The organism is Dactylosporangium sp. NPDC049525 (genome assembly GCF_040676755.1).
Lineage (GTDB): Bacteria > Actinomycetota > Actinomycetes > Mycobacteriales > Micromonosporaceae > Dactylosporangium.
On sequence record NZ_JBFAPO010000023.1, the window covers coordinates 55,925 to 112,242 of the forward strand.

Annotated in this window: 53 protein-coding genes, 2 tRNA genes, 1 pseudogene and 1 riboswitch (2 of these 57 running past the window's edge); of the genes and pseudogenes, 35 read left to right on the forward strand and 21 right to left on the reverse strand. The window is 70.8% G+C overall.

Annotated features, from left to right (window positions below):
* Positions 1–251, forward strand: the final stretch of a protein-coding gene (alsS, locus tag AB0K00_RS29310) for an acetolactate synthase AlsS (RefSeq protein ID WP_363526404.1). The gene continues 1,432 nt to the left of window position 1, outside the view; only the last 251 of its 1,683 coding nucleotides appear in the window; its start codon lies beyond the left edge, outside the window; the stop codon is at positions 249–251.
* 58 nt (positions 252–309) lie between these two features.
* Entirely contained in the window at positions 310–1,119 is an 810-nt protein-coding gene (gene budA / locus AB0K00_RS29315; protein WP_363526407.1) for an acetolactate decarboxylase, read from the forward strand.
* 418 nt (positions 1,120–1,537) lie between these two features.
* On the opposite strand, the pseudogene AB0K00_RS29320 reads toward budA, so the two are convergent.
* Positions 1,538–1,759, reverse strand: a pseudogene (locus AB0K00_RS29320) (tRNA-dihydrouridine synthase); the annotation flags it as partial.
* An 87-nt stretch (positions 1,760–1,846) separates the two neighbouring features.
* Positions 1,847–2,410 carry an SMI1/KNR4 family protein gene (locus AB0K00_RS29325; RefSeq protein ID WP_363526409.1) on the reverse strand — a complete coding sequence of 188 codons (564 nt, stop codon included), beginning with the start codon at positions 2,408–2,410 and terminating at the stop codon, positions 1,847–1,849.
* Between the two features lie 330 nt (positions 2,411–2,740).
* Here AB0K00_RS29325 and AB0K00_RS29330 point away from each other — a divergent pair, with 330 nt between their 5' ends.
* Positions 2,741–2,908, forward strand: a complete 168-nt coding sequence (locus tag AB0K00_RS29330; protein ID WP_363526411.1) for a hypothetical protein — start codon at positions 2,741–2,743, stop codon at positions 2,906–2,908.
* 637 nt (positions 2,909–3,545) lie between these two features.
* On the opposite strand, the gene dusB is transcribed toward AB0K00_RS29330, so the two are convergent.
* Positions 3,546–4,673 (reverse strand): tRNA dihydrouridine synthase DusB, encoded by a 1,128-nt coding sequence (dusB, locus tag AB0K00_RS29335; RefSeq protein ID WP_363526413.1) that lies wholly within the window; start codon positions 4,671–4,673, stop codon positions 3,546–3,548.
* A 330-nt stretch (positions 4,674–5,003) separates the two neighbouring features.
* Between dusB and ppdK the strand changes: the two genes are divergently transcribed.
* Positions 5,004–7,664, forward strand: coding sequence for a pyruvate, phosphate dikinase (ppdK, locus tag AB0K00_RS29340; protein ID WP_363526416.1), 2,661 nt, complete (start codon positions 5,004–5,006; stop codon positions 7,662–7,664).
* 23 nt (positions 7,665–7,687) lie between these two features.
* Here ppdK and AB0K00_RS29345 read toward each other — a convergent pair whose 3' ends face one another.
* The 4 genes from AB0K00_RS29345 to AB0K00_RS29360 form a co-directional block, all read right to left on the reverse strand.
* Positions 7,688–8,059: a hypothetical protein gene (locus AB0K00_RS29345; RefSeq protein WP_363526419.1), complete on the reverse strand. Its 372-nt coding sequence runs from the start codon at positions 8,057–8,059 to the stop codon at positions 7,688–7,690.
* Between the two features lie 98 nt (positions 8,060–8,157).
* Positions 8,158–8,583, reverse strand: a complete 426-nt coding sequence (locus AB0K00_RS29350; RefSeq protein WP_363526422.1) for a roadblock/LC7 domain-containing protein — start codon at positions 8,581–8,583, stop codon at positions 8,158–8,160.
* Between the two features lie 64 nt (positions 8,584–8,647).
* Positions 8,648–9,640, reverse strand: a complete 993-nt coding sequence (locus AB0K00_RS29355) for a hypothetical protein (RefSeq protein WP_363526425.1) — start codon at positions 9,638–9,640, stop codon at positions 8,648–8,650.
* Positions 9,637–9,990, reverse strand: coding sequence for a hypothetical protein (locus AB0K00_RS29360; protein WP_363526428.1), 354 nt, complete (start codon positions 9,988–9,990; stop codon positions 9,637–9,639). The genes AB0K00_RS29355 and AB0K00_RS29360 overlap by 4 nt, the downstream gene beginning before the upstream one ends.
* A 376-nt stretch (positions 9,991–10,366) precedes the next feature.
* Between AB0K00_RS29360 and AB0K00_RS29365 the strand changes: the two genes are divergently transcribed.
* The 4 genes from AB0K00_RS29365 to AB0K00_RS29380 are packed head-to-tail and all read left to right on the forward strand — an operon-like array spanning position 10,367 to position 14,381.
* Positions 10,367–10,711 carry a VOC family protein gene (locus tag AB0K00_RS29365; protein WP_363526431.1) on the forward strand — a complete coding sequence of 115 codons (345 nt, stop codon included), beginning with the start codon at positions 10,367–10,369 and terminating at the stop codon, positions 10,709–10,711.
* Positions 10,708–11,847 (forward strand): AI-2E family transporter, encoded by a 1,140-nt coding sequence (locus AB0K00_RS29370; protein WP_363526434.1) that lies wholly within the window; start codon positions 10,708–10,710, stop codon positions 11,845–11,847. Before AB0K00_RS29365 ends, AB0K00_RS29370 begins: the two co-directional genes overlap by 4 nt.
* Positions 11,844–13,097 (forward strand): deoxyguanosinetriphosphate triphosphohydrolase, encoded by a 1,254-nt coding sequence (locus AB0K00_RS29375; RefSeq protein ID WP_363526436.1) that lies wholly within the window; start codon positions 11,844–11,846, stop codon positions 13,095–13,097. Before AB0K00_RS29370 ends, AB0K00_RS29375 begins: the two co-directional genes overlap by 4 nt.
* A 39-nt stretch (positions 13,098–13,136) precedes the next feature.
* A complete protein-coding gene (locus AB0K00_RS29380; protein WP_363526439.1) occupies positions 13,137–14,381 on the forward strand; it encodes an FAD-dependent oxidoreductase in 1,245 nt (414 codons plus the stop codon).
* A 3-nt stretch (positions 14,382–14,384) separates the two neighbouring features.
* Here the strand turns inward: AB0K00_RS29380 and AB0K00_RS29385 are convergent, their stop codons facing one another.
* Both AB0K00_RS29385 and AB0K00_RS29390 read right to left on the reverse strand, forming a co-directional pair.
* On the reverse strand, positions 14,385–15,254 hold the full coding sequence (locus tag AB0K00_RS29385; protein WP_363526442.1) for an LLM class flavin-dependent oxidoreductase: 870 nt from the start codon (positions 15,252–15,254) through the stop codon (positions 14,385–14,387).
* A 7-nt stretch (positions 15,255–15,261) separates the two neighbouring features.
* Positions 15,262–15,771 (reverse strand): hemerythrin domain-containing protein, encoded by a 510-nt coding sequence (locus AB0K00_RS29390; RefSeq protein ID WP_363526445.1) that lies wholly within the window; start codon positions 15,769–15,771, stop codon positions 15,262–15,264.
* A gap of 65 nt (positions 15,772–15,836) precedes the next feature.
* Between AB0K00_RS29390 and AB0K00_RS29395 the strand changes: the two genes are divergently transcribed.
* From AB0K00_RS29395 to AB0K00_RS29405, 3 genes are read left to right on the forward strand one after another with little or no spacing between them, the layout of a single operon-like run.
* Entirely contained in the window at positions 15,837–16,202 is a 366-nt protein-coding gene (locus tag AB0K00_RS29395) for a helix-turn-helix domain-containing protein (protein ID WP_363526447.1), read from the forward strand.
* Positions 16,203–16,233: 31 nt separating this feature from the next.
* Positions 16,234–16,935 carry a response regulator transcription factor gene (locus AB0K00_RS29400; RefSeq protein ID WP_363526450.1) on the forward strand — a complete coding sequence of 234 codons (702 nt, stop codon included), beginning with the start codon at positions 16,234–16,236 and terminating at the stop codon, positions 16,933–16,935.
* Positions 16,932–18,047, forward strand: coding sequence for a sensor histidine kinase (locus tag AB0K00_RS29405; RefSeq protein ID WP_363526453.1), 1,116 nt, complete (start codon positions 16,932–16,934; stop codon positions 18,045–18,047). Before AB0K00_RS29400 ends, AB0K00_RS29405 begins: the two co-directional genes overlap by 4 nt.
* Here AB0K00_RS29405 and AB0K00_RS29410 read toward each other — a convergent pair.
* Together AB0K00_RS29410 and AB0K00_RS29415 are read right to left on the reverse strand one after the other, a co-directional pair.
* Entirely contained in the window at positions 18,011–18,667 is a 657-nt protein-coding gene (locus tag AB0K00_RS29410; RefSeq protein WP_363526456.1) for a hypothetical protein, read from the reverse strand. The genes AB0K00_RS29405 and AB0K00_RS29410 overlap by 37 nt on opposite strands.
* A 106-nt stretch (positions 18,668–18,773) precedes the next feature.
* Complete coding sequence (locus tag AB0K00_RS29415; protein WP_363526458.1) at positions 18,774–19,670, reverse strand: TetR/AcrR family transcriptional regulator C-terminal domain-containing protein; 897 nt, start codon at positions 19,668–19,670, stop codon at positions 18,774–18,776.
* A 69-nt stretch (positions 19,671–19,739) separates the two neighbouring features.
* Between AB0K00_RS29415 and AB0K00_RS29420 the strand changes: the two genes are divergently transcribed.
* The 3 genes from AB0K00_RS29420 to AB0K00_RS29430 all read left to right on the forward strand — a co-directional run bounded on the left by AB0K00_RS29420 (position 19,740) and on the right by AB0K00_RS29430 (position 23,621).
* Positions 19,740–20,963 (forward strand): FAD-dependent monooxygenase, encoded by a 1,224-nt coding sequence (locus tag AB0K00_RS29420; protein WP_363526460.1) that lies wholly within the window; start codon positions 19,740–19,742, stop codon positions 20,961–20,963.
* A 34-nt stretch (positions 20,964–20,997) separates the two neighbouring features.
* Positions 20,998–22,536: a diguanylate cyclase gene (locus AB0K00_RS29425; protein ID WP_363526463.1), complete on the forward strand. Its 1,539-nt coding sequence runs from the start codon at positions 20,998–21,000 to the stop codon at positions 22,534–22,536.
* Positions 22,537–22,582: 46 nt separating this feature from the next.
* A riboswitch (cyclic di-AMP (ydaO/yuaA leader) is annotated at positions 22,583–22,726 on the forward strand.
* 193 nt (positions 22,727–22,919) lie between these two features.
* Positions 22,920–23,621 (forward strand): hypothetical protein, encoded by a 702-nt coding sequence (locus AB0K00_RS29430; RefSeq protein WP_363526466.1) that lies wholly within the window; start codon positions 22,920–22,922, stop codon positions 23,619–23,621.
* A gap of 481 nt (positions 23,622–24,102) precedes the next feature.
* On the opposite strand, the gene AB0K00_RS29435 is transcribed toward AB0K00_RS29430, so the two are convergent.
* Together AB0K00_RS29435 and AB0K00_RS29440 are read right to left on the reverse strand one after the other, a co-directional pair.
* Positions 24,103–25,560, reverse strand: coding sequence for a polyprenyl synthetase family protein (locus AB0K00_RS29435; RefSeq protein ID WP_363526469.1), 1,458 nt, complete (start codon positions 25,558–25,560; stop codon positions 24,103–24,105).
* 157 nt (positions 25,561–25,717) lie between these two features.
* Positions 25,718–26,704, reverse strand: a complete 987-nt coding sequence (locus AB0K00_RS29440; RefSeq protein ID WP_363526471.1) for an ElyC/SanA/YdcF family protein — start codon at positions 26,702–26,704, stop codon at positions 25,718–25,720.
* Between the two features lie 121 nt (positions 26,705–26,825).
* Here AB0K00_RS29440 and dnaG point away from each other — a divergent pair, with 121 nt between their 5' ends.
* Both dnaG and AB0K00_RS29450 read left to right on the forward strand, forming a co-directional pair.
* Positions 26,826–28,673: a DNA primase gene (dnaG, locus tag AB0K00_RS29445; protein WP_363526474.1), complete on the forward strand. Its 1,848-nt coding sequence runs from the start codon at positions 26,826–26,828 to the stop codon at positions 28,671–28,673.
* 130 nt (positions 28,674–28,803) lie between these two features.
* Entirely contained in the window at positions 28,804–29,343 is a 540-nt protein-coding gene (locus AB0K00_RS29450) for a hypothetical protein (protein WP_363526476.1), read from the forward strand.
* A gap of 65 nt (positions 29,344–29,408) precedes the next feature.
* On the opposite strand, the gene mptB is transcribed toward AB0K00_RS29450, so the two are convergent.
* The gene (gene mptB, locus AB0K00_RS29455) at positions 29,409–30,872 is read right to left on the reverse strand and encodes a polyprenol phosphomannose-dependent alpha 1,6 mannosyltransferase MptB (RefSeq protein ID WP_363526479.1); all 1,464 of its coding nucleotides are present in this window, start codon (positions 30,870–30,872) and stop codon (positions 29,409–29,411) included.
* Positions 30,873–30,950: 78 nt separating this feature from the next.
* On the opposite strand from mptB, the gene AB0K00_RS29460 reads away from it, so the two are divergent.
* From AB0K00_RS29460 to AB0K00_RS29510, 11 genes are all read left to right on the forward strand, one after another.
* Positions 30,951–31,883 (forward strand): ABC transporter ATP-binding protein, encoded by a 933-nt coding sequence (locus AB0K00_RS29460; RefSeq protein WP_363526482.1) that lies wholly within the window; start codon positions 30,951–30,953, stop codon positions 31,881–31,883.
* A 190-nt stretch (positions 31,884–32,073) separates the two neighbouring features.
* Entirely contained in the window at positions 32,074–32,841 is a 768-nt protein-coding gene (locus AB0K00_RS29465) for an ABC transporter permease (protein WP_363526485.1), read from the forward strand.
* Positions 32,841–33,659 (forward strand): ABC transporter permease, encoded by an 819-nt coding sequence (locus tag AB0K00_RS29470; RefSeq protein WP_363526487.1) that lies wholly within the window; start codon positions 32,841–32,843, stop codon positions 33,657–33,659. Before AB0K00_RS29465 ends, AB0K00_RS29470 begins: the two co-directional genes overlap by 1 nt.
* A gap of 1,313 nt (positions 33,660–34,972) precedes the next feature.
* Positions 34,973–36,163 (forward strand): ROK family transcriptional regulator, encoded by a 1,191-nt coding sequence (locus tag AB0K00_RS29475; RefSeq protein WP_327008837.1) that lies wholly within the window; start codon positions 34,973–34,975, stop codon positions 36,161–36,163.
* Entirely contained in the window at positions 36,160–37,728 is a 1,569-nt protein-coding gene (locus tag AB0K00_RS29480; protein WP_363526490.1) for a sugar ABC transporter ATP-binding protein, read from the forward strand. Before AB0K00_RS29475 ends, AB0K00_RS29480 begins: the two co-directional genes overlap by 4 nt.
* Positions 37,725–38,783 carry an ABC transporter permease gene (locus tag AB0K00_RS29485; RefSeq protein WP_363526493.1) on the forward strand — a complete coding sequence of 353 codons (1,059 nt, stop codon included), beginning with the start codon at positions 37,725–37,727 and terminating at the stop codon, positions 38,781–38,783. Before AB0K00_RS29480 ends, AB0K00_RS29485 begins: the two co-directional genes overlap by 4 nt.
* 156 nt (positions 38,784–38,939) lie before the next feature.
* Positions 38,940–39,992, forward strand: a complete 1,053-nt coding sequence (locus tag AB0K00_RS29490) for a substrate-binding domain-containing protein (RefSeq protein WP_363526496.1) — start codon at positions 38,940–38,942, stop codon at positions 39,990–39,992.
* Positions 39,993–40,073: 81 nt separating this feature from the next.
* The gene (locus AB0K00_RS29495) at positions 40,074–41,210 is read left to right on the forward strand and encodes a Gfo/Idh/MocA family oxidoreductase (protein WP_363526676.1); all 1,137 of its coding nucleotides are present in this window, start codon (positions 40,074–40,076) and stop codon (positions 41,208–41,210) included.
* Entirely contained in the window at positions 41,207–42,385 is a 1,179-nt protein-coding gene (gene xylA / locus AB0K00_RS29500) for a xylose isomerase (protein WP_363526498.1), read from the forward strand. Before AB0K00_RS29495 ends, xylA begins: the two co-directional genes overlap by 4 nt.
* Before the next feature lie 188 nt (positions 42,386–42,573).
* Positions 42,574–44,124: a ThuA domain-containing protein gene (locus AB0K00_RS29505; protein WP_363526501.1), complete on the forward strand. Its 1,551-nt coding sequence runs from the start codon at positions 42,574–42,576 to the stop codon at positions 44,122–44,124.
* 379 nt (positions 44,125–44,503) lie between these two features.
* Positions 44,504–45,511 carry a sugar phosphate isomerase/epimerase family protein gene (locus AB0K00_RS29510; RefSeq protein ID WP_363526504.1) on the forward strand — a complete coding sequence of 336 codons (1,008 nt, stop codon included), beginning with the start codon at positions 44,504–44,506 and terminating at the stop codon, positions 45,509–45,511.
* Positions 45,512–45,607: 96 nt separating this feature from the next.
* On the opposite strand, the gene AB0K00_RS29515 is transcribed toward AB0K00_RS29510, so the two are convergent.
* Positions 45,608–45,952 (reverse strand): hypothetical protein, encoded by a 345-nt coding sequence (locus AB0K00_RS29515; RefSeq protein WP_363526507.1) that lies wholly within the window; start codon positions 45,950–45,952, stop codon positions 45,608–45,610.
* 233 nt (positions 45,953–46,185) lie between these two features.
* On the opposite strand from AB0K00_RS29515, the gene AB0K00_RS29520 reads away from it, so the two are divergent.
* Together AB0K00_RS29520 and AB0K00_RS29525 are read left to right on the forward strand one after the other, a co-directional pair.
* A tRNA-Asn gene (locus AB0K00_RS29520) sits at positions 46,186–46,258 on the forward strand.
* Between the two features lie 92 nt (positions 46,259–46,350).
* Positions 46,351–46,424, forward strand: a tRNA-Ile gene (locus AB0K00_RS29525).
* Positions 46,425–46,995: 571 nt separating this feature from the next.
* On the opposite strand, the gene AB0K00_RS29530 is transcribed toward AB0K00_RS29525, so the two are convergent.
* The 5 genes from AB0K00_RS29530 to AB0K00_RS29550 form a co-directional block, all read right to left on the reverse strand.
* Positions 46,996–47,526, reverse strand: a complete 531-nt coding sequence (locus AB0K00_RS29530) for a hypothetical protein (protein WP_363526510.1) — start codon at positions 47,524–47,526, stop codon at positions 46,996–46,998.
* 243 nt (positions 47,527–47,769) lie between these two features.
* The gene (locus AB0K00_RS29535) at positions 47,770–48,276 is read right to left on the reverse strand and encodes a barstar family protein (protein WP_363526679.1); all 507 of its coding nucleotides are present in this window, start codon (positions 48,274–48,276) and stop codon (positions 47,770–47,772) included.
* Between the two features lie 575 nt (positions 48,277–48,851).
* Complete coding sequence (locus AB0K00_RS29540; protein WP_363526513.1) at positions 48,852–49,031, reverse strand: hypothetical protein; 180 nt, start codon at positions 49,029–49,031, stop codon at positions 48,852–48,854.
* Between the two features lie 48 nt (positions 49,032–49,079).
* Positions 49,080–50,219, reverse strand: coding sequence for an AI-2E family transporter (locus AB0K00_RS29545; RefSeq protein WP_363526516.1), 1,140 nt, complete (start codon positions 50,217–50,219; stop codon positions 49,080–49,082).
* Between the two features lie 1,353 nt (positions 50,220–51,572).
* A complete protein-coding gene (locus tag AB0K00_RS29550) occupies positions 51,573–52,040 on the reverse strand; it encodes a hypothetical protein (protein ID WP_363526518.1) in 468 nt (155 codons plus the stop codon).
* 209 nt (positions 52,041–52,249) lie between these two features.
* Here AB0K00_RS29550 and AB0K00_RS29555 point away from each other — a divergent pair, with 209 nt between their 5' ends.
* Together AB0K00_RS29555 and AB0K00_RS29560 are read left to right on the forward strand one after the other, a co-directional pair.
* The gene (locus AB0K00_RS29555) at positions 52,250–52,864 is read left to right on the forward strand and encodes an RNA polymerase sigma factor (protein WP_363526520.1); all 615 of its coding nucleotides are present in this window, start codon (positions 52,250–52,252) and stop codon (positions 52,862–52,864) included.
* Positions 52,864–53,889 (forward strand): hypothetical protein, encoded by a 1,026-nt coding sequence (locus AB0K00_RS29560; protein ID WP_363526523.1) that lies wholly within the window; start codon positions 52,864–52,866, stop codon positions 53,887–53,889. The genes AB0K00_RS29555 and AB0K00_RS29560 overlap by 1 nt, the downstream gene beginning before the upstream one ends.
* Before the next feature lie 69 nt (positions 53,890–53,958).
* Here the strand turns inward: AB0K00_RS29560 and AB0K00_RS29565 are convergent, their stop codons facing one another.
* Positions 53,959–54,645: a calcium-binding protein gene (locus AB0K00_RS29565; protein WP_363526526.1), complete on the reverse strand. Its 687-nt coding sequence runs from the start codon at positions 54,643–54,645 to the stop codon at positions 53,959–53,961.
* A gap of 196 nt (positions 54,646–54,841) precedes the next feature.
* On the opposite strand from AB0K00_RS29565, the gene AB0K00_RS29570 reads away from it, so the two are divergent.
* The 4 genes in view from AB0K00_RS29570 to AB0K00_RS29585 are tightly spaced (at most 13 nt apart) and all read left to right on the forward strand, a layout consistent with a single transcriptional unit that may run on beyond the window.
* Entirely contained in the window at positions 54,842–55,141 is a 300-nt protein-coding gene (locus AB0K00_RS29570; protein WP_363526529.1) for a hypothetical protein, read from the forward strand.
* Between the two features lie 8 nt (positions 55,142–55,149).
* A complete protein-coding gene (locus tag AB0K00_RS29575) occupies positions 55,150–55,851 on the forward strand; it encodes a hypothetical protein (protein WP_363526531.1) in 702 nt (233 codons plus the stop codon).
* A gap of 13 nt (positions 55,852–55,864) precedes the next feature.
* Complete coding sequence (locus AB0K00_RS29580) at positions 55,865–56,290, forward strand: YbaB/EbfC family nucleoid-associated protein (RefSeq protein WP_363526534.1); 426 nt, start codon at positions 55,865–55,867, stop codon at positions 56,288–56,290.
* Between the two features lie 2 nt (positions 56,291–56,292).
* Positions 56,293–56,318, forward strand: partial view of a hypothetical protein gene (locus tag AB0K00_RS29585; protein ID WP_363526537.1) — the 5' portion only. It continues 502 nt past the right edge of the window; 26 of the gene's 528 nt are visible here — the first part of the coding sequence; the start codon lies at positions 56,293–56,295; its stop codon lies off the right edge, out of view.

Sequence of the window (56,318 nt, forward strand, 5' to 3'; positions counted from 1 at the left end):
ACGACATGGTCGGCTTCCAGGAGGAGCTGAAGTACGGCCGCAGGTCCGGCGTCGCACTCGGCGACTACGACATCGTCAAGTACGCCGGCGCGTTCGGCGCCCACGGCTACCGCGTCACCACCGAGCAGGAGTTCACCACCGCACTGCGCCAGGCACTGGCCGAGGACGGCCCGTCGATCGTCGACGTACCGGTCGACTACAGCCACAACACCAGCCTCGCCACCGAACTGCACGAGGATCCCTTCGAGTAGCCGCCGAATAGCCGCGGATCCCTTCGAGTGGCCGCGCTCGAGCGTGAGGAGAGCGACGTTGGCCGAGACACGGCACGCCGAGGACGGGTTCCGCGGCTGGGCCAGGACCGTGCTCGCGCACCGTTTCGGTGGCGTGGGCGGCCAGCACGACGCCGGCCGGGCCAGGCAGGTCTATCAGTCCTCAACCATGGCCGCGTTGCTGGACGGCATCTACGACGGCGACGTGACGATCGGCGACCTGCTGACCCACGGCGACTTCGGCCTGGGCACGTTCAACCAGCTCGACGGCGAAATGGTCATCCTCGACGGCGTCTGCCACCACCTGCGGGCGGACGGCAGCGTCGAGGTCGCCGCCACCACCGACATGACACCCTTCGCCGCCGTCGCCTACTTCTCGCCCGACACCACGGTCCCGGTCACCGCACCCGCGACCAGGGCCGAAGCAACCGCGATCCTCGACACGAACATCCGCAGCGAGAACCTCATCTACGGAATCCGGATCACCGGAACGTTCAGCACGGTCCGGACCCGCACCGTCCGGAAGCAGACCGTCCCCTACCCGCCGCTGACCGAGGCGACCGCAGGGCAGGCGGAGACCAACTTCAACGACGTGACCGGGACCCTGGCCGGATTCCGGATGCCCGCCTACGAGCAGGGCGTCGCGGTCGCCGGCTATCACCTGCACTTCGTCGACGACACCCGGACCCACGGCGGCCACGCCCTGGACTTCCGGCTGACCGCCGGCACGATGCAGATCAGCACCTTCACCGACCTGCACCTGAGCCTGCCGACGTCAGCCCCGTTCCTGAACGCCAATCTCACGTCCACCAACATCTCGGAACGCATCCACCAGACCGAAGGCGGATGAGACAAGGCCGCCGAAGCCCGCCCCGTCACCCACCCCTGCGGCCTGCGTCGCGCATGGTCTGGTGGTGGTCGTCGATGCCGATGCGCATCCTTGCGGTTTGGTGATTACAGTTCGTAAGGTGAATTGTGGTCGATCACCTTGAGGACCCACAGGCGATATCCTGGGAAGAAATGCGGGACGAGCTCGGCTTCACCAACGCCGAGCAAAGGTGCATTGCTGCTGACGCGAAAGAGCTGATCGCGCAGTCTCGTGCCCATCGCCGGGCCGGGATCATGGCGGAGTGATTGAGCCCGCCAGCTTCGGCAACCGCCTCGAACTTCGGTTGTGCTGGCGCTCGCAGGTCGTAGTTCTTTGAGGTCAGCCGCCGCTGTCGTCGAGTTCGGCGCCTTCGGGGATGGTGTCGTCGTCGCGGTCGGCGAGCCACGCCGGCGTCCTGGTCGATGCGGCCCGCATCGAGCATCGTCTGGTGTTCGTCGTCGATGCCGATGCGCATCTTGATGGTGACCGGCAGGCCCTGGGCGCCCTCGACCGCAGAGGTCACGATCTCGCGGAACAGGCGGCGCTTCCACGGCAGGGCGGAGCCGCCGCCGCGGCGGGTCACCTTCGGCACGGAGCAGCCGAAGTTTGCGATATGGCGACTACGTTGTGTGCATCCGGGCGAGCGTGTGGTCGGAGTTGCTTCGATTCAGCCAAATGAAGGCGGCGCCGGTATGCGGCGTCCTGCCGCTTAGTCGCCCGCATAGTTCCACTGCAGCGCCGGGCTGTTCGGCACCCGTCGCCAGCGGCCGGCGAAGAGGGCGTCGGTGGTGAGGGCATCCATGAGGTTGTCAGCCCAGGCGTCGAGTGACGGCCAGCCCCGCTCGGGTTCGGGGCCGTTCTCCGAGGACCTGACGAACACGCGACCGCGGTGCTGGCCAGCCGTCTCCACCATGACGTGATCGCCGCCGCCGTCGGATGCGATCGGGAACCAGTGGGGCTGCCAGTAGCGGTAGTCGGGGTCTTCGGCGAGCCGGTCGGCCTCGACGCGGTTGAGAAACGCCCAGTCGTCGACGGCGACGGCCAGCGGGAGGAAGTAGTGGGACGGGTGGATCTCGAACCGGTCCAGGGCCGCGACGGTGCCGTCGTGCCAGAGGTAGAGCCGCTGCACGTCGGCGGGCAGCGGGCGGCCGAACGTCGAGGCGGCGGCGTCGAGCCGGTCGAGTGTCGTGGCGGGAGCGAGCGTCGCGGCGGTCGCCGGGGTGTGCGCCCGTAGCCAGCGTTCGAGTCCCACCAGCGCGATGGTGATGGACATGCTGCCTCCTGGCTGGGTGGCGCCCGTTCGGGCGCCACCCAGGCTATGACATCAGACCGGTGGCCCGTTGATGATCTCGACGAAGAATGGGTCCTGTCGAGGATGTGGTCGTACTCGTAGAACAGCGCCAGCCGTGTCCCGCCCGCAGCGTTGTTGTGGGACCTGTCGATGACTTCGACGGCGTAGCTACGGGCCGAGGCGTTGCCGCTGTTCTGTGCCTGCCGCCAGTAGAAGCCGCTCTGGTACGTGGAGGAGAACGGGTATTCGTCGCATTCTCGCCGCTCACCGCCCGGCGTGGCGGGGTCGGTGTAGTTGGGTCCCCAGTTCGCGATGCAGGTGTTTTGGATCTCGGTGCGGTTCACCACCCCGTGCTTGTTGCGGGTCAACGGCTCGAAGTACCCGGTGATCGGCTGTGCGAAGTATCCGCCCGGCACGTACGTACCGGGGGTTCCCGGCTTCGTCTGGGTGATCTGGCGCTGGGCCCGCCAGATGAACTGAGAGGACTGGCTGTAGATGGGGTCGTTGTAGTCGAGCTGGTAGATGCCTGCCGTGCCGGTGAACATGCAGCCGGCGCCGGTGATGTAGGTGGCGTTGTCGCACCGGCCGATGGTGCCCTTGGTGGTGTACCGGTCGCCGTTCACCGGGGTGACGAACGTCGGGATGTACTGGAAGTGGCCGCGCATCTCGTTGCGGATCGCTTCGGGGTCCGACGGCTTCGGACTCAGGGTCACCGGCGAGTCGTGCTGCAGGTAGTGGTTGATCTGCTTCCACCCCGCGATCTTTTTGGTGTCGCCGTTCGGCCGGTCGCTGCCGCAGCTCGTGTTCTCACCGACGAAGCTGGTGCATTTGACGCCCACGTTGAGCAGCGTTTCCTCGTGCGACTCTCCCCACGGGGTCCAGTCGTCGAAGTAGATGTCCCAGTCAAGGTTGCGGGCGGTGTGCAGGCCGCGTCCGATGATCACCGTCCGGGCCGTTGTGCCGCCGACCGGGGGGCCGCAGGTGGGGTTGCAGTGCTGGTAGGCGACGGTGAGCCGGAACACGTGGCAGGCGGAGTAGTGGTTCTGCCGCCGTCCGCGGCGCGGTGCGACGGTGTGTCGAAGTGCGTGACGGGTGAGGTCGACCAGCGAGCCCGCGGTCAGCCGCCGCTGTCGTCGAGTTCGGCGCCTTCGGGGATGGTGTCGTCGTCGCGGTCGGCGAGCCAGTCCTGGGGGAGGATCACCTTCGCGGGGGTGCCGGTGCGGCCGCGGGGCTGGCCGAGGATCTCGCGCGGGAAGGGCACGTCGGGGTCGAGTTGGGACAGCAGGGCGGCGAGTTCGGCCAGGGACGATGAGGTGGCCATGGCGGCGCGGAGTTCGCCGCCGGCGGGGAAGCCCTTCAGGTACCAGGCGACGTGTTTGCGGAAGTCCGTCACGCCTTCCTTCTCCCGGCCCCACCACTCGACCAGCAGTGTCGCGTGGCGGAGCATGAGGGCGGCGACCTCGCCCTGCGTCGGGAAGGCGCGGTCGGTGCGGCCGGCGAAGGCGGCGGCCAGGTCGGCGAAGAGCCAGGGACGGCCGAGGCAGCCGCGGCCGATGACCACGCCGTCGCAGCCTGTCTGGGACATCATGCGCAGGGCGTCTTCGGCTTCCCAGATGTCGCCGTTGCCGAGGACGGGAATGTCCAGCGATGACTTCAGTGCGGCGATCGCGTCCCACGAGGCGGTGCCCGAATAGCGTTGGGCGGCGGTGCGGGCGTGCAGTGCCACCCAGGCCACGCCGGCGTCCTGGGCGATGCGGCCCGCGTCGAGCATCGTCTGGTGTTCGTCGTCGATGCCGATGCGCATCTTGATGGTGACCGGCAGGCCCTGTGCGCCCTCGACCGCAGAGGTCACGATCTCGCGGAACAGGCGACGCTTCCACGGCAGGGCGGAGCCGCCGCCGCGGCGGGTCACCTTCGGCACGGAGCAGCCGAAGTTCATGTCGATGTGGTCCGCGAGGTCCTGCTCGACGACCATTTCGACGGCCTTGCGGATGGTGGCCGGGTCCACGCCGTACAGCTGCAGGCTCCGCGGCTTCTCGGCGGCGCCGAACTGGATCATGCTCAGGGTCTTCGGGTTGCGTTCGACCAGGGCGCGGGTCGTGATCATCTCGCAGACGTAGAGGCCGGCGCCCTGTTCGCGGCACAGCTGGCGGTACGCCACGTTCGTGATGCCGGCCATCGGGGCGAGCACGACGGGCGGGTCGACGACGTAGGGGCCGAGCTTCAGGGTCACGCCTCCGAGCATGCCATGTGGAGGCACAAAAGCACTTCCGGGGGTGGATGGCACCGCGCAGAAATGATGCTCAGTGATGCGTGAAAACCGCGAAGAAAACGCAGGTGTACGCATCCCGAAGTGCGGGAATACAAGAAGCCGTAAAACGGACATGAAACGGAACGATGCGCGAAGTTGCTTGGTGGAGCGCTCCCAAATGCACCCGTAAGAGCGCCTTGTGCCGTTCCTTGTGCGACTTGTCATAAGGCGGTGCCAAAGCGCGGAACACAGCTTTACGGTGTGCCGCACACGGGAACCCTAACGATGGCTTAGCCCGCACCAGTATGGGTAGTGGAGGCGTCAGTGGAGAAGTTCGTCTACGACTTCGAAGAGGGCAACCGGGATCTCAAGGACCTTCTCGGCGGCAAGGGAGCCAACCTCGCCGAGATGACCAACCTTGGCCTGCCGGTGCCGCCCGGGTTCACCATCACCACCGACGCCTGCCGCGTGTACCTCAAGACCGGCCGCCTGCCCGACGGCATGGACCGGCAGGTCGGCGAGCACCTCGCCGCGCTCGAGGCCAGGATGGGCCGCAAGCTCGGCGACCGGCGCGACCCGCTGCTCGTCTCGGTCCGGTCGGGGGCGAAGTTCTCGATGCCCGGCATGATGGAGACGGTGCTCAACGTCGGGCTCACCGACCACAGCGTCGACGGTCTCGCCGCGCAGGCCGGTGGCGACGAGCGGTTCGCGTGGGACTCCTACCGCCGGCTGATCCAGATGTTCGGCAAGACCGTGTGCGAGGTGCCCGGCGAGGAGTTCGAGCATGCGCTCGACGACGCGAAGCACGCCGCGGGGACGAAGGACGACCTGGGCCTCGACGCGGCGGCGCTCAAAGCGCTCGTGAACAAGTACAAGGAGATCTTCCGCGCGCACACCGGCCGTGACTTCCCACAGGACCCGCGTGAGCAGCTCGACCTCGCCGTCAACGCCGTCTTCAGCTCCTGGCTCGCCGACCGGGCCGTGCTCTACCGCCGGCAGGAGCGCATCCCCACCGACCTCGGCACGGCCGTCAACGTGGTGGCGATGGTCTTCGGCAACCTGGGCGCCGACTCGGGCACGGGCGTGGCGTTCACCCGCGACCCGGCGACGGGGGAGCCCGGCGTCTACGGCGACTACCTCGCCAACGCCCAGGGCGAGGACGTGGTGGCCGGCATCCGCAACACCACGCCGCTCGAAGGGCTGCGGGACAAGGACCGGCACAGCTACGACGAGCTGATGGCCATCATGGCGAAGCTCGAGGAGCACTACCGGGACCTGTGCGACATCGAGTTCACCATCGAGCGCGGCAAGCTGTGGATGCTGCAGACGCGGGTCGGCAAGCGGACCGCGGCGGCGGCGTTCGTCATCGCCACGCACCTCGTCGACGAGGGCGTCATCGACATGGACGAGGCGCTGCGGCGGGTCAACGGCGCGCAGCTGGCGCAGCTGATGTTCCCGACGTTCGACCTTTCCACCGACCCGGAGCAGCTGACCCGCGGGGTCGGCGCGTCGCCGGGCGCGGCGGTCGGCAAGGCAGTGTTCGACGCCAAACACGCGGTGGCCATGGCCAAGGAAGGTGAGCAGGTCATCCTGGTGCGCCGGGAGACCAACCCCGACGACCTGCCCGGCATGATCGCGGCGCAGGGCATCCTGACCAGCCGCGGCGGCAAGACCTCGCACGCGGCCGTGGTCGCCCGCGGCATGGGCAAGACGTGCGTGTGCGGCGCCGACGACCTCGACGTCAACCTCCACAAGGGACAGTTCACCGTGGACGGTCACGTGGTGTCCGAGGGCGACGTCATCTCCGTCGACGGCACCACCGGGCGGATCTACCTCGGGGAGGTGCCGGTCCAGCCGTCGCCGGTCGTGCAGTACTTCGAAGGGACCCTCGACGCCGAGGCGGACCCGCTGGTCAGCGCGGTGCACCGGATCCTCAGCCACGCCGACGGCGTCAGGAGGCTGAAGGTGCGCACCAACGCCGACACGGGCGAGGACGCCGCGCGGGCGCGCCGGTTCGGGGCGCAGGGCATCGGGCTGTGCCGGACCGAGCACATGTTCCTCGGCGAGCGCCGGGCCCTCGTCGAGCGGCTGATCCTGGCCCGCACCCCGCAGGACCGCGACGCCGCGCTCCAGGAGCTGCTGCCATTGCAGCGGGCCGACTTCATCGACCTGTTCCGCGAGATGCGGGACCTGCCGGTGACCGTGCGGCTGATCGACCCGCCGCTGCACGAGTTCCTGCCGCCGCTGGAGGACCTTGCGGTCAAGGTCGCCGTCGCCGAGGAGCGTGGCCAGGATCCAGGGCACGACAAGGACCTTCTGGACGCGGTACGCCGGATGCACGAGGAAAATCCGATGCTCGGCCTGCGCGGGGTGCGGCTCGGACTGGTCATCCCGGGGCTGTTTGCGATGCAGGTGCGGGCGATCGTCGAGGCCGCGGCGCAGGTCGACGGCGCGCACCCGGAGATCATGGTGCCGCTCGTCGGCGCGGTGCAGGAGCTGGAGACGATCCGCGCGGAGGCCGAGAAGATCATCGGCGAGTACGACGTCGAGGTGAAGATCGGCACGATGATCGAGGTGCCCAGGGCGGCGCTGACCGCGGGTGACATCGCCCAGGCCGCGGACTTCTTCTCGTTCGGGACCAACGACCTGACCCAGATGGGCTGGGGGTTCTCCCGCGACGACGTCGAGGGCGCGTTCTTCTGGCGATACCTGGAACTCGGCATCTTCGGGGTGTCGCCGTTCGAGTCCATCGACCGCGACGGCGTCGGCCGGCTGGTGCGCATCGCCGTCGACGAGGGCCGGGCGGCCCGCCCCGAGCTGCACTTCGGGGTCTGCGGCGAGCACGGCGGCGACCCCGAGTCGGTGCACTTCTTCCACGAGGTGGGCCTGGACTACGTGTCGTGCTCACCGTTCCGCGTGCCCGTGGCACGGTTGGAGGCCGGCCGCGCGGCCGTGACCGAGCAGTCGACCTCCGACACCCGTTAGACAGGTCGGTTGGACGGGGACCGTCAGACGTCGAGCTCGTCCTCGATGCGGGACAGCTGGTGCCGGGCCAGCGCGAGGTTGGCCCGGGACCGCAGCAGCGCCAGGTAGAGGAACAGTCCCTTGCCGGAGCGGCCGGTGACCGGCCTGATCAGGTGGTACTGGTTGTTCAGCGTGATCAGGATGTCCTCGATGCCGTCCTTGAGGTTGAGCATCTCGATGGTGCGCATCTTGGCGCGGACCACGTCGGTGTTGCCGGCCGCCGCGACGGTGAGGTCCAGGTCCTTCGAACCGCCGAGCACGCCGAGCGCCATACCGCTGTTGTAGTCCACCAGCGCGACGCCGATCGCGCCGTCGATGGTCATGAGTTCCTTGAGCGCCGTTTCCATGTCCGCCATGGCTACCTCCGTGAGCTTCGTGATGGGGGGAGTGTCACTGGGTTTCGGTGCCGGGTCGTTCGTTCGTCTGGGCCGTCGGTGCGCCCCACCGTTGCGGCCTACCATCGGGCCGGCTCGGGCAGCGCCTGGGCGAAGGTGAGCGCGGCGGTGGCCACGACCCGCGAGACCACCGCAATCGCCCGCCGCGCCTCGTGATGCAGCCGTCCGACGTTCGCGTCGTCGCCGGCCAGCAGCACCAGCACGGCGCCGTGGCCGGCCATGTACATGGCGACGTGGCCGCCCGTACTGCTGATCAACACCTCCTGGAAGTCCTCGTGGCCGGCGCTGTCGGCGATGCGCTGGCTGACGCCGAGGCAGGCCGCCGCCAGCGCGGCGACACCCTCGACGACCACCGACTCGGCGTCCTCGACGATGAGCAGGCCGTCGGTGCTGGCGACCAGGCAGCCGGTGAGCTCCGGCACGGCCCGGCGCAGCCGGTGCAGCTCAGTGAGCAGCTCGCCGCGCAGTTCCGTATCGGTGGTCATTGCCGTATCACCTCCATCTGAAGAGCCCGTCTCCTGAAGAGCCCGTCTCCTGAAAGAGCTGGCCTCATCGCAGGGACTGCAGCGCCGAGCGGATGCGTTTGAGCAGTGAGTCGTCGGGGGCCTTGTCGATCGCGCCCGGCAGCACGGCCAGGGCGCTGACGCCCGCCGGCAGGTGCCGCCGGGTGCCGGACGGTGGGTCCTCGAACGTGAACGTCCCCGGCACCCGCCGCGGCAGGATCTCCTCGCGGTCCGCGCCGCCGTTCGACGCCGCCGCCGCGGCGGGCTCGGCCACGGCCACCCGGGCAGCGGCGGAGCCCACGGCCGCGGCGGAAGCAGCAGCCGGCTCCAGGGTGACCGGCGGCTCCACCAGCCCCGCCGCCGCGAGCCGCCGCACGTCCAGGGTCACCGCGTACGCGGAGCAGCCCAGCAGGCCGGCCAGCTCCTGCGGGGTGCGCCGGCCGTCGGCGTGCAGCACGATCTCCCACTGCAGCCCCGACACCAGGACACGGTCGAGACCCGGTCGCAGAACCGGCCTGACCGGGGCGGTGTCAGTGACGTCGGAGGGGTGCACCTCGTCGAGGATGCGCCGCTGCCGCACGACGTGGTCGCACAACTGGTCCGCCGTCACGGTGCAGTCGGCGCCGAGCCAGTGCTCGATGTCCGGGGCGAAGCGCAGCTCGGCCCGCTCCGTGGACAGCACGAAGTACGCCGCGTCGTACAGGGCGTTGACCGCGCACAGTTCGATCTCGGCGGCGCTGACGTGGCCGCCCTCGACGAGGGCCCGGGCGGGCCGCGACGGGATGCTCTCCCACACCCGCTCCTCGACCTTGCCACAGGCGGTGAGGATCCGGTCGACGCTCGGCGCGGCCGGCGACTCGACCCCGTTGACCAGGCCGTCGCGGAGGAAGATCACGCCGCCCGGCTCGCCGACGACGGTCAGCGCGCCGGTCACGCCGAGGGCGGCGAGCTGCCCGAGCGCCTTCACCGGGGTGACGCCCTTGCCGAGCTTCGGCTGCTGCCGGGCGCCCTTCGCCGTCGTGCCCGCGACGCTGTTCACGTCAGGTCTTCGGCGAGGGAGCGGATGCGGCGCCGGGCGATCGCCAGGTTGCCCTCGGTCCGGTCGAGCCACACGTACAGGACCAGGCGCGAGTCGAAGCCGGTCCGCACCGGGCGGATCAGGTGATACGCCGCGGACGTGCTGATGATGACGTCCTCGACCGTGTCGCCGGGCACCGCCGGGGCGTACGCGGCGGTCTGCATGGCGGCGTGGATGACGCTCGCCGTGCCCAGCGCCGCCGCAGTCGGGTCCGCGTGCGGCGCCACCGAGTCCTTCCCGCCTTGCATGCCCAGTGACTGCCCGGTGGTGTAGTCGATGAGACTCGCCCCGATGGCGCCGCGAATCGTCATGGCGCGTCGCAGGCAGTCATCGATAGCAGGCACTGAGTCTCCCGTTCGCGGGCGGGCAAGAGGCGGTCAAGGGGCGCGCGCAAGGCGGGCACCAGCGGGCAGCGGGTGGGCACGGTGGAGTGGCACATGACGGCCAGGACGGGGGGAGCGGCCGTAACGATGCGCTTCCGGCAAATTACCCCGCGCCACCTGATCAGCTACTCCATGCATTCGGGTGATAACCGAAAGATGGTCAGTCATTGCTTTTTGCAAAATGCACGTTTACGGCACGCTGTCGTTGGAGAGGCGCTAGGGTGACGTCCCCGCGTTTCGGCGCGGCTGCGACGCCCGACGACGCGGCGTATGGTGAGTCCCCACGCCGACCACGGAGGTATGCATGGGGAGCCGGTGGGATGCCTTGATCGTCGATGCGCTCGACCCTGAGCGGCTCGGTCGGTGGTGGGCGGAAGTGCTCGACCAGCGGGTCGAAAGCGTCTCCGCGCGGGAGGTCGTGGTCGGCGACGGCCATCCGCGGCTGATCTTCCTGCGCCACCCGGACGCCAAGCACGCCAAGAACCGGCTCCACCTCGACCTGCGCCCCGACGACCTGGACGCCGAGATCGAGCGCCTGGTCAACATGGGCGCCCGCCACGTCGACGTCGGCCAGCCCGAGGACGCCCCCTGGTTCGTCCTCGCCGACCCCGAGGGCAACGAGTTCTGCATCCTGCGAACCCCCGGATGACGCCCGTGACCGACTTCGGCAAGGCCTACCGCTGGGCCGTCGCCACCGGTCTCGGCCTGCTGACCGTGGCGGCCGGCGCGTTCGCCCTGTACAACGTCCGGCAGATCCTCGTGCAGGTCGTCATCGCGGTCTTCGTCGCGGTCAGCCTCGACCCCGCCGTCCGGCTGCTGATCCGCCGCGGGGTGCGCCGCTCGGTCGCGGTCGCCGTCATCGTCGTGCTCGCGGTGCTGATCCTCGTCGGGTTCGTCTGGTCGATGGTCCCGCCGCTGGTCGGGCAGGGCGGCGACCTGTTGCGCAACATCCCGCAATACCTGCAGGAGCTGCCCGAACGGTCGCAGACCTACCGCGAGGTCGCCGACCGCTATGGGCTCACCGAGAAGCTCACCGAATACGCGAAGACCCTGCCGGGCAAGGTCGGCGGCGGCGCGCTCGGCATCATCGCCGGCATCTTCAGCGCCGTGCTCAACGTCCTGCTGGTCACCGTCCTCACCATCTACTTCATGGCCGACCTGCCCCGGATCCGGCGGGGCATCGTGCGGCTGGTGCCCAGGCAGGGCCGCCCCCGCGCCGCGCAGGCCATCAACGTCGTGGTGGACAAGGTCGGCGGCTACATGATCGGCAACCTGATCATCTCGCTGTTCGCCGGGGTGTCGTCGTTCGCGTGCCTGTTCGTGATGGACGTGCCGTTCGCGCTGCCGCTCGCCTTCTTCGTCGCGATCACCGACCTGATCCCGCTCATCGGCGCCACCGTCGGCGCGGTCGGCTGCACGGTCGTCGCGCTGGTGACCGGCGACGTGTGGCCCAACGCGATCGTCGTGGCGCTGTTCTTCCTGCTGTACCAGCAGGTGGAGAACTACCTGATCGCGCCGCGCGTGCTGCGCAACACCGTCGACCTGTCCGCGATCGCGGTGCTGCTCGCCGCGCTCGTCGGCGGCGCGACCCTCGGCGTGGTCGGCGCGCTCATGGCGATCCCCGTCGTGGCCGCGATCAAGGTCCTGATGACCCCGATGGTCGAGGCGCTCAACGAGCCGCCCGCCGACCGGGACCCACCCGCCGCGCCGCCGGTGCCCATTCCGTCCCCACTTCCACCGCCGCGAGATCGGGAACCCGAGGAAACCTCTAAGCTCGAGGCGTGAACCCGGACGCGGAACGCTTCGTGCACGAGCCGCAGAAGGATCGCACCACGACCTCCGCGGACAACGGCCGCGGGCCGTTTCAGCGCGACCGGGCCCGGGTGCTGCACTCCGCCGGGTTCCGCCGCCTCGCCGCCAAGACCCAGGTGCACACCGCCGGCGCCGACGCGTTCCTGCGCACCCGCCTCACCCACTCCCTGGAGGTCGCGCAGATCGGCCGGGAGATGGGCGCCCGCCTCGGCTGCGACCCCGACGTGGTCGACACCGCCGGGCTCGCCCACGACCTCGGCCACCCGCCGTTCGGGCACAACGGCGAGGACGCGCTCGACGCGGTCGCGCAGGCGTGCGGCGGCTTCGAGGGCAACGCGCAGACCCTGCGGGTGCTGACCCGCCTGGAGGCCAAGGTCGTCGCCCCGGACGGCACCTCCGCCGGGCTCAACCTCACCCGCGCCGCGCTGGACGCGGTGTCGAAATACCCGTGGCCCCGCCGGGACGGTAACCGCAAGTTCGGCGTGTACGCCGACGACGCCGCCGTCTTCGGGTGGCTGCGCGCCGGCCGTACCGATGCTGCCCGCTGCCTCGAGGCGCAGGTCATGGACTGGGCCGACGACGTGGCCTACTCCGTGCACGACGTCGAGGACGGCATCCACGGCGGCTACGTCCACCTGGCCACGCTGCGCACCGACGCCGACGAGCGGGCCGCGCTGTGCGAGGACGTCGCCGCCGCGTACTCCACCGAACGCGCCGCGGACCTGGAGACCGTCCTGCTCGACCTGCTCGCCGACCCGGTCCTGACGCCGCTGGACCACTACGACGGCAGCCACGCCGCCCAGGTCGCCCTGAAACGGGTGACGAGCGTGCTCACCGGACGCTTCGCCGCGGCGGCCGTGTCGGCGACCAGGGCCGTCCACGGCGACGCGCCGCTGCGGCGCTATGCTGCCGGCCTCGTCGTCCCGCCGGCCGTGCGGGCGCAGTGCGCACTGCTGAAAGGCATCGCGCTGCGGTACGTGATGCGCCGCCCCGGCTCGAAGCAGCGCTACGCGCAGGAGATCACCATCCTGCGGGAACTCGTCGCGGCGCTCGCCGACCGGGCTCCCGACGGCCTGGACGTGGTCTTCGCCCCGATGTGGCGGGCCGCCCCCGACGACGCGGCCCGGCTGCGGGTCGTCATCGACCAGGTCGCCAGCCTCACCGACCTGTCGGCCATGGCATGGCACCAGCGGTTGAACCCGGCGGCCACCGCCGGCGTGTGACCGGTGGCAGATCGTGGACCGGTAGGGAAGGCTGGACGTATGGCTGACGAGCGGACATTTGTGATCGTGGGCGCGAGCCTCGCCGGGGCGAAGGCGGCGGAGACGCTGCGCGCCGAGGGCTTCACCGGCCGGATCGTGCTGATCGGTGAGGAGACGGAGCGCCCCTATGAGCGCCCGCCGCTGTCCAAGGGTTACCTGCAGGGCAACGAGGACGCCCGCGAGAAGGCGTTCGTCCACCCGGAGGGGTGGTACGCCGAGCACGACGTCGACCTGCGCCTCGCCACCCGGGTCACCCACGTCGACCCGGCCGCGCACACCGTCACCCTCGACGGCGTCGACGAGTTGCACTATGACAAGCTGCTGCTCACCACCGGCTCGCGGGTGCGCACCCTCGACGTGCCCGGCGCCGACCTGACCGGGGTCCGCTACCTGCGCACCGTCGACGAGTCCGACGCGCTGCTCGCGCACCTGCGCTCCGCCGCGCACGTGGTCGTCGTCGGCGCCGGCTGGATCGGCCTGGAGACCGCCGCCGCGGCCCGCAAGCACGGCACGACCGTCACCGTGGTCGAGCTCGCCGACCTGCCCCTGCAAAGCGTCCTCGGCGACGAGGTCGCCACGATCTTCGCCGACCTGCACCGCGCCAACGGCGTCCAGTTCCGCTTCGGCGCCTCCGTCGACAGGTTCACCGGCACCGACGGCACCCTGACCGGCGTCGTGCTCGCCGACGGCACCGAGCTGCCCGCCGACGTGGCCGTCATCGGCATCGGCATCCAGCCCAACACCGAGCTCGCCGTCGACGCCGGCCTGGGGGTCGACAACGGCATCCTCGTCGATGCGGCCCTGCGCACCTCCGACCCCGACATCTACGCCGCCGGCGACGTCGTCAACCTCGACCACCCGGGCCTGGGCCGGCGGGTGCGGGTGGAGCACTGGGCGAACGCCCTCAACGGCGGCAAGGTCGCCGCCGCCTCGCTGCTCGGCGAAGCCGTCTACGACCGGGTGCCGTACTTCTTCTCCGACCAGTTCGACCTCGGCATGGAGTACTCCGGCTTCGCCGCACCCGGCGAGTACGACAGCGTCGTGTTCCGGGGCGGCACGTCGGTCGCGGACGGGTTCGTCGCCTTCTGGGTCAAGGACGGGCGGGTCCTGGCCGGCATGAACGTCAACGTCTGGGACGTCACCGACGACATCCAGGCCCTCGTCCGCGCCGGCTGGAAGGGCACCGCGGTGGACCTCGACCGTCTCGCCGACCCGAAGGTGCCGCTGGGCGAGCTGCTCGGCTGAGGTTCACCCGGTCAGCTCCCGTACCCGCGGGACGACCTCGTCGGCGAACCGGCGGACCTGGTTGACGTGGTCCGCCACCGGCCAGAACACGAAGGTGTCGAACCGCAGGTCGTGCGCCCACCCGGCGAGCACCCGCGCCCACGTCGCACTGTCCCCGCTGAGCCCTTGACCGGCGCCCGCGCCGATCGCACCGAGCACGTTGTACAGCCGGCCCACCGCCGACGGGTCGCGCCCGGCCCGTTCGGCGGCGGCGTCGATCGCCGCCTGCCGGGCCGGGACCTCGGCGGGCGGGACGTAGATGTTCAGCGGGCTGACCCAGCCGTCGGCGAGCGCGCCGAGCACGCCCAGCATCCGCGGTCCCTGCGCGCCGAGCCAGATCGGCACGGGCCGCGGCGGGCCCGGCCGGTACCCGCCGACCCGGTGGTGCTCGCCGTCGAGGACGACCGGCGCGTCCGCCCGCAGGGCCGCCCGCAGGATCCGCAGTGCCTCACCGGCGGCGGTCACCGCCGCGGCGCCCCGCCACGGTGTGCCGCCCATGCCGGCGACCGCGTCCGGGAAGCCGCCGGTGCCGACGCCGAGCTCGAACCGGCCGCCGGTCAGCACGTCCAGCGTCGCGGCCGCCTTGGCCAGCATCGGGGCGGGCCGCAGCGCCAGATCGGCCACGCCGGTCATGAACCGCACGCGGTCGGTCCGGGCGGCGAGGTGGCCGACGAACAGCGGCGCGTCGAGATGGCCCGGCTGGTAGGGGTGGTCCTGCACCGCGATCAGGTCGAGCCCGGCGGCCTCGGCGGCCCGGGCCAGGGTGACGCCACCGGCGAGGTCATGTGCGTCCGGTGTGATCGAGACGCCGAAGCGCAGGGGCCGCTCAGCCATGGAACCGTCAGCCATGGAAGGGCCACGTCTTCCAGGAGGCGAGGACCGGCGCGAGGGCCTTCTCCTCGAAGGCGAGGTGTTCCAGCAGGTGCGCCGACAAGGTCTCGAGGGCCTCGACCAGCCGGGTCCGGGCGGCCGTGTCGTCGCCGTCCAGGACGCGGGCCGTCGCCTCGATCTCGTCGAGGAGACCGCCGACGACGCGGTGGTCGGCTTCCAGGCGGTCGACGGTCGCATTGAGCTGCGGGGCGGAGCGGCGCACGGCGGGGAACAGCGCCACGTCCTCGTTGGTGTGGTGCTCATGGACGAACGCGCAGTAGCGCAGGCAGTTCACCCGGAGCTGGAACAGCCCGCCCCGCGTCTGCAGCCCGCGCACCCCCTCCTGGATCCCTGATGCCGGCGCGCCGCGGGAGACCTCCCTGGCGAGTTCGCGCACCGCCGCGAGATCGCGGCGGACCATGTCGTGCACCCATTGCAGCTGGGCGAGGAGCGGGTTGTGGGCCGCCTGTGTCTGTGCCATGCCCTCCAGCGTCCGGAGCGGCGCGGCGGTGGGCAAAGACGGTATTAGCTACTAACCTTTGGTAAGTGACCTCGATCGTGCATGCTCCTCTCGACTCCGCTGACCTCGACACCACGCCCAGCGACGCCTCGTGCCGCGCGTTCCAGCCGGCGCTGGAGTTCGTCGGCCGGCGCTGGGTCGGCATGATCCTGCTCGCGGGCCTGCGGGGAGCCCGCCGGTTCGGGCAGTACCGTGCCTTTGCCGACGGGATCTCCGACCGGGTGCTGGCGCAGCGGCTCAAGGAGCTCGAGCAGCGTGGGCTGATGGAGCGCTCCGTCATTCCGAGCACCCCGGTGCAGGTGCTCTATGCGCCCTCGGCCGCGGCCGCCGAGCTGATCGGGGCCCTGGAGCCGCTCATCGCATGGTCGATGCGGCACCCCGAGGTGATCTGACCGCGGCACCGGCGCCCGCTATCCTGCACACATGTCGGAGCAGGTCAGGCTCGTGATCGCCGACGACCAGGCGATGATCCGGGCCGGCCTGCGGCTGGTGGTCGAGTCCGCCGCGGCGGCGACGATCACCGTGGTCGGCGAGGCGTCCGACGGGGTCGAGGCGGTCGCGGTGGCCCGGCGGCTGCGCCCCGACGTGCTCGTCATGGACATCGCCATGCCACGGTTGGACGGCCTGTCCGCGGCGCGGCAGCTGCTCGCGGACCCGCGCCCGCCGAAGATCGTGCTGCTGACCATGTTCGACACCGACGAGCACCTGCACGCGGCGCTGCGGCTCGGGGTCAGCGGGTTCCTGCTCAAGGTGTCACCGCCGGAGCAGCTCGTCGACGCGGTCAGGGTCGCGGCGGCCGGTGACGCGCTCATCGACCCGGCGGTGACGACGCGGGTCATCGCCTCGTTCGCCGCCCGGCCGGAGCCGGTGCCGGCGCCCGAGCTCGGCACGCTGACCGGCCGGGAGCGCGAGGTGCTGGAGCTGCTCGTCCGTGGGCTGTCCAACGCGGAGATCGGCGGCCGGCTGCTGGTGGGCGAGGCGACGGTGCGCACCCACGTCGGCCGGATCTTCCAGAAGCTGGGGCTGCGCGACCGGATCCAGGCGGTGGTGTACGGCTACGAGGCGGGTCTCGTGAGCCCCGGTGTGACGAGCCCCGGTGTCACCGGCTCCGGCCCGGCTGGATGACGGCGCCACGCTGGCGGCCGTCGTGGCTGGACGCCGTGCTCGCGCTCGCGGTCGGCGGGGCGGGCGTCGTCGAGGCGTACGGGCGCGCCGGCCCCGGCCCGGGGCAGATCCACCGGCCCGACCTGGTCGCCGCGGGTGCGCTGGCCGCCGGGGTGCTCCTGCTGCTGCGCCGACGGTCGCCGGTCGGGACGCTCGCGGCGCTGACCGCGCTGTCGGCCGCGTTCCGGGTCGCGGTCACCGACGACGACTATCCCCTCGCGGCCTGGCAGTTCTATTCGAACCTGATCCTGGTGCACACGGTCGGCAGCCAGCCGGCCGGGCCTCGGGTGCGGGCCGCCGGCGTCCTCGTCGTCCTCGCCGCCTACGCGCTGCTGCAGACCCTGCCGGGCCAGGACCTCGCGGAGAGCCTGATCGGCGCCATCTTCATGGGCGTCGCCTACGGCAGCGGGATCCTGCTGCGCCACCAGACGTCCCGGACGATCCGGATGGCGCAGCGGGCGGCGGCCGCGGCCACCGAGGAACGCACCCGCATCGCCCGCGAGCTGCACGACGTCATCTCCCACAACGTCAGCCTGATGACGTTGCAGACCGGCGGGGTGCGGATGCTGCTGGCCGCCGACCCCGCCCGCGACCGGGAACGCGACCTGCTGCGCGGCGTCGAGCGGGCCGGCCGGGACACCGTGGAGGAGCTGCGGCTGCTGCTCGGCGTCCTGCGGGACGGGCGGGCCCCGGCCGGGCTCGACCGCCTCGACGACCTCGCCGGGCCGTTGCGGGCGGCGGGCCTGGACGTCCGGGTCGTCACCACCGGTACGCCGCGGCCGCTGCCGCCGTCGCTCGGGCTGGCCGTGTACCGCGTGGTGCAGGAGGCGCTGACGAACACCCTCAAGCACGCCGGCGCGGCGACCGTGGACGTGACGATCGGCTTCACCCCGGACACGCTGGCCGTCGAGGTCCGCGACGACGGGGCCGGCGCGTCCCCGGGCGGCGCGACGCCGGGGCACGGCCTGGCCGGCATGGGGGAGCGGGTCGCGCTGCACGGCGGCACCCTGCACACCGGGGCCCGGGCCGGCGGCGGTTACACGGTCACCGCGACGTTCCCGCTCGGCGCCTGAGCCCACTCCGCGTCACTCATCCGCAGCATCCGTACGCCGATCACGCCCGCGCCGGCGATGTACAGCAGGCTTCCGGCGATCATGCCGATCGGGTACACCGGCCCGGCGAGCATCCCGGCCACCATCGCGGGCGGAGCCCACCACGGGACCTGCCGGTCGTACGCCAGCGTCAGGCCGAGCAACAGGACGCCGAGCAGCCCGAGGAACCCCGGCACCTGGAAGCCCCACAGCGCACCGCCGGCCGCGAACGCCGCGTCGGCGAGACGGTCACCCTCCGCCGTGCCGAGGTCCGCCTCGAGCCGGGCGTAGAAGAAGTCGCCGAGCATCAGCGCGGAGAAGTTGACCACGCCGAGAAGAGCGACCGCCCCGGCGACGTGCCCGAAGAGCACCGCACGCCGCCGCACGAGGTGGATCATCCCGATGATGCCGGGCACCAGCAGCACCCAGCTCCAGTGCAGCAGCGCGGCGCTCACGGACACCTGCCCGGGGTGGCGCCCGTAGGCCCCGTCGGCGGCGTCGCCGGCGCGCAGGGCGGGGTCGACGACCAGCCCCGCCACGTAGAGCAGCGGTGCGGCGACGAGGCAGGCCCCGGCCAGGAGACGTCGAAGCTTGTGTGGCATGACGACCTTTCGGCTCGAACGGATGTGTCGAGCCGGAACCGTAGGCCGGGCGCCGCCGTGCCGTCGTCAGCCGCGACGCTGACCGGGTCAGCGTCGCGGCTGACCTTCAGCGGTCCGGGATCAGCGCCGTCAGGCCGTCCAGGAGGCGGGCCAGGCCGAACTCGAACAGCGTGTCCAGGCCGAAGTCGACGGCGCCGGGCGGCTCCTGCGCCAGGCGGACGAACATCGGATAGTCGCCGCCGGCCACGATCTCGCCGAAGCGGCCCATCTGCGCGGCGAACCACTGCTCGTTGGTGACCCCGCTGTCCTGCTCGGCGCCGGCCTCCCACTCGAGGTTGACCGCGGTGCCGCGGGCGTGGTTGGCCAGCATCATCGCGGTCTGCATCGCCACGGGCAGTGGCAGACCGGTCCCGTCCAGCGCGGCGAGGACCCATTCGGTGTGCGCCATCGCGTGCGGCGCCATCGGCGGCCGGGTGAACGACATGACCTCCGCCGCCCACGGGTGCCTGCGGTAGATCGACCACTGCAACCGCGCGACCGTCTCCAGGCGGCGCCGCCAGCCGTCCGGCGCCGGCGACGGCAGCGGCGACGCGGCGAACGCCGCGTCCGTCATCAGGACCAGTAGCTCCTCCTTGCCGGCCACGTGCCCGTACAGCGTCATGGTCGGCATCCCCAGCGCCGCGGCGACCCGCCGCATCGACAGCGCCGCCAGCCCGTCGGTGTCCGCGATCGCGATCGCCGCGGCGACGACCTGCTCGCGGTGCGCGGGCCGGCGCTCCCGGGACGCGGGCGGCCGGGCCACGACGGTGCCGACGCCCGGGACGGCCTCGACGAGCCCCTCCTGGCGCAGCGCGCCGAGCACCTTGGTCGCGGTCGCCATCGCGACGCCCCACTCGCGGATGATCTCGCGGGTCGACGGCACCCGGTCGCCGGTCCGCAGGTCGCCGGCGTGGATCCGGTCGCGGATCAGCCCGGCGATCCGCAGGTAGTGCGCTTCGGTCACGAACCGATCCTAGTGCACTAGTGCACATACACGTGAATTGCCTGTTGACAGTGTTCGTACGATGTACGCATGGACATTCTCATCTCGGGTGCGAGCGTCGCCGGGACGGCGCTGGCATTCTGGCTGCGGCACGCCGGGCACACGGTCACCGTGGTGGAGCGGGCGCCCGCCGTGCGCGACGGCGGCTATGCCATCGACGTGCGCGGCACCGCCCTGCGGGTCGCGGAGCGCATGGGCGTCGCCGAGCCGGCCCGGCGCGCCGGCACCGACACGCTCGGCACCAGCTTCGTCAACGCCACCGGCAAGCGGATCGCGACGCTGCCGCTGGGCTTCGGTGTGCTCAGCCCCGACGACATCGAGATCATGAAGAGCGACTTCACGCGCCTGCTGTACGACTCCGTGCCCGACGGCGTGGAATGGATCTTCGGGGACACGGTCACGGCGCTGGACCAGGGCGCGGACGGGGTGCGGGTGACCTTCACCCGCGGCGCCTCGCGCGGCTTCGACCTCGTCCTGGGTGCCGACGGCCTGCACTCCGGGGTCCGCGCGCTCGCGTTCGGGCCGCCGGAGCGGTTCGTGCACGACCTCGGCAGCCGGATGGCGATCTTCACCGCCCCCAACGAGCTCGGCATCGAACGCTGGCAGCTGATCCACAACGCGACCGGCCGGGTCGCGAGCGTCAAGACCGACCTGGGCAACGCCACGATCAAGGTCAACCTGCTCTTCGGCGGGGGCGGCGGCGTTGATCACCGCGACCGAGACGCCCAGCGCCGGCAGGTCGCGGACGCCTTCGCCGGCTGCGGCTGGCACGTGCCGCGCCTCCTCGAACACCTGCGGACCGCGCCCGACTTCTACTACGCGCCGAACGCGCAGGTCCGCATGGACGCCTGGACCCGGGGCCGGGTCGCGCTCGTCGGCGACGCCGGCTACTGCCCGTCGCCGCTCACCGGGCAGGGCACCGGCCTCGCCCTCGTCGGCGCCTACGTCCTGGCCCGCGAGCTCGCCGCCGCCGGCGACGACCACGTGGCGGCGTTCGCCCGGTACGACACCGTCCTGCGCGACTTCGTCGAGGTCAACCAGCGGGCCGCCCTCGCGCCGGCGAAAGGGTTCGCGCCGAAGACCGCCCGCGAGGTGTGGCTGCGCGACCTCAGCATCCGCATGCTGCCCTACGTACCGTGGCGGCATTGGATCTTCGAACTCATGACCAGAGACGCCAAGCGCGCCTCCGAAGCGTTCGAACTCTGCATGGACGACGCACATTTGCTTAGGATCGGAGGTGATGCGTCGATGTGAGGATGCAGGGTCGGCCGGATCGGGGTAGGCAGCCGTGGATCGAGATCGGGACATGGCGATGGCCGCGATCCGCTCCGTCTACACCATCACCGGCCGCATCAACACCGGCAGCACCGTCGCCGAGACGCTGCACCGCATCGCCGAGGCCGTCGTCGAGAGCGTCGGGTTCGGCGCCGCGGTGGTCAACTACCTGCATCCCGAGGGTGTCTACGAGGCGGTCGCGATCGCCGGCCCCGAGGAGGCCCGCGCCGAACTGCTCGGTGTGCGCTACCCAGCGGCCGAGTTCGACGCGCACCTCGCCGACGCCGACGAGTGGGGACAGCTGCGCTTCCTGCCGCACGAGCGGCACAACAACGGCATCCAGTCCTGGATCCCCTCCCTGGCCGAAGGCGCGGACGAGGTCCCCGACGAGGAGCGCTGGCACCCGCTCGACGCCCTGTTCGCGCCGCTGTGCGCGCCCGACGGTTCGCTGGTCGGGATCCTCAGCGTCGACCTGCCCGCGGACGGCAAACGCCCCGGCGCGTTCCAGCGGGAGCTCCTCGAAATGCTCGCCGCGCAGGCCGGCATCGCGATCAACAACGCCAACCTGGTCGAGGCGCTGCGCCAGGAGCGCCAGCACCTGGAGGCCAGCGAGGCCGCGTTCCGGCTCGCGTTCAACGGCGCCGGCACCGGCATGTGCATGATCGGCATGGAGGGCGCGGATCTGACCCGGCTCATCCGGGTCAACCCGGCCCTGTGCGAACTGCTCGGCCGGGACGAGGACGTCCTCGTCTCGATGCGCTTCGGCGACGTCATCCACCCCGACGACCTCGACCACAGCCGGGAGGTCTTCGCCGGCGGGACCGGATCGATCCGCGACCACGAGATCCGCTGCGTACGCGGCGACGGCGAGACGATCTGGGTCTCCGCCACGATGTCGATCGTCGCCGGCTCGCCCTCCTTCGCGATCACGCAGGTGCAGGACATCACCGACCGCAAGGCGACCGAGGCCGACCTCGTCCGGCGGGCCTCCCGCGACCCGCTGACCGGCCTGGTCAACCGCGACGCCTTCGCCGAGCCCCTGGCCACCGCGATCCGGCGGGCCCGCACCGAGGCCGTCGTCAGCGCGCTGCTCTTCTGCGACCTCGACGACTTCAAGGTCGTCAACGACACCCTCGGCCACGACGCCGGCGACGCGGTCCTCGTCGCCGTCGCGCACCGCCTCGTTTCCCTGGTCCGGCCCGCCGACACGGTCGCGCGGCTCGGCGGCGACGAGTTCGTCGTCCTCACCGCCAACGTCACCGTCGCCGACCTCGGGGCGCTCGTCGACCGCCTCGAACGTTCCGTCTCCGCGCCGATCACGCACCAGGGGCACATCATGCGGGTACGGGTCAGCGTCGGCGTGGCAGTGATCGATGACACGGTCGACGATGCGGGTGCCGCCCTGCGCGCCGCCGATCGCGCGATGTACCTGGTCAAGGGCGGGCGGCACGCCGGAGGGGTGACCAGACGGGTGACAGCGTTCGGTGATCGTTCGGGTGCAGCGGGTGGTATGCCGTTGCTGCGGTTGGTCCGCCCCGAAGCCGCCCAGTAGGGTCGTGAGGTCCGCTCCGGTCGACCTGCGCCGCATCGGTGCTGCCGGGCGGGCGCCGTCGAGTCGCGAGACTTTCGCGAGCCGGGGACCCACACAGTCCTCTGGGGTGTATCCGTGGCCGAGCCACGGTAGGGCGAAACTTCCCGCCCGAACCCGTCAGCTAACCCGGTAGGCGGCACCGGAAGGAGTCTGCCGATGATGGCCGCCCGCTTGCCGTCGTAGCGCCTCACCACTGATTCCCCCCTTCCAGCACGCCGCCGCCCGGCGCCGTGCCGATACCGCATGCCTTTTTCCGCATGCCATGTAGGACTCCAGAAGGAATTTCAGTAGTGAAGTCATTGCCACGCCAGTTTCAGCCACGACATCGCCGGCCGGCGTTCGTCGTGAAGACCGGGACCGTCTCGGTCGCCGTACTGTCTGCCACGCTGCTGGCCACCGTGCCCGCCGACTCGCCGTCGATGTTCGCCGGCTCCGCGTATGCCGAGCCCGGCGCCGTCGCGTCCGCGTCCCCGTTCCCCTCCGGATCTGCTGCCGGGTCTGCCGGCGCGTCCCCGTCGGGGTCCGCGTCGGGGGGCGCGGCCAAATCGTCGCCGGGGCCGCTCGCGGTCGCGGTGCCGGCCGCGCCGGCCGTGCCGCCGGCGCCGCCGGTCGTCCGGCCGGTCGCCGGGCTGGACCAGCGGCAGATGAGCAACGCCGCGCTCATCGTGCGGCAGGGTAGGGCGCAGGGCATGCCCGACCAGGCCCTCGTCATCGCGATCGCGACCGCGATGCAGGAGAGCAACCTCTACAACGTCGCCAGCGACGCGGTGCCGTCGTCACTGCGGCTGCCGCATGAGGGCGTCTCCTCCGACCACGACTCGGTCGGGCTGTTCCAGCAGCGGGCCAGCCAGGGCTGGGGCACGGTGGCGGAGCTGATGGACCCGTCGCACTCCGCGAAGCTGTTCTACAACGCGCTGTCCCGGGTGCAGGGGTGGCAGCGGATGAGCGTGACGGCGGCCGCTCAGGCGGTGCAGCGCTCGGCGTTCCCGGGTGCGTATCAGAAGCACGTCGGGCGCGCGCAGCAGGTGGTCCGCGCGCTCAGCTGACCCGGTCCACGGTCGATGCCGGCCGGCCCCGCTCGTCGCGGGGCCGGCCGCGCGTGCCTGTAGGCGGTCCTTGCCGGGCGCCTCGGCCGGGTCTCGGCCGGGTGTCTTTGCCGGGCCCGGTCTCGTCGGTGCCGGGGTCAGGCGGCGCCGGGGTCAGGCGCGGGCCCGAGGGCAGGCGCGGGCCCGAGGGCAGCTCAGGGCCGGAGTCAGGCGTAGGCCGGGGTCAGGCAGACCGGGCCGGGCGGGGCGGGGTCGGGCCGAATGGGGCCAGGGTCGGTCGAGGCCGGGCGCGGCCGGGCCTCGCGGGGCAGGGTGCAGCTCAGTGCCGGGGGCCAGCTCACGGCTGGGCCAGGCGTAGGGCCGGGGTCAGGCAGACCGGGCCGGGCGCGGCTGGGCCTCGCGGGGCCGGGGTGCAGCTCAGTGCCGGGGGCAGCTCAGTGCCGGGGCCGGCTCAGGGCTGGGAGCAGGCGCGGGGCCGGGGTCAGGCGGGGTGGCGGGTCGCCCAGCGGGCCAGGGCGACGAGCTCCGCGACCGCCGCCGGCTCGGGGATCGCCAGGTCGAGCGCGAGCAGCGCCTGCGCGAGGAGGTCCTCGCTCTGCTGGACGCACCATGACCGGGCGCCGGAGCGTTCGATGACCTTCGCGGCGCGTTCGAGCTCCGCTTCGCCCAGCCGGTCGTCCCGGCGCAGCAGGTCCGCGAGCTCGTCGGCGCCCGCCGCGAGCGCCGCGGCGACCGGCAGCGACCGCCGGCGGCGGCGCAGGTCCGGAAACGTCGGCCGGCCCGTCACGGCCGGGTCGCCCCAGATGCCGAGCAGGTCCTCGGCGAACTGGACGGCCAGCCCCAGCCGCACGCCGAACAGCCGCAGCTGGTCCACCCGTACCGGGTCACCGCCGCCGGCGATCGCGCCGAGCGCGCACGCGCAGCCGAGCAGGGCGCCGCTGCGCTGCTCGACCGCCGTGATGCATTCCCGTAGCAGGTCATTGCCGGACCGGCGGCCGGTGGTCGGGTCGACGGCGGTGCCGAGCGCCGTGTGCTGGCTGTGCAGGAGCTGCTGGACGGTGTCGCCGAGGACGCGCACGCCGGCCCGGTCGACGGGTGCCGCCCCGGACGGCTGCCGCCCACCGTCGGCGCACGGGTCCGGGGCACCGTCCCGCTCGACGAACCTGTCGCGGGTCGCGCGCTCATGGCGGCCGGTGTACGCCCCGCGAGTCGCCTGCGTGCCACCGCTCGCATGCGCGCCACCCGTTACGTGCGCGCCGCCACTGGCCGTCGCGCCGCTTGTTGCCGACGGGCCGCCGGTCGCGGCCGCGCCGCCGGCAACGAGCGGCGCGGCGCCGGTCGCGGGTGTGCCGCCGGTCGCTTGCGTCTCCCCAGCCGGTTGCGGGTCCAGCTCGCGCGGCCCGTCGCCCGCGGCTCGCCGGTCGCCGCCGCCGCGCCGGTCACCGGCGAGCGGCCCGTCGCCCGTGAACCGGGTGTCACCGATCGTCCGGGTGTCCCGGGTGGCCTGGCGCAATGGGCGCGGCACCCGCCTGGTCGGGTCGCCGGTGGCGGCCACGTCGAACGCGAGCGCCAGCATCGCCTCGCCGCCCAGCGTCGCCGGGTGCTGGCCGACCACGCTCCACGCCGTCGGCCGGTGCCGGCGGGTGAGGTCTCCGTCGAACAGGTCACGCTGGAGCATCGACCAGTGGTGCACCAGCTCGACCGCGACGGCACCCGCCACCGCGTCGTGCGGGTCACCACCGACCGCGCCGGCGCAGACCAGGCTGAGCGCGGCACGCATACGCACCCCTGGCGGATCCTCGTCGAGCCTTCCCAGCTGCAGCTCCGCCACGTCACGCGACGGTGCGGGCAGCCGGCCGACGGCGGTGCGCAGCGGTGGCTCCACCAGCAGGCCGGCCCAGGCGAGGACGTCGTCGACAGTGCGCAGCACGGTGACCATCAGTCGGACACCGCCAGGCAGGGGAAACTCACCGGAAAACGCACCACCCGTCGGATCCGACCATAGACAGGCGCCGATCAGATGCCGGCGCCGTGGACTGGTCAAGTATGCCGGTGGTGCCCGCCGGACACGCCCAAAACCCACGATGGTGGGCGGGTCATCGGGTGGCTTCCTGCAGCGACGGATCCGGTGGCGACACGACTGCCGCCTGCCGGTGCCGGAGTGCCTCCCACGCGGCTTTCGGGCCGGCGGCGACGTCCCTGACCGTGTTGTACCAGATCGTCACCCGCCGGCAGCCGTCGCAGAGCGCGGGTACCCCGTACGCGTCGACCCCGAGCCGCCGGCACAGGGTGACCGCGCGGTGCAGGTGCAGCTCCTGGCTCACGAGGATGGCTTTTGTCACCCCGTACACGTCATGGGCGCGGCGGCACGTGTCATAGGTGTCGAGCCCGTGCGGGTCGACCACCATCCTCGCCGGGTCGACGCCCTGACCGGCCAGATAGTCCCGCATGACCCGGACCTCGTTGCCGGAGCCGCCCTGCGCGTCGCCCGAGATGAGCAGGGCCTTGACCTTGCCGCTGGTCAGCAGTCGCGCGGCGATGTCCAGCCGGCCCTTGAGGAACGGCATCGGCACCTGCCCGCCCGGCGCCACCTGCGCGCCGAACACGATCGCCACGTCGGCGGCCGGCGCGTCGGCGGCCGGTCCGATCCGGCCCAGCGAGGCGGCCCGCACCCAGACCGTCGGCGCGAGCACCAGCGCCGCGACGACGCTGCCGGTGAGCACGACCCGCAGCAGGATCCGGCGGCGGCGCTCCAGGCGGGTCTCCCGGCCGGCGGGGAGCCGCTGCCTACCGCGCGCCGCCCACCTGGCCCGCTCGACCTCGAACAGGAACCACGGCGGCACCCGCCGGTCGGTGCGCAGCGCCTCGCGCTCGTCGTCGTCGAGATAGCCGGTGACGTGGTCGACCGCGACCGAATACGCCGCCATCCGCGCCGCACCCCGGGCCTGGGACCGCAGCACCGCCCACGCCCCCAGGGTGGCGATCGTCATCAACCAGCCCAGCGGCCCCAGGCGGCGGCTGCGGTGGCGCAACCGGTCCTGAACGGCGAGCCAAGCGACGCGCTCGTCGCGCAGTTTCGGCATGGCGGCAGCATTGCACGCCGTTGTGATGTGGTGGTGCCCGTGTGGTGTCGGTCGTGTGGAGTCGCAAATTGTCGGTGGGTCGAGGCAGGATGTATCCCTCGGGTTGGGGAGGTGGCGTCGGTTGGCCGGCAAGATCAAGGACGAGGACATCGCCTTGGTACGTGAGCGCACCGCGATCGCGGATGTGATCTCCGAGCATGTGACGCTCAAGTCGGCCGGGGGCGGCAACCTCAAGGGGCTGTGCCCGTTCCACGACGAGAAGACCGCCTCGTTCAACGTGTCGCCCGCGCGCAACGTGTATTTCTGCCACGGCTGCGGCGCCGGCGGCGACGCGATCAAGTTCCTGATGGACCACGACCACCTGTCGTTCGTCGAGTCCGTCGAGCGCCTCGCCGGCCGCGCCGGCCTGCAGCTGCAGTATGTCGAGGCGGGCAGCGCGCCGATCCGCCAGACGGGGCAGAAGCAGCGCCTCATCGCCGCGCACGCCGAGGCCGCCCGCTTCTATGCCGAGCACCTCGGCTCGCCCGGCGCCCGCCTCGCCCGCGAGTTCCTCGCCCAGCGCGGCTTCGGCCGCGAGGAGGCGGAGCGTTATGGCTGCGGCTTCGCGCCCGAGGGCTGGGATCCGCTGAGCAAGCATCTGCGGCTCAAGGGCTACTCGGCGCAGGAGCTGATCACCGCCGGGCTGTCCAAGGAGGCCCGCTCCGGCAGCCTCATCGACCGGTTCCGCCGCCGCCTGTTGTGGCCGATCAAGGACATCTCCGGCGACGTGATCGGTTTCGGCGCGCGGAAGCTGTTCGACGACGACGACGGCCCGAAATACCTGAACACCCCGGAGAGCCCGCTCTACAAGAAGTCCCACGTCCTGTATGGCATCGACCAGGCCAAACGCGAGATCGCCAAGCAGAGCAAGGTCGTCATCGTCGAGGGCTACACCGACGTGATGGCCTGCCACCTGTCCGACGTGCCCGTGGCGGTCGCCACCTGCGGCACCGCGTTCGGCGCGGACCACATCGCGGTCCTGCGCCGGCTCCTGCTCGACGCCGACGGTTACGGTGGGGAGATCATCTTCACGTTCGACGGCGACGCCGCCGGGCAGAAGGCGGCGCTGCGCGCGTTCGAGGACGACCAGCGCTTCGTCGCCCAGACGTTCATCGCCGTCGGCCCCAACGGGATGGACCCCTGCGAGCTGCGCATGGCCAAGGGCCCGGTCGCGGTGCGCGACCTCGTCGCCGACCGGCAGCCGCTGCTCGACTTCGCGCTGCGCTCCGTCATCCAGCGCTTCGACCTCGACACCGCCGAGGGCCGCGTCGGTGCGCTGAAGGCCACCGCCCCGCTCGTCGCGAAGATCAAGGACCGCACCCTGCGGCCCGAGTATGCGCGCAAGCTCGCCGGTGACCTCGGCATGGAACTCGAGACGGTCCAGCGCTCCGTCGGCGCCGCCGCGAAGGGCCTCGTCGAGGCGCCCGCCACCACGACCCGCAAGATCCTGGCGCCCGACAACGCCGAGGCCCTGGTCGAGCGCGAGGCGCTGAAGCTGGCCCTGCAGCAGCCCGTCCTGGCCGGCCCCATGTTCGACGTCATCGGCGCCGACATCTACGCCCACCCCACCTATGCGGTCCTGCGCGCCGCGATCGAGGCCGCCGGCGGCGCGTCCTCCGCGACCGGCGGGGCCGTCTGGATCGAGCGGGTCCGCGAGGCCTGCCCCGATCCGGCCGTCGGCGCCCTGGTCACCGAGCTGGCCGTCGAGCCGCTCCGCCTCGACGGCGAGCCCGACCCGCGCTATGTCGAGGCGACGGTTGTGCGGCTGCAGCTGCCCGCGCTCAACCGCCGCATCGCCGACCTCAAGTCCAAGCAGCAGCGCATCAACCCCGTCACCAACGCCGACGAGTATCTGCGCCTGTTCAGCGAGCTGGTGTCCCTGGAGCAGCACGCCAGGGCGCTGCGCGACCGCGGCGCCAGCCGCTGGTGACCGTCCAGGTGGACGGGGTGCCCGGGTCAGGTGCGGCAGGTGGTGCCGCCGGTTCGGCGGCGCCGCCCGCGGAGCCGGCGGTTCGGCGGTGCCGCGTGCGGCGCCGGCAGTTCAGGAGAAGGAGATCGTCGTGTTCGGCTTCTTGAAGAAGCGCCGCCTGCCGGCCGGTCAGCGGCCCGACCTCGCCGTCGACGAGCGGGTCCTGTCGTGGGCCGGCGCCACCGGCGACAACGTCGTGGTCGTCACCAACCTCGGCCTGTGGCTCCCCGGCGCCGGCGAACGCCTCGGCTGGCACGAGATCCACAAGGCGACGTGGTCGGGCCGGCAGCTGACCCTGATCGCCGCCCGCGAGCTGCCGGTCGACGGCCCCGGCGACTACGTCGTGATGGAGGACCTGCCGCCGCTGGTCGTCACCCTGCTCGACCCCGACCGGGTGCCCGAGCAGGTCCGCACCCGCGTCAACAAGTCGATCGCGCACACCTCGCACCACCCGCTCGCCGCCGGCTTCGGCGTCCGTGTCGTGGGCCGCCGGATCAGCGGCATCGACGGCGTGCGCTGGACCGTCCGCTACGACGAGGGTGTCGACCCGGCCGCCCCGGGCGTCGCCGAACAGACGGCCGCACTCGTCGCCTTCGCCCGCGAGTCCCTCGGCACCCCGGCCACCACCTGACCCGCCGTCCGCCTGACCCGCCGTCCGCCTGACCCGCCGTCCACCTTGCCGGCGGTCGGGCGGGTCTAGCTGCGGTCGACGCGTTCGGCGGCCGCGGGGGCGTCCGGCGGCCGGGCAGACAGGGTCGCGGGCGTCGGCGTGGGCCGGGCTCGCCGGCGGCGGAGCAGGTGCACGACGGCGGCGACGACGAGAGCGACGTCGAGGAACGCGCCGGGGACCTTCGTCTTCGTGGCCAGGCCGAGGCTGTCGGGCAGCGTGAGCAGCGGCAGCCCGGCGGCGGCGACGTGCACGACGGTGCGCAGCCGGCCGGTGAGCGCCGTGCCGGCGAGCAGGGCGATGCCGGCGATCGCGTACCAGGCGTAGAAGACCGGGCCGAGGACCGCCGCGGCGAGCATGCCGATGCCCGCCGCCGTGAGCACCACGTCCTGCCCGCGGCGTCCGGTCGCGCCGCCGTCCTGCGCGCGGCGGTCGAGCGTGGCCAGGGTCCGGGCGGCCCGCCACCACAGCGCCAGGAGGATCGCGGCGAGGGCCAGCAGGCCGGCGGCCCTCGCGACCGCGACCGCCGTCGCGAACGACTCCGGCTGGCCGGCGACCCGCAGCACGTAGCCGGCGGCCATGCCCACGCCGGTCGGGACGGACAACCACTGCACCATCGTGCTGGTCGAGCCGAGGGCGTGCAGGAAGCCGAGGCCGTGCCCCGTGAGGAGGGCGAGGATCGCGTACGCGGCACCGGCCGCCCCGGCGAACGCCGCAGGGGCCGTCCAGCGGGCTCTGGCCGTACCGGCGAAAAACACCAACAGCAGGGCGAAAGGGGCGGCGGCAAGGGCGGTGACCTTGACGGCGACGGCGAGGCCGAAGGCGACCCCAGACGCGGCGCCGGCCGCGGGGCCGGCACGTCTCGCGGCGACGAACCCGGCCAGGACCAGCCCGGCCAGGACGACGTCGTTGTGGGCGCCGGACACGACGTGGACCAGGACGAGGGGGCTCGCGGCCAGCAGCGCGTTGCCGCGGGACAGGCGGTGCACGGCGGCGACGCACAGCAACAGGCCGAGCACCGCGGCGACGCGCAGCAGCAGGACGACGGCGGGCAGGCTGCCGTGCGCGAGCCAGGCCGCGGCGCCCTCGACGGCGATCCACAGTGGACCGTATGGCGTCGGGGTCTCCCGCCACAGCTCCGGCACGTCGGACAGCCACGTGCAGGGCAGCGCGGCCGGACCCACCTGATAGAGGTCCAGGCCGGCGTTGAAGAGCTGGCCCTGGCACGCGTACGCATACACGTCGTGGCTGCCCAGCGGCGGCGCGAACAGCAGCGGCACGCTCCAGAGCACGGCCGTCACGAGCACGCTTCGCTGGTCGGGCTCCTCCCGCAGGGCCCACCAGGCGCGGATCAGCATCGCGAGGGCGACGAACCACACGACGACCCCGAGCAGCCACGCGCCGTCGTGCGGCACCGGCTTGCCGGCCAGGAAACCGCTGGCGGCGAGCAGGACGGTGGCGGCCAGCCCGAGCCAGCGCGGGTTGACGCTCACCAGCACATCGTGCCAACCGCCGGGCATCGCCCGCAAACCGGGACCGAAACTGTCGTACCTCTGGGTTAGTGTCGCGACGTGGCTGAAGACGGGGCATTGATCGCGGCGACCGCACTGGTCAAACGATTCGGTGACTTCACCGCGGTCGATGGCATCGACGTGCGGGTGCAGGCGGGGGAGGCGTTCGGGTTTCTCGGTCCCAACGGGGCCGGCAAGTCCTCGACGATGCGGATGATCGGCTGCGTGTCCCGGCCCACCGCCGGCTCGCTGCGGATCCTTGGCATGGACGCGGCCAGGGACGGTGCGGCGATCCGGGCGCGGCTCGGGGTCTGCCCGCAGCAGGACTCGCTCGACCTGGAGCTCACCGTCCTGGAGAACCTGACCGTCTACGCGCGCTATTTCAACATCCCGCGCCGGGTCGCGCGGGCACGAGCCATGGAGCTGCTCGACTTCGTGCAGCTCGCCGACCGCGCCGGCGACAAGGTCGAGCCGCTGTCCGGCGGGATGCGGCGCCGCCTGACGATCGCGCGGGCGCTGGTCAACGAGCCGGAGATCGTGCTGCTCGACGAGCCGACGACCGGCCTCGACCCGCAGGCCCGGCACCTGGTGTGGGAGCGGCTGTTCCGGCTCAAGCAGCGCGGCGTGACGCTGGTGCTGACCACGCACTACATGGACGAGGCGGAGCAGCTGTGCGACCGCCTGGTCGTCATGGACGCCGGCCGGATCGTCGCGGAGGGCTCGCCGCGGGAGCTCATCGACCGGCACTCGACCCGCGAGGTCCTCGAGGTGCGGTTCGGCAACGATCCGCTCGACGGGTTCGCGGACAAGCTCGACGGCATCGGTGAGCGCACCGAGGTGCTGCCGGACCGCATCCTGGTCTACACCGACGACGGCGACGCGGCCGCGGCACAACTGCACGGCAGGGGGCTGACGCCGTCCAGCGTGCTGGTCCGGCGCGGCTCGCTCGAAGACGTGTTCCTGCAGCTCACCGGCCGGACGCTGGTCGACTAGTGCGGCGGGCGTTGGAAGACGAGGCAGGAGCCGCCGGTGCTGCCGGGCCGTGGTGCGTCCCAGCACAGAAAACACTCGTGACGGAAGGTGAGACGGTGCGCGACGGTGCGGCCCGCCCTCAGGTGGAGCCACGGCTGCATGGCTCCACGGTCACGGCCGTTGTGCGGCCCGCCCGGACGGTGGCCGGCTGATGGCGCACCCGACCGCCCTGGCCCTCGAATACCACCTGGTGTCCTACCGGCGCACGTGGCGGGCGAGCGTGTTCAGCTCGTTCGCGCTGCCGGCGATGTTCCTGGTCGCGATGGGGATCACCGTCGGGCACTACATCGACGAGCGCTCCACCGCGATCGGCGTGCCCTATCTGGACTATCTCGGCCCCGGGCTGCTGGCCTCGACCGCGTTGCAGGTGGCGGTCGGCGACTCGACGTGGCCGGTGTTCAGCGGGTTCAACTGGACCCGGATCTATCACTCGATGCGGGCGTCGCCGCTCACCGTGGGTGACATGCTGCGCGGCCATCTGCTGTTCGTCACGCTGCGGGTCGGGCTGTCCGCCGCCGGGTTCCTGGTGGTGCTGCTGCTGTTCGGCGCGCTGCACTCGTGGTGGGCGGTGCTCACCCCGCTGGTCAGCGTCCTGCTCGGCGCGGCGTGTGCGGCGCCGTGCTTCGCGTTCGCCGCGCGGGCCGAGAGCGACGGCGCGTTCGCGGTGCTGTTCCGCGTGGCGGTGGTCCCGATGACCCTGTTCGCCGGCGTGTTCTTCCCGGTGGAGAGCCTGCCGGTGCCGGCGCGCCTGCTGGCGTGGGTGTCGCCGCTGTGGCACGGCGTCGAGCTGTCCCGGGCGGCCACCCTCGGCACGGCCACCGCCTGGGGGTTGCCCGCCCACGTCGCGGTCCTCGTCCTGTGGTGCGGGGTCGGCTATGTGCTGGCGCTGCGCTCGTTCACCCGGAAGCTGGGCGACTGATGGTCACCACCCTCATCTTCCCGCGGGCGATGGCCCGCCTCGACCACCGCACCTCCGGCGCCCTGTCCGTCACCGCGCGTAACCTCGCCGCGGCCCGGCACGCCGCGTACTGGTGGGTGCTGCTGTCCGGGTTCGTCGAGCCGCTGCTCTATCTGCTCTCGATCGGCGTCGGGGTGGGGCGGCTCGTCGGGGACATCGCGCTGCCCGACGGGCGGCTCGTGACGTATGCACAGTTCGTGGCGCCGGCAATGCTCGCCGCCTCCGCGATGAACGGCGCGCTCGCCGAGACCACCATGAACTTCTACGGCAAGCTCAAGTTCATGCGCATCTATGATGCGACGCTCGCCACCCCGATCACCCCGATGCAGGTCTCCGTCGGCGAGCTCATCTGGGCGATGTGCCGGGGCGGCGTCTACTCCGCGGTCTTCCTCGTCGTCATGGCCGCGCTCGACCTCACCACCTGGGGCTGGGCGCTCGTGGCGTTGCCGGTGACGCTGCTCGTCGGGTTCGCGTTCGGCGCGCTCGGCATGGGCCTGTCGACGCTGCTGCGCTCCTGGCAGGACTTCGACTACATCAACGTGACCCAGTTCGGGCTGTTCCTGTTCAGCGGCACGTTCTCGCCGCCGTCGGACTTCCCGGCGCCGCTGCAGGTCCTGATCGAGCTGACCCCGCTGTATCACGGAGTCGCCCTCCTGCGGGCGATCACCACCGGGTCGCCGGACTGGACGGTGCTGTGGCACGTGGCGTATCTGCTTGCTCTCGCCGCCGTCGGCCTGACGATGGCCAGCCGCCGGATGGGCATTCTGCTGCTGAAGTAGCCGACGCGACAACCCACGCGCCACGTCGTCTCCTGCGCCGCTGCGTTTCCCGCTCCGCGGCTTTTCCTGTGCGCGGCGTCTCTTGCGCCGCGGTGGCTTCCTGCGTCGCAGCCTTCGCGCCGGCGGCGAGGGCGAGGTGCTGCCGACGAGCATGGGCGGTGCGTGCGTGGCCACCGAGGGGCGTGTCGTCTGATCACGGTCTGACGAGGGCCTGCCGCCGGATGGGCATCCTGCTGCTGAAGCAGCCAGCGCAACGACCCACGGGCCACGGCGCTTCCTGCGTCGCGGCGCCTCCTGCGTGGCGGCCTTCCTGCGTCGCGGCCTTCGTGCTGCTCAACGGCGAGGTGCTGCCGGCGTGCGTGGGCGGTGCGTGCGTGGTCACCGCGGGGTGTGTCGTCTGATCGCGGTCTGACGATGGCCTGCCGCCGGATGGGCATTCTGCTGCTGAAGGGCGTGTCGTCTGATCGTGGGCCTGTCGCCGGTCGCGGCGTGTCATACGGTCACGCGTGCCGTTCGGTCGCGGAGGTGGGGTCATCCGGGCACGGGCGTGACGGGGGGGGGCGTAGCTGGGACGGGGAGCGCTGCCGGGCGGCATGGACGCGGGCGCTCAGGCGTGATCGTGGGTTCAGCTGGGACCGAGGTGCGGCTGCCGGGCGGCACGGGCGTGGGCGCTCAGGCGTGATCGTGGGTTCAGCTGGGTGGGCGAGCCACGGCGGATGCGTGGGATCGTCGTGATGCCCGACCCTGGACGGCGCGGGCATGGCCGGTCTCCTCGCGAGCGACGACACCGTGGATCTTCGCGTCGAGATCGAAGGATGGGAGTGGGTGATTGTCAGGTGCTCCGGACGGTGACCCGCATGGCTGAATTCCGCGCCGGCGCCCGCCCGTTCGCCACGAAACGGACCCGCCCCCGGTGCCGCTTCCCGACGCAACACGGAGCGGAAGTCCGAACGACCACCGGAGCGGTCGCCCGCGCGGCCGGAACCCGCCTCGATCATGCGGCCCTCACGGTCCCGCCGCCGCACCACGAGCTATTTGTCCGCAAAGTACGTGTTTAGCGCGACGGCTATATGCGGCGTGAGCTGGGAAAACCGCGAAACATTCGGAAGTGGGCCAACTTCCGTTGGATTCAGCAAAAGTTTGGTAACGGGGGATAGAAGACCTAGACGCGGCGCTTTGAAGGGCCTAAAGTCTCGACGCAACACGGGTGTAACGCACGGCACACGACCCGGCAACCAGCACCTCAGTGGAGGTGTGGTGGTGTAGCCGCGTGTCGCGGACGCCTGCCTGCGACCAGATGAGGAGGTGCCATTGTGAACACGGTCAGTGCGGTAGACGGTCCGGTTCAGTCGCGCCTGCTCCGCTTGTTGCGGGACACCGGTGCGTTGTCGCGTGCGGAGCTTGCGGATCGCCTGGAGGTGCCGCGGCCGCGGTTGCTCGCGGACCTGGACGCGCTCGTCGCGACCGGGTTGATCCGCGAGGCCGGTCCCGCGGCCAGCCGGGGCGGGCGCAGGTCGACGCTGGTGGAGCTCAACCCCGAGCTGCGGTTCGCCGCGGTGGACCTGGGTGCCAGCTCGATCGACGTCGAGATCACCGACGGGCGGCTGGAGCCGGTGACGGCATATGGCGAGCCCGCCGACATCAGGTCGGGACCGAAGGTGATACTGCAGCGGGTCAACGAGATCCTGCACAAGTTCCGTGCGGAGGGCTCGTTCGAGCGGTTGCACGCCATCGGCATCGGGGTGCCCGGGCCGGTGAGCTTCCGTGACGGGGTGCCGGTCTCGCCGCCGATCATGCCGGGCTGGGACAGGTTCCCGGTGCGTGAGGTGCTGGGGCGCGAGTTCAACTGCCCGGTCGTCGTCGACAACGACGTGAACATCATGAGCATCGGCGAGCGCTACGGCGGCGTCGCGCACTCGGTGGACAACCTGCTGTTCCTGAAGGTGGGGACGGGCATCGGGTGCGGCATCTACCTCAACGGCGAGGTCTACCGGGGCACCGACGGGTGCGCCGGCGACATCGGGCACATCCAGGTCGACAGCCACGGGCCGGTGTGCTCGTGCGGCAACGTCGGCTGCCTGGAGGCCCTGTTCGGCGGCGGTGCACTGGCCCGTGACGCGACGGCGGCGGCCCGCAGCGGTGCCTCGCCGGCACTCGCGGAGCGGCTCAACGCCAACGGCGTCGTGACCGCCAAGGACGTCGCCGACGGCGCGGCCGAGGGCGACGTCACGTGCATCCGTCTCATCCGTGACGGTGGGCGCCGGGTGGGTGGGGTGCTGGCCGGTCTGGTCAGCTTCATCAACCCGTCGATGATCGTGATCGGCGGCGGTCTCGCCGGCCTCGGTCACATCCTGCTCGCGGAGATCCGCAGCGTCGTCTACCGGCGTTCGCTTCCCCTCGCGACCGGCAATCTGCCGGTCGTCCTGTCCGAGCTCGGCCCCCGCGCCGGCGTTGTTGGCGCCGCGGTGCTGGCCAGCGAACTCGCATATGGACGGCCATCATGACAATTTCGGACGAGATCGTCCTCAAACTTACTGATGTGGTGAAAACCTTCCCCGGTGTGCGCGCGCTCGACGGTGTGCAGCTGGAGGTGCGGGCCGGGGAGGTGCACTGCCTTCTCGGACAGAACGGCGCCGGCAAGTCGACGCTGATCAAGGTGCTTTCCGGCGCGCACACCCCGGACTCCGGCGAGATCATGTGGCTGGGTCAGCCGGCCGCGTTCAACAGCCCGCAGACGGCCATGAAGGCCGGCATCGCCACCATCTACCAGGAGCTCGACCTCGTCGACGGGCTCAGCGTCGCCGAGAACATCTACCTCGGCCACGAGCCGCACAGCGGCGGGTTCGTCGCCCGGCGCACCATGCGCCGCGGCGCGGCGGAGATCCTCGGGCGGCTCGGCCACGCGGAGATCCCCGTCGGCCGGGAGGTCGGCAAGCTGCCGGCCGCCGCGAAGCAGATCGTCAGCATGGGCCGGGCGCTGTCCCGCGAGGCCCGGCTGCTCATCATGGACGAGCCGAGCGCCGTGCTCGCCCATGATGAGGTGCAGAACCTGTTCCGCATGGTCCGCGCGCTGACGGCGCAGGGCATCGCGGTCATCTACATCTCCCACCGCATGGAGGAGATCCGCGAGATCGGCGACCGCGTGACGGTGCTCAAGGACGGCCGCACCACCGCGGCCAACCTCGACGCGAAGACCACGCCGACCCGCGAGCTGGTGAGCCGGATGACCGGCCGCACCATCGAATACGTCTTCCCCGAGAAGCCCGAGCCGGCGAGGGTGTTCGACCAGGAGGCGCCGCTGCTCCAGGTCGAGGGCCTGAGCCTGGAGGGCCGGTTCAGCGACATCTCGCTGGCCGTGCACGCCGGGGAGATCGTCGGCATCACTGGGCTGGTCGGCTCCGGCCGGTCCGAGGTGCTGGAGACCATCTTCGGCGCCCGCCGCGCGACCGCCGGCACGGTGGTGGTCGGTGGCAACGCCCTGCGCCGGGGCAGCGTCAACGCCGCGGTGAAGGCCGGCATCGGCATGGCACCCGAGGAGCGCAAGAGCCAGGCGCTGCTGCTCGGCGAGCCGATCTACCGCAACGTCACCCTGGCCGGCTTCACCCGCTTCGCGCGGGTCGGCTTCACCGACTCGGGACGCGAGCGCGCCGAGGCCGAGAAGATCACCCAAGGCCTCGACCTGCGCCCGAACGACGTCCGGCGCCCGGTGCGCACGCTGTCCGGCGGTAACCAGCAGAAGGTCGTCGTCGGCCGCTGGCTGCTGGGCGGCACCAAGCTCCTGCTGCTCGACGAGCCCACCCGGGGCGTCGACGTGGGTGCCCGCGCCGAGCTGTACCAGGTGATCCGCAGACTCGCCGACGAGGGTGTCGGCGTGCTGCTCGTGTCCAGCGAGGTGCCTGAGGTGCTGGGCCTGTCCGACCGCGTGCTCGTCATGCGTGAGGGACGGCTCGTGCGCGAGGCGCCGGCGGACGAACTCGACGAAGACACTGTGCTCGACCTGGTGATGGCCGGCTCGCTGCTCGACGGGGCCGACCTGGCGAGCACCGCCCCCGAAGGGACCGCAGCATGAGCACCGCGACCACACCGTCCGCCGACCCGGTGGAGCTGAGCAAAGGCACGGCGGGAGCATCCGCCGGGCAGGGCTGGTGGCAGCGGGACGGCGCCGACTCCGCCAAGCGCAACCTCGCCCTCATCGGGGTGCTGGTCCTGCTGCTGATCATCGGTGCCGTCACCCGCTCCGACATCTTCCTGGACATCGACCGCCTCTGGTCCAACGAGCTGACCGTGCTGACCCAGGCGTCCAGCATCGGCGTGATCGTGGTCGGCATGACGTTCGTGATGATCAGCGGCGGCATCGACCTGTCGGTCGGCGCGCTGCTGGCCCTCGCCAGTGTCTGGTGCACCACCGTGGCGACCCAGGACCTCGGCCCGGCGGCGATGGTCTTCACCGCGCTCGCTGTCGGCGCGATCGCCGGCCTCGTCAACGGCGCGCTCATCTCCTACGGCAACCTCGTGCCGTTCATCGCGACCCTTGCGATGATGCTGTCGGCCCGCGGCCTCGCCCAGAACATCTCCGGTTCGCACACCCAGATCACCGCGGACCCGTTCATCAAGAGCCTCGCCGGTGACCGGCTGCTCGGGGTGCCGTACATGGTCATCATCTTCCTGGCCGTCACCACGATCGGCTGGGTCCTGCTCAACCGCACCACCTTCGGCCGGCGCACCATCGCGATCGGCGGCAACGCCGAGGCGGCCCGCCTGGCCGGCATCAACGTCCGCCTGCAGACCACGCTGCTCTACGTGCTGTCCGGCGTCTGCTGCGGCATCGCCGCCCTGATGGTCGTGTCCCAGACGACCTCAGGCAGCAACACCCACGGCGACCTGTACGAGCTCAACGCGATCGCCGCAGCGATCATCGGCGGTACCGCGCTCACCGGCGGCCGCGGCACGATCGTCGGCTCGCTGCTCGGCGTGCTGATCTTCACGCAGATCACGAACCTGTTCATCGTCAACAACCTGCAGCTGGACGTCCAGCGGATCATCAACGGCGGCATCATCGTCGTCGCGGTCCTCATCCAGCAGTTCCGGGTCGGTTCCTTCTTCAGAACCCACCTCAAGAGATAGGCACCAAGGTCCCACCCCCATAGGGCACCAGGGCTCCGCAGACACACCGCCGAACACATCACCGCCGTCCAGCCGCGACGGCAGTGCTGATCAACACGCCCAAAATGCAGTAAAACGTACACCCCCACACATCCCACAGACGACCAGGAGGTCGTGATGAGCGCATCCTCGGCTGACATGTCCCGCCGCAAACTTCTCCTCGGTGGGGCGGCGGTCGGCGCCGGCGTACTGCTTGCCGGCTGCACGTCGAACGACACGAAAGACAGCGACAGCGGCGCCACCGTGAAGGACGCCGCCACCTCGCAGGCGCCGGGCAAGGCCGTCACCATCGGCTTCTCCGCCCCGGCTGCCGACCACGGCTGGATCGGCGCCATCACCGCCAACGCCAAGGCGCAGGCGGCCAAGTTCTCCGACGTGACCCTGAAGGTCGTCGACGCCGGTAAGGACGCTCCCGCGCAGATCGCCGCGCTGGACACCCTGATCGGCTCGAAGCCCGACGCGATCGTGCTGCTGCCGCAGGACGGCGCGCAGCTCACCGAGATCGGCAAGAAGGCCACCGCGGCCGGCATCATCGTCATCAACCTCGACCGCGAGTTCTCCGACTCGGCCGCGTCGTTCTCCCTGATCAAGGGCGACAACTACGGCATGGGCATCGCCGCGGGCAAGTTCATCGGCGAGAAGCTCAAGGGCAAGACGGACGCCGTCATCGGCGAGATCCCGGGCATCGACGAGCTCCAGCTGACCAAGGACCGGTCGAAGGGCTTCGCCGACGCGCTCAAGCTCTACGGCCTCACCGTCAAGCACCGGGTCGCGGCGGGCTTCACCGTCGAGTCCGGCCAGAAGGCCGCGGCGAACCTGCTGCAGGCCGCGCCGAAGCTCGACGCCGTGTGGAACCACGACGACGACCAGGGCGTCGGCGTCCTCGCCGCGATCCAGCAGGCGAACCGCAAGGAGTTCTTCATGGTCGGCGGCGCGGGCTCCCGCGACGCGATGGACCACATCAAGGCGGGCGACACGGTGCTCACCTGCACGGTCACCTACCCGCCGTCGATGGCCTCCTCGGCGATCATCCTGGCCCGCCTCGCCGCCCAGGGCAAAGGCATGGGCGACCTGGTCGAGCTGCAGGTGCCGAAGCTGATCGTCCTGCAGTCCGAGACGATCACCAAGGACAACGTCGACAAGTACCTGCCGCTCGGCTTCAAGTCCTAGCAGGTCGTCAGGTAGAGCCAACCACCAGAAAGGAACCGCCAAGTGTCCACTCAGGGCAGCAGCGGGGAGCTGCGCGTCGGCATGGTCGGCTACGCGTTCATGGGCGCCGCGCACTCACAGGCGTGGCGCACCGTGAACCGGGTCTTCGATCTGCCGGCGCGGGCGACCATGGTCGCCGTCTGCGGCCGCGATGGGGCGAAGGTGGCGGAAGCCGCGAGCCGGCTCGGGTGGGCCGAAGCGGTGACCGACTGGCGCGAGCTGATCGCCCGGGACGACATTGACGTCATCGACGTCTGTACCCCGGGCGACAGCCACGCCGAGATCGCCATCGCCGCGCTGGAAGCGGGCAAGCACGTGCTGTGCGAGAAACCCCTCGCCAACACGGTCGACGAGGCACGCGCGATGGTCGCGGCGGCGGTGAAGGCCCGGGCGCTCGGCGTCCGGTCCGCCTGCGGGTTCAACTACCGCCGGGTCCCCGCCGTCTCGCTGATGCGCAACCTCATCGCGGCCGGCCGGCTCGGCGCGATCCGGCACGTCCGGGCCGTCTACCTGCAGGACTGGATCACCGATCCGAACTTCCCGCTCGTCTGGCGGCTCCAGAAGGACAAGGCCGGCTCGGGCGCGCTCGGCGACATCGGCGCGCACATCATCGACCTGACCCAGTTCGTCACCGGCCAGCAGATCACCGGTGTCACGGGCATCACCGAGACGTTCATCAAGGAACGCCCGCTGCCGGAGGCGTCCAGTGGACTGAGCGCCAGCGCCGGTGCGGCGACGGGGGAGGTCACCGTCGACGACGCGGCTGTCTTCGTCGCTCGGCTCTCCGGCGGCGGCCTGGCCACCTACGAGGCGACCCGCTTCGCGACCGGCCGCAAGAACGGCCTCAAGGTCGAGATCAACGGCGAGCTCGGCTCGCTGGTGTTCGACCTGGAGCGGCTCAACGAGCTCGAGTACTACGACGCCACCAGGCCGACCGCCGAGCAGGGCTTCAGCCGCATCCTGGTGACGGAGGGGGAGCACCCCTACGTCGCCGCGTGGTGGCCGCCCGGCCACATCATCGGCTACGAGCACTCCTTCACCCACGAGATGCGGGACTTCATCGAGGCGGTGGCCACCGGACAGGATCCGACGCCGTCGTTCGAGGACGCGCTGCAGGTACAACTCGTGCTTGACGCCGTGGAGAAGTCCGACGCGTCCTGGGTCAGCGTGCTGGCATGAACGACCCTTACGCCCCCACTCCCGCCGACCGGTTCGCGTTCGGGCTCTGGACCGTGGGCTGGCAGGCCCAGGATGTCTTCGGCTCGGCGTCGCGCGCGGCGCTCGACCCGGTCGAGTCCGTGCACCGGCTGGCGGAGCTGGGGGCGTATGGGGTCAGCTTCCACGACGACGACCTGATCCCGTTCGGCAGCGACGACACGGTCCGCGACAAGCTGATCGGTCGCTTCCGGGAAGCCCTCGACACCAGTGGCCTGGTGGTGTCGATGGCGACCACGAACCTGTTCGGGCACCCCATCTTCAAGGACGGCGCGTTCACCGCCAACGACCGCGCCGTCCGCCGGTTCGCCCTGCAGAAGGTCCTGCGCAACATCGACCTGGCCGCCGAGCTCGGCGCGCCGACCTACGTGCTGTGGGGCGGCCGCGAGGGTGCCGAATCCGGTGCCGGCAAACAGATGCGAGCCGCGCTGGACCGGTACCGTGAGGCGATCAACGCCCTGTGCGCGTACATCCGGGAGCGCGGATACGACATCCGCCTCGCGATCGAACCGAAGCCGAACGAGCCCCGCGGCGACATCCTGCTGCCGACGATCGGCCACGCCCTCGCCCTGATCTCGACCCTGGATGAGCCGTCGCGGGTGGGGCTCAACCCGGAGGTCGGGCACGAGGAGATGGCCGGGCTCAACTTCGCCCACGGCATCGCCCAGGCCCTGTGGCACGGCAAGCTGTTCCACATCGACCTCAACGGCCAGCACGGCCCCCGCTTCGACCAGGACCTGCGCTTCGGCGCCGGCAACCTGCGCGGCGCGTTCTGGACCGTCGACGTACTGGAGAACAGCTCCGGCTACCCGACGGCGTACGCGGGGCCAAGGCACTTCGACTACAAGCCGCCACGTACCGAGGACGCCGCGGGAGTGTGGGTCACCGCCGCGGCGTGCATGCGCAACTACCTGATCCTGAAAGACAAGGTCCGCACGTTCCGCGACGACCCCGAGGTCTCCGCGGCACTCGCGGCGGCCCGGGTCGACGAACTGTCGGTGCCGACGCTGATGCCCGGGGAGTCCCTGGACATGCTGCGGGCCGACGAGATCGACGTCGACGCGGTGGCCGCCCGGGGGATGGCCTTCGAACGCCTTGACCAGCTGGCCATGGAACACCTCCTGGGAATCAGGGGATAACGAAGCTTTTCCTCGCCGGCAGCGAGGGCCCTGCCGCGGTTGCGCCCCGCGGCAGGGGAGGCCGGTGGGGAAAGGTCTGTCAGGCCGGCGCGGCACGTGGGTGCCGCGCCGGCGGACAGGCACACAACTGCAGACGACATCATGACGGCGCGACGGCGCGCGCTCACGCCCATCGTGAAGGAACTGTCATGCTCAGAAGTTCAGCCCGGAGATGGTTCGCCGCCGCTACGGCGGGCCTGCTCGCCGCAGCCTCATTCAGCCCGGCGCCCGCCAGCGCCGCCGACGCCCCGTACAAGGTCCTCGTCTTCTCCAAGACCGCCGGCTTCCGCCACTCGTCGATCGGCACCGGCATCGCGGCTGTCCAGTCGCTCGGTGCCGCCAACAACTTCACCGTCACCGCCACCGAGGACGCCGCCGCGTTCACCACCGCAAACCTGGCCCAGTACCAGACGGTGGTGTTCATGTCGACGACCGGCGACGTGCTCAACGACGCCCAGCAGACCGCCTTCGAGTCCTACATCCGGGGCGGCGGCGGGTACGTCGGCGTGCACGCCGCGGCCGACACCGAGTACAGCTGGCCGTTCTACGGCACGCTCGTCGGTGCCTGGTTCTCCTCGCACCCGGCGATCCAGCAGGCCAGCGTGAACGTCGAGGACCGCAGCCACCCGGCCACGGCCCACCTCGCCGCCACCTGGACCCGCACCGACGAGTGGTACAACTACCAGACCAACCCGCGGGCCACGGCACACGTGCTGGCCTCGCTGAACGAGTCGTCGTACTCGGGTGGCACGATGAGCGGCGACCACCCGATCACCTGGTGCAAGACCATCGACAACGGACGGTCGTTCTACACCGGCTTCGGGCACACCGAGGAGAGCTACGCCGACGCGAACTTCAGGAACCTGTTGCTGGGTGCCCTGCGGTACACCGCGAAGCGCGTCGACGGCAACTGCGCGGCGCCGGTCGTCCCGTCCGGCAGCGTCTACCAGGGCGAGGCGTGGTCCTCCCAGTCTGGCGTCCAGGTCGCGAACCACACACCCGCCGTCGGTGGCAAGACCGCCGGCTACATCGACAACAACGACTGGGTCGCGTTCAACGGCGTCAACCTCGCCAACGTCACCGGCGTCACCGTGCGCACCTCGTCGGCAGGCGCCGGCGGCACCGTCGAACTGCGCGCCGGCTCCAACACCGGCACCCTGCTCGGCAGCGTCGCGGTCGCCAACACCGGCAGCTGGGACACCTTCCGCGACGCCTTCACACCCCTGGCGACCAGCACCAACACCACTCTGTACCTGGTCTTCAAGGGCACCGGCAGCTCCCTGTTCGACCTCGACCAGATCACCCTGACCCGCGCCGCCACCACCCGCCAGGGCGAGGCCTGGTCGTCCAACAGCGGCCTGCAGGTCGCCGCGCACGGCCCCGCCACCGGCGGGCAGACGGCCGGCTTCATCGACAACAACGACTGGGCGGCGTACACCGGAGTCACGCTCTCCAACGTCGCCGGCGCCCGGATCAAATGGTCCTCGGCCGGCGCCGGCGGCACGGTCGAGTTCCGGGCCGGCTCGTCGACCGGCGCGCTGCTCGGCAGCGTCGCGGTCGCCAACACCGGCAGCTGGGACACGTTCCGCACCGCGGCGATCCCGCTGAGCACCAACGCCTCGACCACGGTGGTCCTGGTGTTCCACGGCGGCAGCGGATCGCTCTTCGACGTCGACGAGTTCACGTTGTTCAACGCCTGATCTTCAGCCGTGGGCCTGCCTCCCACGGCTGAACAGACGGGTGGCGGGGTCGCGACGCCGACCGGCCCCGCCGTCCGGGCCCCGTCCGCTCGGATGCACCACAGCACCTGCCACAACGTCCCGGGTGGTGACGCCGACTCCCCCCGTGGCCGGGCAGGTGCGATCCGGGCGGACGGGTCGCCTTTTTTGCAGCTTGTACTGGTGGGAGCTCGTTCTTAAAATGGGTTCTGCACCTGGTCGGCCCTTGGACAGGTGCGGGTGGGAGGCGCAACCCACCCGCGCCGTGCATTGTGTTCATCGGCCCGCCGTCCCGTTCGCAGGTCTCCCTCGCGCCTGAACCCACAGTGCTCAATCACCGCCGTAGCACCGGAGGAACAGCATGGCGCGTCCGATCACGCTCTTCACCGGCCAGTGGGCCGACCTGCCCTTCGAGGAGGTCTGTCGCCTGGCATCGGAATGGGGCTATGACGGCCTCGAGATCGCCTGCTGGGGCGATCACTTCGAGGTCGACAAGGCCCTCTCCGACGAGTCCTACGTGGACCGCAAACTGGAGACCCTGGCCAAGCACAACCTGAAGGTCTTCGCGATCTCCAACCACCTGGTCGGCCAGGCCGTCTGCGACCACCCGATCGACCAGCGTCACCAGGGCATCCTGCCCGCCCGCATCTGGGGCGACGGCGAAGCCGAAGGCGTCCGCCAGCGGGCCGCCGAGGAGATCAAGGACACCGCCCGCGCCGCCCGCAAGCTCGGCGTCGACGTGGTGATCGGCTTCACCGGCTCGTCGATCTGGCACACCCTGGCCATGTTCCCGCCGGTGCCGCCGCAGATGATCGAGGACGGCTACCAGGACTTCGCCGACCGGTGGAACCCGATCCTCGACGTCTTCGACGAGGTCGGCGTCCGCTTCGCGCACGAGGTGCACCCCAGCGAGATCGCCTACGACTACTGGACCACCAAGCGCACCCTCGAGGCGATCGGCAACCGGCCCGCGTTCGGCCTCAACTGGGACCCGTCACACTTCGTGTGGCAGGAGCTCGACCCGGTGAACTTCATCTTCGACTTCGCCGACCGGATCTACCACGTCGACTGCAAGGACGCGAAGGTCCGCACCGGCGACGGCCGCCGCGGCCGGCTCGCCTCCCACCTGCCCTGGGCCGACATGCGCCGCGGCTGGGACTTCGTCTCCACCGGCCACGGCGACGTGCCCTGGGAGGACTGCTTCCGGGCGCTCAACGCCATCGGGTACAGCGGACCGATCTCCATCGAGTGGGAGGACGCCGGCATGGACCGGCTCATCGGCGCCCCCGAGGCGCTGGCTTTCGTGCGCCGGCTCGCCTTCGACGCCCCCGCGGCCGCGTTCGACGCCGCGTTCTCGTCCTCGTCCTGACGCGTTCCCGTGTCCTGACACACGCTTGAAAGGCCGGCCCGTTGCGGGCCGGCCTTTCGGGCTCAGTGCGCGCGCCCTTACGGGCGTGGTGCGCGCTTAGAAGCTGGTGCCGCCACTGGGCGTGGTCGTCGACTTCGACGGCCCCGTCGTGGCCAGGACGTCACGCTCGATGGCCGGCGTCTCCGACGAACCCATCAGCCGCTGTCCGAGGTCGCTCTCAGCGAACCGGCTGTTGGCCAGCTTGTCGGTCACCTTGGTCTTGCCCTCGCTGTAGAGCCGCGTCGCCTGCTCCTGGACGACCCCGGCGGCTTCCTGCACCGTCGGGCTCTCCTTGATCTTCTGAGCAGTAGCCTTGAGCTCTTCGTACTTCTCCCGACCAGCCCGGGCACCGAGCACAAAGCCCGCGGCCAGTCCTCCGAGGAACAGCAGCTTGCCGCGCATCGCGACTACCTCCTTCTACCCGGCGCTGGTCATCGTTGCCTTGCGCGCCGGCTACCCATGAGTTACCCGCTCATCGTCGCTCCGACACATCGACACCGCGACGTTTTAGCGAGATCTGGCACACGATGAGGTGGTCTCTCCCACGCAGCACCCAACCCGCTGGCGCGGAGCCCCCTCTTCGTGCTGTACTCTTTCCCGGTCGCCCTGATACGGCGGCATCGCGAGACCCGCAATCCCGCGTAGCTCAATTGGCAGAGCAGCCGGCTGTTAACCGGCAGGTTATAGGTTCGAGTCCTATCGCGGGAGCTCCAAACGGCCCCTTACCGGGGCCATTTTCACGCCCGGACCCGTTTCCGGGCGGCGTCCCGGTTGCGCAGGTCGGTAAGCTTGCGACGCTCGGGGCGGTAGCTCAGCGGGTTAGAGCAGGGGACTCATAATCCCTCGGTCGCGGGTTCGAGTCCCGCCCGCCCCACCGACCTGGGTCGACCCTGCTCGCTTGCCCTCCGGTCCGCTCACCATGGGTCGGTGGATTCCCCGCGCACGGCTTCGCCGCGCTCCCCAGTGGGGGAGCTTCGCTCCACCCGCACCCCCTCAAGACCGTGCCGGGGGTGCTCTTGTCGCCTTCGGGGGCTGGGTGTGCCTGTCGTGAGCGGCTGGGCTTCGACGATGATCGACCGGTTCGCATGGTGCATCGTGCGCTCCACAAAACCGCTGGTCAGAGGCTCGGCCGGAACGGTCTGACGAGCCGGAACGGCCCGGTACGGCAGCGAAGTACAGCAGTAGGCCGTCAGCCTAGGCTCTCGCCGAGGCGTTTGAGCGGCCGGTTCCTCATCGAGCAGCCAGACGAGACCCTGCGCGAGGACGCCAGCGAGGTACTACGGGCCTGGGCTGAAACTCTGCCCGTACCAGTCGAGGCGAAATACCGACCAGAACAGCGGGGATAATGTCCGATCCGGCACACATGCTTGACACTCGCGTCCCACCAGATGCTTGACATGATCAGGTGGCTACGGCCTTTCGCTGGATGGGGTTCATAGGCCACGTCAATCCCCTCGGCGACGACTCGCTCGCGGGTCCGGCCATCGCGATGTCAGTTGTTCGTGCTCGGTGATCAGTTCGTCGCGGCTGAGGCCGCCGCCGTAGACAGAGCCCCACACCAGGTCTTCGAAGCGCAGGTAGTCCTGCTCCATCGGGGTCAGGTCGTCCTCGGGACCCAGCACCCAACCTTTCTCCGGTGCGCGGATCAGGGTGGCGGCACTGTTGTCGGCGAAGTGGCTCCAGAGGTCGTAGTCTCCGAACGCCGGATCGTGTGGGTCGATGACCGGCCGGATCTCCCGCCCGGAGGGGTAACCGAGTGCGACAAACAACGCCAGCACTTTGTCCTCCCTGAATGGCGATTCGTCCCAGGTGCCGTGGACGACGGCTGAGATGGTCGCCAGCACCGGGGCCCGTCCGGCCTCGTGGGCCCATGCCTCGAACGCTTCGACGGCACGGCGTGGTTCGACCCGTCCGGGCCGGCCGTCCAGGTGCTGGTATCCACAGTTCTCGTTGGTGTTGGGCAGGTGCATGGACACGGCCACACCTGCGGGAGTGCGGGCTTCCAGATCGCGCACACGCTCTCGGACACCCACCCCGCCAGCACCGGAGCTGCGGTCGTGACGGCCAACTCCTGGACGCCTGTTGCCAACCGCAGCCGTTCTCTGTCGAACGGGTGCACACCGATCCGCTGCCGGCCGTCGCCCAGGTCGTGCAGGCCCAGCCCTGGCCGGTTGCCGAACATCGGGACGTGGGTGACACGTCCGGCTAAATCTAGACGATCATGCGATCGGAGGGTGTGGATCGCTGCCAGGCTGCCGGCGTGCATCGAGCCATTCACGGTGGTTCCACAACACCGGCATAGCACCCACTGGTTCGAACGCGATCTGCGGATCGTCGCTCTGAACCAGGCACAGCATCCGGTGACCGATCAACGCCGCCGACCGGGCCTGCCCGGCAATGATGTCCAAGACCTCGGCGGCGCACCGACGATCTGCCTCAGCAAAGGCCTGGTAGCCGGTGAAGGCGATGAGGAGACCAGTTGCTTCCCGTGTGGTGCCGTACTGGTAGGCGACGACATCCCGCAGGCAGTCGTTGAGCGCGTCGAGGTTGTGTCCGTAGTAGTCGGGAAAGTCCAGAGCACTGGCAACGTCACGATGCATGTCTGCTTCCGTCGCCCAGCGTCGCGCGTCGAGATACACGATCGTGTACCCATGGCCAGCCAGCCATTGAACGGCCTCATCGAAGACGCTGGGACGCCAGAACAGCGTCACGAACGTGTTGGCCATCAACCAGTAGTCAAGCCGCTGAGCATCAGCATCAGCATCAAACGCGGTCACCGCCACACGATAGGCGGACTGGGCCGATACAACCTACCGATCTTGTCACCTAGGTCCTGATACCGATGTGTCACGGGGGTGGTAAAGCGGGACCTGGTATTGCTTGGCGCCTTCGAGGAGTCCTTGCAGGGTGGTCTCGGCTGCCGCGACCATCGGGGGAATCACCTCATCCGTTACGGCCCGTTGCGGCCGACGTCGTTGTCTGGAGCAGGTTGATGACGGGAGAACGCTTGAAACCTGTGAATGGGCTTGGGCAGGGCGTAGCTCCCACGTAGTCCGAGTGAAGGAATCAAGCAGACCGACGCGCCAATGCGGTCGGAAGGTACGCCCGTGCTCACCGTAGTCACTGAGCGCATTGACACCAGCGATCAAGTCGTGCGCCTACCGCGTGAGCTGGCCAAACGTCGGGTCAACGAGACGCCAGCAATCATGATCGTGCGGTTCGCATGGTGCATCGTGCGCTCCATAGGTGCGCTCACCTGCGCGTTCGTGCTGAGCGGACGATGCACTACGCGAATCGACCCTCAGGGATCGCCAGGATCACGGGTGGATGACCACCGTACGACGATCAGCCCGGTGATGTAGTAACCGTCTTCGTCAACGCGAGTTGCGACGTCGAGTCCGACGGAGGTTGCCGTAATGCGTAGCCAGTGGGCCTCCCAGTAGTGGTAGCGCAGGTCACGCAGCCAGGTTTCATTGATCACGGCATTACGCAGTGGTGTCTGTGGCTGGGACCGAAGCTCCCGGACCGGTCATGCGTCCTCCGCTCCGCTCCGGCCGGCCGACGAGGATCGACGCTCATCCGGCAACTCGGCCGAGGCGGGTTGCTGCTCAGGGCCGACGGTCGGTTCGGCCTTCGGCCGTCCCTTGTGGATGTCCCAGGTGTCGCGGGCGATGATCTGGATGATGCCGGCGACGGGGATGGCGAGCAGCGCGCCGAGGAGGCCGGCGAGTTCCACCGCGAGCAGGATCGCCACCAGGACGGTCAACGGGTTGAGCTGCACCGTGCGGGAGAAGATGAACGGTTGCAGGAGGTGGTTCTCCAGCTGTTGGTACACGATGAAGAACACCAGGGTGATCACGCCGGCGGTCACCGACTCGGTGAAGGCCGCAACGACGCCGACGACCGCGCCCAGGGTCGCACCGACGAGCGGGATCAGGTCCGCCAGCGCGACGAACAACGCGATCAGGCCGGCGAACGGCACCCTCAGCACCGTGAGGACGAGGAATGTGAGCAGGCCGCAGATGACGCTGATGAGCAGGTTCCCGGTGATGTACCCGGTGACCGTCCGGGCACAGTCGCGGCCGACCCGGCGGATGCGGTCGGCGCGCCGGGCGTCGAACAGGGCCAGGAAACCGTCGACGACCTTCGGTGCCTCCAGCACCATGAGGTAGGACAGCACGAAGATCGTGACGGTGCCGGCGATCCCGGTCGCCGTACCGCGGAGCAGGTCGAGGGTCGACGCGCCCAGCCCGGACAGGTATCCGCGGATCTGGTCGGTGTGGCTGCGGACGTACTCGATCACGTGGAAGCGCTCGGCGAAGCCACCGATCGGCCCGCGGCCCGCACGGATGTCGGCCAACGCCTTGGGCAGCTCGGTGGCGAGCTGGGTGCCCTCCCGGACCAGGGGGATGACCATGACCGCGATGAGGCCGCCGATGAGCGCGAACGCCACCACGAAGACGATGAGGGTCGCCAGCCAGCGCCTGCACCACCGTGCCCTGCTCTCCAGCCAGGTGACCGCCGGGTCCAGCGCCACGGCGAAGAAACCCGCGATGACGATCCAGGTGATCGCCTGGCGCACCTCGTACACGAGCGACAACAGCAGCGCGGTGGTCAGCACCAGTGCGACGACGACCAGCGTGTACCGCGCGACTGTCCGATTGTCCACACCCGCCACGAGGGCCGCGCTACCCTCCAGATCGTTCCGCAAACGGCACCCCATGGCGCGTGCCAGCAGCGATAATGGGACGTATCAGGAGCGGGCAAAGATGCCGCTGGGGTGGCTGCTACAGACAGCACCGGCCGATCACATCGACTGGCAACGCGGCACCGGCGAGCGTCACGGCGCGGTTCGCATGGTGCATCGTCCGCTCCACAGGCTTGGGCGCTCCCTGCTCGCGGGTCCCTTCGGGAACCCGCTCGCCGGGGCGCCTGTCATTCCCCGCGCAGGCTTCGCCTGCTCCCCGGTGGGGGAGCTTCGCTCCACCCACACCCCCTCAAGACCGTGCCCGGGGTGCTCTTGTCGCGTCGGGTGCTGGGTGTGCCTGTCGTGAGCGGCTGGCCTTCGATGATGATCGACCGGTTCGCATGGTGCATCGTGTGCTCCGCAGGCTTGGGCGCACCCTGCTCGCGCGTCCGTTCGGGACGGCTCGCCGGGGCGCCTGTCATTCTCCGCGCAGGCCCCGCCTGCTCCGCCACTGGGGGAGCTGCGCTCCACCCACACCCCTCAAACCCGTCCCGGGTGGGACTTGTCTTCTCGCCTCGGGCGGGCGGGGGCGCTACCTCGTGCTGCCTCGCGATGGAGTTTCGGCTTTCCCCTGCCCTCCTGCTTGCCCCCAGCTCTGTCCTGTTGTCCTCGCCTGGTCTCAGCCTAGTTCCGGGGTACGACAGTTCTGCCGGGACCGGGCAGTCGCCGGGTGTCGTGTGCGCAGGCTGCGGGTGGCATTCTGGCGCCCGTGACGTGTGACATCTGCGGGCGTGACATGGAGGGTGCTGCTGCGGATGGGGGCTCTGATGGGCGGTACGTCTGGTGGGTCTGTGGCTGGTGCCTCGCCACGGCTGTCGAGGCGGAGGGGGAGGGGCTCGGCCGGCCCTGCTACATGCCGGTCCATCAACGCTGGGCGCTTGCCAGGGACGCGCTGAGCGACGTGCATGCCATTGTCACCATTGGTCGGTCGCTCTGCGGTCGCTCCCTTGACGGCATGGAAGGGTCAGGCCGCTCGTGGAGCCCGGCCGACCCGGATGCTTGCGCTCGGTGTGCGGAGCTGGCCCACGTCGTCGACGGCCGTTGGCCGCACGACAAGCGGGGCCGTCGTTGGCGGGCGAGCGCCTTTTGAAGCAGTCATGGTCGGTTCGGTGAGTGTGCGAGGCAGGTGCTCGCGGCCAACGACAGCAAGGAGTCGAACCGCGTCACGTTCCACAACTACTGCGCCTGAGCGACGCGGTTTCTCCGCGTCGATGGTCTAGGTGATGACGGTGACCGGGGTGGACTTCGCCGACTCGCCGGCGGAGTTCAGCGCGCTCACCTCGAAGGTGTGCTCGCCGGCGGCGAGGTTCGCGGCCAGGTACGCAGGTCCGTAGCTCCAGGCGATCCAGCCCCCGTCGCAGTACAGGGCCTGGATTCGCCGGCGGTGTCGACCGCCGGCACCGCGTATGCGTGCGAGCTGCCGGGTGCCAGCCGCACCGAGTGGCTGGTGGTTTCGGACGGGGCCAGGTCGGCTGGCGGGACCGGGACGGTGGTGCGGCTGTCCGGGCCGGCGAGCATGAGGTCGTCGGCCGCGAACAGTGCCTGGGCGTACCAGCCGTGCACGTACACCCGGACGTCCGTCGTCGCCGGGCCGGTGGTGAAGGTGACTGACAGCCGGGTCCACTGGCTGCTCGGCGGCGACCAGGTCCCGCCGTACTCGGTGCCGAGGAAGGCGTATCCGCCGCGGACCCATCCGGAAAGGGGTAGCGGGAACCGGGTCGCACCGGGACGGCCTGCGCGCACTCAGCGGTCGACGTCAGTGTCGGGGTACCGGTCAGCGAGTACTGACCCGAGTGCCCGCCCCAGCCGACGGTCGCGTCAGCGGCGCAGGTCCAGCGGGCAAGCGGGCGGCTGTAGACCGCCGAATAGTGGATGTCAATGCGAGGGGACGGTTCGGCTTGGCGTAGCGAACACTTTTCGGGCCTCCGGCGAACTACGGGTGTGATGCAACTGTGGACGACGTGGAGGAGGCGGACTTGATCGTGGTGACGCAGCCCGGCACGGCGCAAGGGCCGGACGCTGACGCCGACCTCATCGAGCAGGCGAAACGGGCGCCCGAACGGTTCACCGCCGTGTTCGACCGGCACTACCGGCAGATCTACGCGTACGCGGCCCGCCGCCTCGGTCCCGACCTGGCCGAAGACGTCGCGTCGGAGACGTTCCTGATCGCGTTCGACCGCCGGCACACCTACGACAGTGCGCGTGCTGACGTGCGGGCATGGCTGTACGGCATCGCGTCCAATCTCATCGCCCGCCATGCGCGGGCCGAGACGCGCCGTTACAAGGCCCTGGCCAAGGTCGCCGGTGCGCCGGATGCGGGTGACCACGCCGACGCCGTCGCCGGGCGGCTCGACGCGATGGCGGTGCGCGGGCGGCTCGCCGACGCGTTACGGCGGCTGCCCGAGCCCGTCCGGGCCGTGTTGCTGCTCGTGGCGTGGGCGGGGCTCAACCAGCAGCAGGCCGCGGCGGCGCTCGACATTCCCGCCGGCACGGCCAGGTCCCGGTTGCACCGGGCCCGTCAGGAGATGCGGCAGGCGCTCGGCGCCGAGATCGAGATGAGCGAGTGATGGACGAGATCAGTGTGCTGCATGAGGCGTTCGGTGCCGACGAGGTTCCCAACCAGGCAGTGGAAGACCGGGCCCGCGCGGCCCTTCAGCAGCGGATGTCGGCGAAGGAGCAGCGAGTGACCAGCATGGACCGGCGCCGCCGGAACCGGTTCGCGATCACCGCCGGGGTCGCGGTGGCGGCCGCCGCCGCGGTGGTGGCCACCGTCGCGGTCGTGGTGACGGGAGGCGCCGGGGTGACGGGAGGCGTCGACCACGGGCCGGCGCCGATCGCCGAGCCCACGCTGGGCTCGCCGGCGAAGGGGGTCCTGCCGTTCGCCCGCCCGGCCAGCGCCGCCGAGTACCTGGAGAACGCCGCCTGGACGGCCGAGCGCAGGCCGTGGACGGACCCGCGGCCCGGCCAGTTCATGTACATCGAGACGCTCGAGCTGCGCAACAAGCCGGCCTACGAGAACCAGCACCCGAACGATCCGATCAGGCCCGACCTGAGCGAGAACCGCAAGATCCAGGAGTGGTGGAGCGTCGACGGGCAGACCAGGGCCGGCTACCGCAACGGCCGGCTGGTGGTGACGAAGCGCGGGGAGGGCGGCGAGTACTGGGACCGGATCGCCTGGTCGACGATCACCGCGATGACCAGCCCGGACAAGGTTCCGGACGGGGTGCCCGGGCCCGGCTCGATGGGCGTCGTGCTGGACGCGTTCATCGGCCAGTACGTGGTGCCGCCGAACGTGCAGGCGGCGATCTTCCGGCACCTGGCGCAGGCGCCCGGGATGACGGTCAACCCCGACGCGGTGAACATCGACGGCCGCCCGGCGGTCGGTCTCGGCCGGATCATCGAGGGCTACCTGTCGCAGGAGCTGCTGTTCGACAAGCAGACCTACCAGTTCATCGGCGAGCGGATGGTCGCGATCAAGGATCACGTGACCCACGGCGACGACGGCGACAACGTCAGCCACCGTGGCGACGTCTACCGCCAGGTCATCTACGCGAAGATGATCATTGTGGACCGGCCCGGCGACACGCAGTAGTCAGGTCTGGGGTCGCGGGGCCTCGGCCCCGCGACCGGCCGTCAGAGCAGGTGCCGGCGCTCCAGAGCGCTACATGTACTCGACGTTGAGCGTCAACGGACAGGCGTTGGCGGGCGCGTGGTCGTTCTCGGGCTGGTTGCCCGGCATGCCGGTGCCGCCGTTGGCCAGGTCGCCCGGGTCCATCGTGCCGTAGACGAGCGTGCCGCAGACGAGGTCGTCCGCGCCGTTCTCGCCGTACAGGCGGTCCACGCCGGAGTCGCCCTGCAGCCACTCCCGGTACGGCGAGTTCGGGTGGTTGTTGCCGCCGTGGATGACGTCGTTGCCGCCGTCGCCGTACAACTGGTCCGTGGCGTCCTCGCCGTCGATGAGGTCGTCACCCGGCACGACGTCACCCACGCCGTCGTCGCCGTGGATGCGGTCCGCGCCGTCGCCGCCGCAGATCGTGTCGTCGCCGGCCATGCCGTAGATGCGGTCGTCGCCGTCCGTGCCGATGATCAGGTCGTCACCGGCCGTGCCGTTGGTGGTGACCCCGGGGACCGCGAAGATCACGCCGAGCGTCCCGGGCCGGACGAGCTGCCCGTCGGCGTACAGCGGCGGCACGTACTGCCGGCCGAAGCAGTCCGGCCAGACGATCGGGACCGGGTCCAGGCCGGGACCCGTCGCGGCCCACCCGGGCGCCGGGATGGCCGTCACCGCCAGCATGAGCGCCGCGCCGAGCACCGCCGCACGCCGTAACGGCCTGCCTCTGGTCACCATCGTGGACTCCCCTCAGCACGCCTGTCGTGTACCCCGGTGCACGGCCGCGGGTGGTCAAGGGTTCAGATCAGGCCGACGTGTTCCACGTACCGCAGCCGTTCGGGCGGGCTCGACGCCGGTCGTTCACCGTGGCGGGGGGATCGGCGGCGGGGGGAACCGCTAGAGTCGGATCTTCGGCAACGATTCGGGAGGGTCGATGGCGCAGGACATCCACGTCACGTCGAACGCGATCCGGCAGCTCGGCAAGGACCTGGTGGAGGACGCGGCGCCCGCGTTCGACCCGGTGGCGCGGCGGGTGGCGGCGGCGATGATCGAGTCGCCAGGGTTCGGGTTGCTCGGGTTCGCGCTGCAGGGTGCGTACGACTCGGCGCAGGGGTATCTCGCCGACTACGTCAAGGCGGGCAAGGACCAGCTGGGCACGTTCCGCGACAAGCTCGACGGCATCGCGACCACCTGGGAGCAGGCCGAGACGACCAACCAGGTCATGTACCGCTAGGAGGCGTCATGAACCCGTTCACCTCTGGTGTCATCATGCTGCGCTTCGCGCTGGGTTCGTCGTTCGGGGCGGCGCCGTTCGTGTCCAGTGCCGTGCGGCTGGGGATCGCCGTCGGGCTGGGGATCTCCAACCCGGGGTCGATCTGGCAGACCGGCGAGGAGTGGAAAGAGACGGCCGCCATGCTCGAGGTGGTCAAGACCCGGATCACGAACGCGAACGTGAAGGTCAACCCGCAGTGGATCGCGGAGGACAAGGACGCCTACCTCAACGCCGTCTCGGTGTACAACCAAGAGGTCGACGACCTGAAGAAGTACCTGGAGAACGTCGGGACCGGGCTGCAGGCGGTCGCCGCGGCCTACTACGCCTTCGCGGTGATGGCGATCGTGGCCGGGACGTTCGCGTTCGCGTGTGCGGTCGCGGTCGGCCTGGCGATGGCGACGCCGGCGTTCCCGGCGGTGCGGGCGGCGGCCGAGGCGGCGGTGTCGGCGGTCGCGATGACCGCGGGTGCGGCCGCGAAGACGATCACCGCGATCGCCGGCGGTGCCACCGCGATCCTGCTCGCGGGTGTGGCGCTGGCCAAGGCGTTCCAGTCGCAGCCCGGCGGCGTCAAGGGCGCCGACTTCAAGGTGATCACGATCGACTACTCGCCGCTGACCGGCGGCACCGGGTACGTCGCGCCCCGGCGCGAGCTGCCCGGACCGGCGAAATGAGATAGGAACAGCAGTGGACCCGAATGTGGATCCGGACCGGCTGGTCGAGGACGCGCTGCGGCAGATGCGGCAGGTCGAGGACTTCCAGCGGCGGTCGGCGGCGATGATCGGCCGCGGGGAGGCCCTGGACGGCCTGGTCACCGCCGAGGCGCGCGGCGACGCGGGGCTGTCGCAGATCACCATCGACCCGCGGGCGATGCGGACCCCCTCGCAGGAGCTCGGCGAGGCGACCCTGCGGGCCGCCCAGGGCGCCCTGGAGGACCTGCGGCGGCAGACCATGGAGGCCATGCGCGACGTCCTCGGCGACGACGTGATGGCGGCGGTCGACGGCACCGGCGACCCGAGCAAACTCGTGGCCGAGGCGGAGCACCGGTTCCAGATGTCGGCCGACGAGGCCATGGAGACCCTCGACAAGCTCCGCCGCCAGGGCGGGTACTGACCGTGCCGCCACTCGTGCTGCGGCGGGC

Excerpts from the sequence above, each read along its gene's own strand:
- AB0K00_RS29560 (WP_363526523.1), top strand. The coding sequence starts at position 52,864 with ATGGACGAGATCAGTGTGCTGCATGAGGCGTTCGGTGCCGACGAGGTT.
- AB0K00_RS29575 (WP_363526531.1), top strand. The coding sequence starts at position 55,150 with ATGAACCCGTTCACCTCTGGTGTCATCATGCTGCGCTTCGCGCTGGGT.
- AB0K00_RS29440 (WP_363526471.1), bottom strand. The coding sequence starts at position 26,704 with ATGCCGAAACTGCGCGACGAGCGCGTCGCTTGGCTCGCCGTTCAGGAC.
- AB0K00_RS29405 (WP_363526453.1), top strand. The coding sequence starts at position 16,932 with ATGACGGCGCCACGCTGGCGGCCGTCGTGGCTGGACGCCGTGCTCGCG.
- dusB (WP_363526413.1), bottom strand. The coding sequence starts at position 4,673 with ATGCTCGGAGGCGTGACCCTGAAGCTCGGCCCCTACGTCGTCGACCCG.
- AB0K00_RS29400 (WP_363526450.1), top strand. The coding sequence starts at position 16,234 with ATGTCGGAGCAGGTCAGGCTCGTGATCGCCGACGACCAGGCGATGATC.
- AB0K00_RS29380 (WP_363526439.1), top strand. The coding sequence starts at position 13,137 with ATGGCTGACGAGCGGACATTTGTGATCGTGGGCGCGAGCCTCGCCGGG.
- AB0K00_RS29330 (WP_363526411.1), top strand. The coding sequence starts at position 2,741 with ATGCAGGTGTTTTGGATCTCGGTGCGGTTCACCACCCCGTGCTTGTTG.
- AB0K00_RS29515 (WP_363526507.1), bottom strand. The coding sequence starts at position 45,952 with ATGCGCGGCAAGCTGCTGTTCCTCGGAGGACTGGCCGCGGGCTTTGTG.
- AB0K00_RS29490 (WP_363526496.1), top strand. The coding sequence starts at position 38,940 with ATGAGCGCATCCTCGGCTGACATGTCCCGCCGCAAACTTCTCCTCGGT.
- AB0K00_RS29435 (WP_363526469.1), bottom strand. The coding sequence starts at position 25,560 with ATGGTCACCGTGCTGCGCACTGTCGACGACGTCCTCGCCTGGGCCGGC.
- AB0K00_RS29465 (WP_363526485.1), top strand. The coding sequence starts at position 32,074 with ATGGCGCACCCGACCGCCCTGGCCCTCGAATACCACCTGGTGTCCTAC.
- AB0K00_RS29385 (WP_363526442.1), bottom strand. The coding sequence starts at position 15,254 with ATGGCTGAGCGGCCCCTGCGCTTCGGCGTCTCGATCACACCGGACGCA.
- AB0K00_RS29350 (WP_363526422.1), bottom strand. The coding sequence starts at position 8,583 with ATGACCACCGATACGGAACTGCGCGGCGAGCTGCTCACTGAGCTGCAC.
- AB0K00_RS29510 (WP_363526504.1), top strand. The coding sequence starts at position 44,504 with ATGGCGCGTCCGATCACGCTCTTCACCGGCCAGTGGGCCGACCTGCCC.
- AB0K00_RS29420 (WP_363526460.1), top strand. The coding sequence starts at position 19,740 with ATGGACATTCTCATCTCGGGTGCGAGCGTCGCCGGGACGGCGCTGGCA.
- AB0K00_RS29495 (WP_363526676.1), top strand. The coding sequence starts at position 40,074 with ATGGTCGGCTACGCGTTCATGGGCGCCGCGCACTCACAGGCGTGGCGC.
- AB0K00_RS29565 (WP_363526526.1), bottom strand. The coding sequence starts at position 54,645 with ATGGTGACCAGAGGCAGGCCGTTACGGCGTGCGGCGGTGCTCGGCGCG.
- AB0K00_RS29370 (WP_363526434.1), top strand. The coding sequence starts at position 10,708 with ATGACGCCCGTGACCGACTTCGGCAAGGCCTACCGCTGGGCCGTCGCC.
- AB0K00_RS29470 (WP_363526487.1), top strand. The coding sequence starts at position 32,841 with ATGGTCACCACCCTCATCTTCCCGCGGGCGATGGCCCGCCTCGACCAC.
- AB0K00_RS29480 (WP_363526490.1), top strand. The coding sequence starts at position 36,160 with ATGACAATTTCGGACGAGATCGTCCTCAAACTTACTGATGTGGTGAAA.
- AB0K00_RS29485 (WP_363526493.1), top strand. The coding sequence starts at position 37,725 with ATGAGCACCGCGACCACACCGTCCGCCGACCCGGTGGAGCTGAGCAAA.
- AB0K00_RS29390 (WP_363526445.1), bottom strand. The coding sequence starts at position 15,771 with ATGGCACAGACACAGGCGGCCCACAACCCGCTCCTCGCCCAGCTGCAA.
- AB0K00_RS29535 (WP_363526679.1), bottom strand. The coding sequence starts at position 48,276 with ATGGCCAACACGTTCGTGACGCTGTTCTGGCGTCCCAGCGTCTTCGAT.
- AB0K00_RS29505 (WP_363526501.1), top strand. The coding sequence starts at position 42,574 with ATGCTCAGAAGTTCAGCCCGGAGATGGTTCGCCGCCGCTACGGCGGGC.
- AB0K00_RS29410 (WP_363526456.1), bottom strand. The coding sequence starts at position 18,667 with ATGCCACACAAGCTTCGACGTCTCCTGGCCGGGGCCTGCCTCGTCGCC.
- AB0K00_RS29365 (WP_363526431.1), top strand. The coding sequence starts at position 10,367 with ATGGGGAGCCGGTGGGATGCCTTGATCGTCGATGCGCTCGACCCTGAG.
- xylA (WP_363526498.1), top strand. The coding sequence starts at position 41,207 with ATGAACGACCCTTACGCCCCCACTCCCGCCGACCGGTTCGCGTTCGGG.
- AB0K00_RS29570 (WP_363526529.1), top strand. The coding sequence starts at position 54,842 with ATGGCGCAGGACATCCACGTCACGTCGAACGCGATCCGGCAGCTCGGC.
- AB0K00_RS29325 (WP_363526409.1), bottom strand. The coding sequence starts at position 2,410 with ATGTCCATCACCATCGCGCTGGTGGGACTCGAACGCTGGCTACGGGCG.
- AB0K00_RS29345 (WP_363526419.1), bottom strand. The coding sequence starts at position 8,059 with ATGGCGGACATGGAAACGGCGCTCAAGGAACTCATGACCATCGACGGC.
- AB0K00_RS29360 (WP_363526428.1), bottom strand. The coding sequence starts at position 9,990 with ATGACGATTCGCGGCGCCATCGGGGCGAGTCTCATCGACTACACCACC.